The sequence below is a fragment of the Mesorhizobium sp. M1348 genome (genome assembly GCF_040317925.1).
In the GTDB taxonomy this organism is placed as follows: domain Bacteria; phylum Pseudomonadota; class Alphaproteobacteria; order Rhizobiales; family Rhizobiaceae; genus Mesorhizobium.
The window spans coordinates 1-57671 of the sequence record NZ_JAMYLH010000029.1 but is presented as its reverse complement, the minus strand read 5'-3'; the positions used below and the strand labels follow the sequence as shown (position 1 = coordinate 57671).

At 60.7% G+C, this 57671-nt stretch carries 51 protein-coding genes and 3 pseudogenes (1 of these 54 running past the window's edge); 18 read left to right on the top strand and 36 right to left on the bottom strand.

The window, feature by feature from the left end:
- The 12 genes from NKH13_RS29590 to NKH13_RS29535 form a co-directional block, all read right to left on the bottom strand.
- Positions 1 to 1171: the 5' portion of an amidohydrolase/deacetylase family metallohydrolase gene (locus NKH13_RS29590; protein ID WP_352719042.1), read on the bottom strand. Its footprint begins 53 nt before the window's first position; the window shows 1171 of its 1224 coding nt (coding positions 1-1171); its start codon is at positions 1169 to 1171; the stop codon falls past the left edge of the window.
- Positions 1171 to 2034: an ABC transporter permease gene (locus NKH13_RS29585; protein ID WP_352916279.1), complete on the bottom strand. Its 864-nt coding sequence runs from the start codon at positions 2032 to 2034 to the stop codon at positions 1171 to 1173. The genes NKH13_RS29590 and NKH13_RS29585 overlap by 1 nt, the downstream gene beginning before the upstream one ends.
- Positions 2034 to 2975, bottom strand: a complete 942-nt coding sequence (locus NKH13_RS29580) for an ABC transporter permease (RefSeq protein ID WP_352719044.1) — start codon at positions 2973 to 2975, stop codon at positions 2034 to 2036. The genes NKH13_RS29585 and NKH13_RS29580 overlap by 1 nt, the downstream gene beginning before the upstream one ends.
- 105 nt (positions 2976 to 3080) lie before the next feature.
- Positions 3081 to 4619, bottom strand: coding sequence for an ABC transporter substrate-binding protein (locus NKH13_RS29575; RefSeq protein WP_502909214.1), 1539 nt, complete (start codon positions 4617 to 4619; stop codon positions 3081 to 3083).
- 450 nt (positions 4620 to 5069) lie between these two features.
- A complete protein-coding gene (locus NKH13_RS29570) occupies positions 5070 to 5483 on the bottom strand; it encodes a type II toxin-antitoxin system VapC family toxin (protein ID WP_352916275.1) in 414 nt (137 codons plus the stop codon).
- Entirely contained in the window at positions 5480 to 5728 is a 249-nt protein-coding gene (locus tag NKH13_RS29565) for a type II toxin-antitoxin system VapB family antitoxin (protein ID WP_352719046.1), read from the bottom strand. Before NKH13_RS29565 ends, NKH13_RS29570 begins: the two co-directional genes overlap by 4 nt.
- A 469-nt stretch (positions 5729 to 6197) precedes the next feature.
- Positions 6198 to 7487 (bottom strand): ABC transporter substrate-binding protein, encoded by a 1290-nt coding sequence (locus NKH13_RS29560; RefSeq protein ID WP_352719047.1) that lies wholly within the window; start codon positions 7485 to 7487, stop codon positions 6198 to 6200.
- A 28-nt stretch (positions 7488 to 7515) separates the two neighbouring features.
- Entirely contained in the window at positions 7516 to 8352 is an 837-nt protein-coding gene (locus NKH13_RS29555; protein WP_352719048.1) for a carbohydrate ABC transporter permease, read from the bottom strand.
- Positions 8342 to 9289: a carbohydrate ABC transporter permease gene (locus NKH13_RS29550; RefSeq protein ID WP_352719049.1), complete on the bottom strand. Its 948-nt coding sequence runs from the start codon at positions 9287 to 9289 to the stop codon at positions 8342 to 8344. Before NKH13_RS29550 ends, NKH13_RS29555 begins: the two co-directional genes overlap by 11 nt.
- Before the next feature lie 24 nt (positions 9290 to 9313).
- Complete coding sequence (locus NKH13_RS29545; RefSeq protein WP_352719050.1) at positions 9314 to 10177, bottom strand: TauD/TfdA dioxygenase family protein; 864 nt, start codon at positions 10175 to 10177, stop codon at positions 9314 to 9316.
- 111 nt (positions 10178 to 10288) lie between these two features.
- Positions 10289 to 10993 (bottom strand): TetR/AcrR family transcriptional regulator, encoded by a 705-nt coding sequence (locus NKH13_RS29540; protein ID WP_352916269.1) that lies wholly within the window; start codon positions 10991 to 10993, stop codon positions 10289 to 10291.
- A 280-nt stretch (positions 10994 to 11273) separates the two neighbouring features.
- On the bottom strand, positions 11274 to 11756 hold the full coding sequence (locus NKH13_RS29535; protein WP_352719052.1) for an Lrp/AsnC family transcriptional regulator: 483 nt from the start codon (positions 11754 to 11756) through the stop codon (positions 11274 to 11276).
- An 87-nt stretch (positions 11757 to 11843) separates the two neighbouring features.
- On the opposite strand from NKH13_RS29535, the gene NKH13_RS29530 reads away from it, so the two are divergent.
- Both NKH13_RS29530 and NKH13_RS29525 read left to right on the top strand, forming a co-directional pair.
- Positions 11844 to 12917: a pyridoxal-phosphate dependent enzyme gene (locus NKH13_RS29530; RefSeq protein WP_352916265.1), complete on the top strand. Its 1074-nt coding sequence runs from the start codon at positions 11844 to 11846 to the stop codon at positions 12915 to 12917.
- A 472-nt stretch (positions 12918 to 13389) separates the two neighbouring features.
- A complete protein-coding gene (locus NKH13_RS29525) occupies positions 13390 to 13851 on the top strand; it encodes a glutathione S-transferase family protein (protein WP_352719054.1) in 462 nt (153 codons plus the stop codon).
- A gap of 9 nt (positions 13852 to 13860) precedes the next feature.
- Here NKH13_RS29525 and NKH13_RS29520 read toward each other — a convergent pair whose 3' ends face one another.
- From NKH13_RS29520 to NKH13_RS29445, 16 genes are all read right to left on the bottom strand, one after another.
- Positions 13861 to 14718, bottom strand: coding sequence for a protein-L-isoaspartate O-methyltransferase family protein (locus NKH13_RS29520; protein WP_352719055.1), 858 nt, complete (start codon positions 14716 to 14718; stop codon positions 13861 to 13863).
- Positions 14719 to 14849: 131 nt separating this feature from the next.
- Positions 14850 to 15170 carry an alpha/beta fold hydrolase family protein gene (locus NKH13_RS29515; protein WP_352916261.1) on the bottom strand — a complete coding sequence of 107 codons (321 nt, stop codon included), beginning with the start codon at positions 15168 to 15170 and terminating at the stop codon, positions 14850 to 14852.
- A gap of 70 nt (positions 15171 to 15240) precedes the next feature.
- Positions 15241 to 15678: a TA system VapC family ribonuclease toxin gene (locus NKH13_RS29510; protein WP_352916260.1), complete on the bottom strand. Its 438-nt coding sequence runs from the start codon at positions 15676 to 15678 to the stop codon at positions 15241 to 15243.
- Positions 15675 to 15902, bottom strand: a complete 228-nt coding sequence (locus NKH13_RS29505; protein ID WP_352569963.1) for a CopG family transcriptional regulator — start codon at positions 15900 to 15902, stop codon at positions 15675 to 15677. The genes NKH13_RS29510 and NKH13_RS29505 overlap by 4 nt, the downstream gene beginning before the upstream one ends.
- 608 nt (positions 15903 to 16510) lie before the next feature.
- Positions 16511 to 17353: a D-glutamate cyclase family protein gene (locus NKH13_RS29500; protein ID WP_352719058.1), complete on the bottom strand. Its 843-nt coding sequence runs from the start codon at positions 17351 to 17353 to the stop codon at positions 16511 to 16513.
- Positions 17354 to 17516: 163 nt separating this feature from the next.
- Entirely contained in the window at positions 17517 to 18332 is an 816-nt protein-coding gene (gene sctT / locus NKH13_RS29495) for a type III secretion system export apparatus subunit SctT (protein ID WP_352719060.1), read from the bottom strand.
- A 9-nt stretch (positions 18333 to 18341) separates the two neighbouring features.
- Entirely contained in the window at positions 18342 to 18611 is a 270-nt protein-coding gene (locus NKH13_RS29490; RefSeq protein WP_352719061.1) for an EscS/YscS/HrcS family type III secretion system export apparatus protein, read from the bottom strand.
- An 18-nt stretch (positions 18612 to 18629) separates the two neighbouring features.
- Positions 18630 to 19283: a type III secretion system export apparatus subunit SctR gene (gene sctR, locus NKH13_RS29485; protein ID WP_352719062.1), complete on the bottom strand. Its 654-nt coding sequence runs from the start codon at positions 19281 to 19283 to the stop codon at positions 18630 to 18632.
- Positions 19276 to 20124: a type III secretion system cytoplasmic ring protein SctQ gene (gene sctQ, locus NKH13_RS29480; protein ID WP_352916255.1), complete on the bottom strand. Its 849-nt coding sequence runs from the start codon at positions 20122 to 20124 to the stop codon at positions 19276 to 19278. The genes sctR and sctQ overlap by 8 nt, the downstream gene beginning before the upstream one ends.
- Positions 20125 to 20417: 293 nt before the next feature.
- Positions 20418 to 20906, bottom strand: a complete 489-nt coding sequence (locus NKH13_RS29475) for a hypothetical protein (protein ID WP_352719064.1) — start codon at positions 20904 to 20906, stop codon at positions 20418 to 20420.
- Entirely contained in the window at positions 20893 to 22251 is a 1359-nt protein-coding gene (locus tag NKH13_RS29470) for a FliI/YscN family ATPase (protein ID WP_352719065.1), read from the bottom strand. The genes NKH13_RS29475 and NKH13_RS29470 overlap by 14 nt, the downstream gene beginning before the upstream one ends.
- Entirely contained in the window at positions 22248 to 22865 is a 618-nt protein-coding gene (gene sctL / locus NKH13_RS29465) for a type III secretion system stator protein SctL (protein WP_352719066.1), read from the bottom strand. Before sctL ends, NKH13_RS29470 begins: the two co-directional genes overlap by 4 nt.
- 5 nt (positions 22866 to 22870) lie before the next feature.
- The gene (locus NKH13_RS29460; RefSeq protein ID WP_352916252.1) at positions 22871 to 23491 is read right to left on the bottom strand and encodes a SctK family type III secretion system sorting platform protein; all 621 of its coding nucleotides are present in this window, start codon (positions 23489 to 23491) and stop codon (positions 22871 to 22873) included.
- Positions 23488 to 24291: a type III secretion system inner membrane ring lipoprotein SctJ gene (sctJ, locus tag NKH13_RS29455; RefSeq protein WP_352916250.1), complete on the bottom strand. Its 804-nt coding sequence runs from the start codon at positions 24289 to 24291 to the stop codon at positions 23488 to 23490. Before sctJ ends, NKH13_RS29460 begins: the two co-directional genes overlap by 4 nt.
- Positions 24292 to 24337: 46 nt before the next feature.
- Positions 24338 to 24967 (bottom strand): hypothetical protein, encoded by a 630-nt coding sequence (locus tag NKH13_RS29450; RefSeq protein WP_352916247.1) that lies wholly within the window; start codon positions 24965 to 24967, stop codon positions 24338 to 24340.
- A 17-nt stretch (positions 24968 to 24984) separates the two neighbouring features.
- Positions 24985 to 25632 carry a type III secretion protein gene (locus NKH13_RS29445; RefSeq protein WP_352719072.1) on the bottom strand — a complete coding sequence of 216 codons (648 nt, stop codon included), beginning with the start codon at positions 25630 to 25632 and terminating at the stop codon, positions 24985 to 24987.
- 174 nt (positions 25633 to 25806) lie between these two features.
- On the opposite strand from NKH13_RS29445, the gene NKH13_RS29440 reads away from it, so the two are divergent.
- Positions 25807 to 26589, top strand: a complete 783-nt coding sequence (locus NKH13_RS29440) for a L,D-transpeptidase (protein WP_352916244.1) — start codon at positions 25807 to 25809, stop codon at positions 26587 to 26589.
- 3 nt (positions 26590 to 26592) lie between these two features.
- Positions 26593 to 27525, top strand: a complete 933-nt coding sequence (locus NKH13_RS29435; RefSeq protein ID WP_352719075.1) for a LysR family transcriptional regulator — start codon at positions 26593 to 26595, stop codon at positions 27523 to 27525.
- Positions 27526 to 27542: 17 nt separating this feature from the next.
- On the opposite strand, the gene NKH13_RS29430 is transcribed toward NKH13_RS29435, so the two are convergent.
- A complete protein-coding gene (locus tag NKH13_RS29430) occupies positions 27543 to 38924 on the bottom strand; it encodes a LysM peptidoglycan-binding domain-containing protein (RefSeq protein WP_352916241.1) in 11382 nt (3793 codons plus the stop codon).
- Positions 38925 to 39000: 76 nt separating this feature from the next.
- Positions 39001 to 39876 (bottom strand): MurR/RpiR family transcriptional regulator, encoded by an 876-nt coding sequence (locus NKH13_RS29425; protein WP_352916238.1) that lies wholly within the window; start codon positions 39874 to 39876, stop codon positions 39001 to 39003.
- Positions 39877 to 40074: 198 nt separating this feature from the next.
- Here NKH13_RS29425 and NKH13_RS29420 point away from each other — a divergent pair, with 198 nt between their 5' ends.
- Positions 40075 to 40257, top strand: coding sequence for a hypothetical protein (locus tag NKH13_RS29420; protein ID WP_126092905.1), 183 nt, complete (start codon positions 40075 to 40077; stop codon positions 40255 to 40257).
- A 123-nt stretch (positions 40258 to 40380) separates the two neighbouring features.
- Entirely contained in the window at positions 40381 to 41394 is a 1014-nt protein-coding gene (locus NKH13_RS29415) for a SctD/MshK family protein (RefSeq protein WP_352916234.1), read from the top strand.
- Between the two features lie 152 nt (positions 41395 to 41546).
- On the opposite strand, the gene NKH13_RS29410 is transcribed toward NKH13_RS29415, so the two are convergent.
- A complete protein-coding gene (locus NKH13_RS29410; RefSeq protein WP_352916231.1) occupies positions 41547 to 41789 on the bottom strand; it encodes a hypothetical protein in 243 nt (80 codons plus the stop codon).
- Here NKH13_RS29410 and NKH13_RS29405 point away from each other — a divergent pair.
- The 4 genes from NKH13_RS29405 to NKH13_RS29390 are packed head-to-tail and all read left to right on the top strand — an operon-like array spanning position 41773 to position 46191.
- Positions 41773 to 42159 carry a tetratricopeptide repeat protein gene (locus NKH13_RS29405; RefSeq protein WP_352916229.1) on the top strand — a complete coding sequence of 129 codons (387 nt, stop codon included), beginning with the start codon at positions 41773 to 41775 and terminating at the stop codon, positions 42157 to 42159. The genes NKH13_RS29410 and NKH13_RS29405 overlap by 17 nt on opposite strands.
- Positions 42156 to 44324, top strand: a complete 2169-nt coding sequence (sctV, locus tag NKH13_RS29400) for a type III secretion system export apparatus subunit SctV (protein WP_352916226.1) — start codon at positions 42156 to 42158, stop codon at positions 44322 to 44324. Before NKH13_RS29405 ends, sctV begins: the two co-directional genes overlap by 4 nt.
- Before the next feature lie 40 nt (positions 44325 to 44364).
- Complete coding sequence (locus NKH13_RS29395) at positions 44365 to 45729, top strand: type II and III secretion system protein family protein (protein WP_502914594.1); 1365 nt, start codon at positions 44365 to 44367, stop codon at positions 45727 to 45729.
- A 12-nt stretch (positions 45730 to 45741) separates the two neighbouring features.
- Positions 45742 to 46191: a hypothetical protein gene (locus NKH13_RS29390; protein WP_352916220.1), complete on the top strand. Its 450-nt coding sequence runs from the start codon at positions 45742 to 45744 to the stop codon at positions 46189 to 46191.
- A gap of 83 nt (positions 46192 to 46274) precedes the next feature.
- On the opposite strand, the gene NKH13_RS29385 is transcribed toward NKH13_RS29390, so the two are convergent.
- Positions 46275 to 47084, bottom strand: a complete 810-nt coding sequence (locus tag NKH13_RS29385; RefSeq protein WP_352916217.1) for a tetratricopeptide repeat protein — start codon at positions 47082 to 47084, stop codon at positions 46275 to 46277.
- A gap of 78 nt (positions 47085 to 47162) precedes the next feature.
- On the opposite strand from NKH13_RS29385, the gene NKH13_RS29380 reads away from it, so the two are divergent.
- The 5 genes from NKH13_RS29380 (at position 47163) to NKH13_RS29360 (ending at position 51189) form a co-directional block, all read left to right on the top strand.
- Positions 47163 to 48203 carry an EscU/YscU/HrcU family type III secretion system export apparatus switch protein gene (locus NKH13_RS29380; RefSeq protein ID WP_352916214.1) on the top strand — a complete coding sequence of 347 codons (1041 nt, stop codon included), beginning with the start codon at positions 47163 to 47165 and terminating at the stop codon, positions 48201 to 48203.
- A 220-nt stretch (positions 48204 to 48423) separates the two neighbouring features.
- Entirely contained in the window at positions 48424 to 48723 is a 300-nt protein-coding gene (locus NKH13_RS29375) for a 2Fe-2S iron-sulfur cluster-binding protein (RefSeq protein WP_352916211.1), read from the top strand.
- A gap of 304 nt (positions 48724 to 49027) precedes the next feature.
- Positions 49028 to 49684 carry a Crp/Fnr family transcriptional regulator gene (locus NKH13_RS29370; RefSeq protein ID WP_352467387.1) on the top strand — a complete coding sequence of 219 codons (657 nt, stop codon included), beginning with the start codon at positions 49028 to 49030 and terminating at the stop codon, positions 49682 to 49684.
- Between the two features lie 11 nt (positions 49685 to 49695).
- Positions 49696 to 49902, top strand: coding sequence for a hypothetical protein (locus tag NKH13_RS29365; protein WP_352467388.1), 207 nt, complete (start codon positions 49696 to 49698; stop codon positions 49900 to 49902).
- Between the two features lie 528 nt (positions 49903 to 50430).
- The gene (locus tag NKH13_RS29360) at positions 50431 to 51189 is read left to right on the top strand and encodes a LuxR C-terminal-related transcriptional regulator (protein ID WP_502914312.1); all 759 of its coding nucleotides are present in this window, start codon (positions 50431 to 50433) and stop codon (positions 51187 to 51189) included.
- A gap of 74 nt (positions 51190 to 51263) precedes the next feature.
- On the opposite strand, the gene NKH13_RS29355 is transcribed toward NKH13_RS29360, so the two are convergent.
- From NKH13_RS29355 to NKH13_RS29345, 3 genes and pseudogenes are all read right to left on the bottom strand, one after another.
- Positions 51264 to 51530: a hypothetical protein gene (locus tag NKH13_RS29355; protein WP_023678646.1), complete on the bottom strand. Its 267-nt coding sequence runs from the start codon at positions 51528 to 51530 to the stop codon at positions 51264 to 51266.
- 327 nt (positions 51531 to 51857) lie between these two features.
- Positions 51858 to 52688: a LuxR C-terminal-related transcriptional regulator gene (locus tag NKH13_RS29350; RefSeq protein WP_352916207.1), complete on the bottom strand. Its 831-nt coding sequence runs from the start codon at positions 52686 to 52688 to the stop codon at positions 51858 to 51860.
- Positions 52689 to 52859: 171 nt separating this feature from the next.
- Positions 52860 to 53082: pseudogene (locus NKH13_RS29345) on the bottom strand (transposase); the annotation flags it as partial.
- Positions 53083 to 53662: 580 nt separating this feature from the next.
- On the opposite strand from NKH13_RS29345, the gene NKH13_RS29340 reads away from it, so the two are divergent.
- The 3 genes and pseudogenes from NKH13_RS29340 (at position 53663) to NKH13_RS29335 (ending at position 57194) form a co-directional block, all read left to right on the top strand.
- Positions 53663 to 55378, top strand: a complete 1716-nt coding sequence (locus tag NKH13_RS29340) for a right-handed parallel beta-helix repeat-containing protein (protein ID WP_352916205.1) — start codon at positions 53663 to 53665, stop codon at positions 55376 to 55378.
- Positions 55379 to 55650: 272 nt separating this feature from the next.
- Positions 55651 to 55793, top strand: a pseudogene (locus tag NKH13_RS35755) (IS481 family transposase); the annotation flags it as partial.
- A 366-nt stretch (positions 55794 to 56159) separates the two neighbouring features.
- On the top strand, positions 56160 to 57194 hold the full coding sequence (locus tag NKH13_RS29335) for an NAD(P)H-dependent flavin oxidoreductase (protein ID WP_352916202.1): 1035 nt from the start codon (positions 56160 to 56162) through the stop codon (positions 57192 to 57194).
- 114 nt (positions 57195 to 57308) lie between these two features.
- Here NKH13_RS29335 and NKH13_RS29330 read toward each other — a convergent pair.
- Positions 57309 to 57533, bottom strand: a pseudogene (locus tag NKH13_RS29330) (transposase domain-containing protein); the annotation flags it as partial.
- Positions 57534 to 57671: the final 138 nt, after the last annotated feature.

Below are 57671 nucleotides of genomic sequence, written 5' to 3'. Positions count from 1 at the left end.
CCGCCGGCATGTGGCGGTGGGCGACGATCGCCTCGGCACCGAGGACAGCGTAGCGCGGCTCGAACAGCCGGTGCAGCGTGCTTGTCGCCCCTTGCGAATCCTTCACGGTGAGGTCGGCGTCGACGAGGTCGAACAGAGTGAATTCCGCCGGCCTGCCCTTTTCCAGCAGCCCGTCGGCGGGCAACCGGATGGCGCGGCGCGGCGCCGTCGTCGAGGCCGTCACCACATCCTCGAATGCCATGCCGAGCGACAACAGCTTCGACATGGTGGTTGCCATATCCCACACCGCGCCGTCGAGCGAGCGGTTGTGCAGATCGGTCGAGATCGTGTTCGGTGGCAGACCGCGCTCGAGCGCCGCCTTGGCGACATCGAAGGAGAACGAGGCGCCGCCGTGGCCGACATCAAGCACAACGCCGCGCTGCGCCGCATCCTCGGCGAGCCGATAAAGATCATCGTCCTCGATGATCGAGCCGCCAGCCTTGCCATTGAAGCAATGAGTGACGATGTCGCCTTCGCTCAGCAGGCCGAGAACGTCGTCATAGAGTGGTGGCGGCTCACCAACGTGCACCATCAGCGGCAGCTTGAGGATGCGGCCGAGCTTCTTCGCCAGCCGGACCGGCGTCAGATCCCAGCCGCCGGTAATGACGTGGCTGGCACGCACCTTCAGTCCGACGATGACGTCGCGGTTGGCCTCGACGGTGGCAATGGTGCGGTCGATGTCGATCGAGCGCATGTCGGTCAGCTCGCTGACACGGTTGCAGGCGACGAGACCGATCGAACCTATGTTCAGGAACGCGTATATATTCTCTCGCGCCGACTCTATGATGAACTCGCGAAAACCGTGGAAATTGGCTTCGCCGGCCGAGCCGGCATCGACCATCGTGGTGACGCCTCGGGCGGCGCCACATTGCTGCGGCCGCAGCGAAATGTCGGTGCCGCCGTACCAGACATGCACGTGAAGATCGGTCCAGCCGGGCGACAGGAACGCGCCATTGGCGTCAAGCATCTCCACATCGTCACCAACGGCGATCGTTGAGCCAGTTTCGGCGATACGGCCATCCTTGCCGATCAGCACGTCGACTGTCTGGCCAAATCCACCGCCGAAGCCGACTGGTTTTGCGCCCTTGATCAACAGCGGCCTTTCGGTTTGGGAAGAGCGATTGCCGAACATCAGATGTCCTTTGCCAGACGAGGGTCGAGAAGGTCGCGCAAACCGTCGCCGACGAGCTGCAGCGACAGCACCGTGACGACGATGGCGCCGCCCGGAAACATCATGATCCAGCCGGCCTGATCCATATATTGGCGGCCGGTGGCGATCATTGTGCCCCAGGTCGGGATGTCGGGCGATATGCCAAGGCCGAGGAAGGACAGACCGGCCTCGGCCAGGATGGCGTTGGCGAAGATGAAGGTTGCCTGCACCAGCAATGGAGAGGTGACGTTGCGCAATACGTGCCGCACCAGGATAACCGGCGTCGGCACGCCGAGTGCGCGGGCCGCCTCGACATAGGGGAGTTCGCGAATGACCAGCGTCGAGGCGCGCACGACGCGTGCGAGCCGCGGCGCATAAACCACGCCGAGGGCGACCACGACATTGAAAGCGGTGGCGCCTAGTGCCGCCACGAGCGCAATTGCGAGCAATATGTCGGGAAAAGCCATCATGGCGTCGATCAACCGCGACACCGGCGCGTCGAGCCTTCTGAAGAAGCCGGAAGTCAGCCCCAAAACGACGCCGATGATCGAGGCGAAGATCACGACAGCAAAGCCGACCGTCAGCGAAGTGCGCGCGGCGTAAAGCATGCGGGTAAAGATATCGCGCCCGAGATCGTCGGTGCCGAACAAGTGGTCGAGGCTCGGCGGATGCAGGCGACTGGCAATGGAGAGCTTGGTCGGTGCGTAGGGGGCGATGACTGGCGCGAGGATCGTGGCGAGCACGATGGCGATCAGTGCGGCGATGCCCACCGCCGCCGTCGGCCGGGTCATCAGCCGCGAAAGGATATTTGGCTCTGCCTGGAGCGGCACCGAGATAGCGGCCATCAGTAGCGAACCCTCGGATCGACAGCCAGATAGAGCATGTCGATGGCGAAATTGACCAAGACGTACAGCCCGGCAATGACCAGCAGCGCGCCTTGGATAACCGGATAGTCGCGCCGCAACACCGCCGAGACGACCAAGCTGCCGACGCCGGGCAGGCCGAACACCGTCTCGGTCACCACCGCACCGGAGATGAGCAGTGCCGCGGTCAGGCCGATGACGGTGAGGATGGGGATCAAGGCATTTCTGAAGGCATGCTTCAGCACCACACGCCATTCGCTCATGCCTTTGGACCGGGCGGTCCGCACATAGTCATCATTGAGCACGTCGAGCATCGAGGCGCGAGTGAAGCGGGTGATCAGTGCCGAGCTTATGAGACCGAGCGCCAGCGCCGGCAGCACCAGATGGTCAAGCCGCTCGGCAAACGAAGCTCCCGGCCCGCCATAGCCAGATGTGTCGAACCAGCCGAGCTTCACGGCGAAGAACTGAATGAACAAAAGGCCGAGCCAGAAGCTCGGCACGCTGGCCGCGAACATGGCAATGGTGGTTGCCGCCTGATCGAAGATAGAGCCACGCTTATAGGCCGACATGATTCCGACCGGCAACGCGATGAGCGTCGCGATCACCAGGGAGAAGACGGTGAGAAAAAAGGTCGGTTCGGCGCGTTGGGCGAGCGCGGTCGTGACCGGCTCGCCCAGGAAGATCGACTGGCCGAAGTCGCCTCGGACGACATCGAGAACGTAGCGCCCGAACTGTTCGAGGATGGAACCGTCGAGTCCGAGCTTGGACCGCAGCGCGGCTATATCGGCGGCCGTGGCGTCTGGACCCAGCATGACTGCCGCTGGATCGCCGGGCGTCACCCGTACGATGACGAACACGATGGTGACGACCAGCGCCATGACGACGATCATGCCGAAAAGTCTGTTGAGGATTGAGCGCAGCATCGGCCATCTCCGAGCAATCATCGAACGGTTTGCCGGGCGCCGGCTTTGTCGGCCGGCACCCGGCCGCCTATCCTTGGGTTGAGGCGGAAGGTGGGAGGAGCCGTCTCAGTTGCCTTCCAGATAGGCGTTCCAGAAATAGGGCCATGGCGCCGGCGTCACGCCCTTCAGCTTGGGGGCCTGGGCGGCCAAGGCGTTGAAGTCGCCGACCTTGAACGCTGGAACCTCGTCGTAGATCGCCTTCTGGACATCTGCGAACAGCGTGACGCGCTTGGCCGGATCGGCTTCGGCGTTGAACGCCTCAAGCACCTGGTGCTTGCGATCCGAAACCCACCAACCCGGCGAGGAGTCCGACATTATGCCGGTCAGCGACGGCTCGGGCAGGAACGGACTGTGAGTAATGTAGATGTCCCACAGCGCCGGATCGGTGCGGTTCTTGGTCAGCGTTGCCCATTCGACCACATCGAGTTGGACCTGGAAGCCGGCGGCTTTCAGATACTCGGCCGCGACCTGCGCCATCTTGTAGTGGAACTCGTACTGGCGGCTGGTGAGGATGCGCAAAGGCTTGCCGTCATAGCCGGCTTCCTTCAGCAGCGCCGCAGCCGCTTCAGTGTCGCCATCGGGCTTGTAGGGCTCGGTGCCGGCGTCCGTATGCCAGGCAAAGCCTTCGGGATACATGTCGCCGTCGGCTGCGAAGAAGTCCTTCGATCCGAATGCGGCGAGCAGCATGTCGTTCGGCGCCAGCGCCGCTTGTATCGCCTTACGGATGCGAATGTCGGAATTCAGCCCCTGCTTGGTATTCAGGACGAATACCGGCCAACCGAACGGCTTCAAGATGACCGGCTGGGTCTTGCCACTCGAGATCTTGTCAAAGGACTCGACCGGCAGCGAGTCAACATAGGCGAACTGGCCGGAGACAGCGCCTTCGACGCGCGTGTTCGCATCGGGAACCGGCACGAAACGGATTTCGTTGAGATACTGTTTTCTGGCGCCACCATAGCCGTTGGGTTCGCCGTCGCGCGACTTGTAGCCGTCGAACCGGGCAAGCTGGATGTACTGGTCGGGTTTGCGTTCCTTCAACATATAGGGGCCGGTACCGACGAAGCTGGTCAGCGGCTCCTGTCCCACGTTTTCCGACGGGATGATGATCGCGGCGGCATTGTTCAGCGACAGCAGCGACAGAAGCGGCGCGAATGGCTTTTTCAGGGTGATCTTGATGGTGTTGTCGTCAACGGCGTCGACCGCGGCGATGACTTCGGCTGCCTGCTTGCCGCGCGTGGCAATCTTCATCCAGCGCTGCAGCGAAGCGACCACGTCGGCCGAATTCATGTCGCTGCCGTCATGGAACTTTACACCGGTTCTGAGCGGGATGGTGTAGGTAAGGCCATCCGGCGAAATCTGTGGCATGTCGGCGGCCAACAGCGGCGTAATGCCCCAATCCTTGTCGAAGGTATAGAGCGTCTCGTAGATGTGCTGCGTGACGATGCCAACCAGATCGGCGGTCGAGGCCATTGGATCGAGCGTCGGCGGCTCCCCAATGGTCGCCACGTCGATCACTCCACCTTTAGCAGGCTCGGCCCAGGCAGCGCCTGTCGCCGGCAGCATAAGCGCGGCGAGCGAAGCGGCGATTTGCAAGAAACGCTTCATCTTGGTTCCCTTCGCTGTATTCCATAGTAATGGAATTTGTATCCTAGTTACGGATCAAGTAAACGCACCTGACTTGGCAAGGTCAAGCTTTTTCGTCCAGCGGACGTCGCGAAGGTTGGGAGTCGTTGATGATGCTCGTGCGCCAAGGCGTGGCTCGTCGTCCGGTCCAAGGGCCGGCATCACACTGTCGTCCAGCGATCGGAAAAACCTCAGGTACATGGTGGGACAGAATGAAGCAAAGGAGCCGAAGGATACTACGCACCCCCACCCAGACCCGCTGGCATCAGCGCTTGATGGGATTGATAAGTGCAAACGCAGCTCGGCCACCTCTCAGCAGCGCCGGCGCGACCGTTTCCGGGTCAATCTCACCAAGGCATCAGGGCTTCAGGGTTAAGGGGTCGAAAATGCCCCTCCCTGCCCCGATGCTGAACGAAGCCTACTTCCGAGGTGTCAAAACTCCCAAGGAGAGATCAGATCGAGGCCGGTCTTGTCGAAGTCGCTCAAGTTGCGCGTCGCAAGGCGGCCTCCGTTAACACGCGCTATCGCGGCGATCATGCCGTCGGGCGCGGACATACCCAGACCTTGGCGTGCAGCAGTTCCCATAATTTCCCCGTAGGCCAATGCGGCTTCCTCAGTCAGCCCGAAGATGCGGCCGGCGAAACGACGGCGCCAATCGGACAAGCCTTGCTCCAGTCGCTCGGCACGCTGATCGGGTCGAATTTTTTGAATGCCGAAGGAAATCTCGGCGATTGTCACAGTCGGAAGCGCCAGTTCAGCATCATGGCGAACCAGCCATGCGATAACGGCAGCGCTAGGCGCCTTTTTCAAAGTTTCAGAAACCACATTGGTGTCGAGAAAGATCAAAGCTCAGGTCCTACATGAACCCGCTGATCGTTTCGGATCACCGCTTCAAGGTCGATATCGGTGCCGTAAACAGCCGCGATGCGCGCGTAAAACATCGACGCAGGTTCGCGACCTGCCTCCCGCGCTTCGTAGGATTCCAGAGCACGTTCGACGATGTCTGCAATCGAACGATTTTCGCGACGGGCAAGCCGGTGCGCAAGGTCTCGCGCTCTGGCACTTCTTACGGAAAGTTGAGGCTCTGCCATGTGGATCTCCTTTTCCGCAGATATAGCGCGGCAACTTTACGCCATCAAGATGGCAGGCGATGGCTTGCCATCTTGATGGCATTCGAAGAGTCGACTTGATGCGCGCGCATCATCATGCCTGAAAACGCGCAAGGAATATGGTGCGTTGCTTACGCGGGTCGATCGCGCGCTGTAAGCAGCGCGAATGGGTGGTATCAGCAACCTGGAGATCGTCTCGCTGCATTCCACAGGGAGAATAACAACGATACTATATCCGCGTGCTCATCCCCGCCCGACCGTGGCGCCCGATCATTCATCCTCTTGCCACCAGCACACTGCTAAGCAGTCCAGAGCTCACGCCACCGAACGCTCGGCCAATGGACATCGCCTCACCCGAGCCTCACCCGACGACAAGTTTACGACGGCGCTGATCCTCGCCGATGAGCCGCCTGGTAAGTACCAGGCGACATGGCCATGTCGGTCCATACGATTACGCTGGCATCAGCGGCTTGACGCGATCGACAACGGCGGCGACCGCTTCCTTCGGGCTCTTGCGACCGAGGACGGCGAGCTGAACTTCCTCGAGAAACGTCGACTGAGCGCGAGCGGCTTCGGGAAAAGCCGGGAAGGCTGGTCTCGCCTTGGCAAGGGCGGCAGCCTCGACCTTCGCCTGCGGCTGCGACCCTGCGAACGACGGCTCGGCATAGGTCGAGGCGCGGACGGGGCCATTGCCGTTGCGCGCCATGTCGAGTGTGGCCGCCTTGCTCGCTACGAAGCGTATGTAGCTCCAGGAGAGCTTCTTGTCCGCCGAATTGGCGGGAATGGCCATCGCCCAGGATTCGACGACCGGATGCATTTCCTGACCGCTGCCGAGGGTCTTGGAGCCGGGGAACTCGATCGCCTTGATCATTCCTGGCGCCGTCGACTGTTCCTTGTTGTTGAGCTGCGCGTAGCGGGCGAAAGGCAGCACCGCGAAGGCTGCGCGTCCCTGCTGCATCCAAGTCACCATGTCGTCGTTGCGCGTCGTGGCGTAGCTGCGGGGGAGCGCCCCGGCCTTGAAGAGGTCGGCGAGCACGGACAGGCCTTTTTCCATCGCCTCCGGATCGGGAACTACGTGGAACTGCTTGTCGATGAAATCGCCGCCAAAGGCGCGGGCGAACATGACCGGGAAGACGGCGAGGTCGCTCGCAAGAATCATGCCGACGACCGGCGTACCGGACTTGGAGGTGAAGGTAAGCTTCTTCGCCTGCTCGACCAGCTCCTCCAGCGTGTCCGGTGGCGCCGAAATGCCGGCCTCCTGAAGCAGCTCCTCGTTGTAGAAAAGTCCCTGCGTGGCATGGCGCACCGGGATGCCGACGAGCTTGCCGCCGACCGTCATCGACTGGCGCAGGCCCTCGGCAATATCGTCGAAATCCTCGATCGGCTCGGTTTTCCGGAGGTCGTCGAGCGGCTCGAAGAGCGAGGCGATCTGCGACGTCATGCGGTTGTCGATGACATAGCCGACGTTGAAATCGGTCTCGCTCAGGCTCGCCTCCCGGAATAGCCGGTCCTGGAGCGGATTGCTGTCGAGCGTCGTCCAGGAGATCTGGGCGTTGTTCTTGTCCTCCCAAGGCTTGATGACATTGCCGGCGGCGCCGGTCGTCAGGTTGGCTTGGTGGACGCGATGGCAAAGCACGTTCAGCGTCTTTACCTGAGCATGGGCCAACCGACCCAATGCGCCCGTCACGCCGGCGGCCATCGCGGTCGTCAGCAGGGCTCTGCGTGTCATGTGCAAAGGCATTGTCTTCCTCCCTTTCTCGGTGACGTCATCACCCCTTGGTCGCGCCGGCGGTCAACCCGGCAACAAGAAACCGGTTCATCAGGACCACGAAGACGAGAACCGGCAGCAATTGGACGGTAGAGGCTGCAAAGAGCACGCCCCAGTCGACGCCATCGATCGAGCTGATCATCTCTGAAAGGACCAGAGGCGCGGTCTTGGCGTGGTTGGCGGTGAAGATATAGGCGAACAAAAACTCGTTCCACGCGAAGACGACGACGAAGACGGCGACGGCGAGCATGCCGGGCGCAACGAGCGGCAAGATGATCTTCACAAGGATCGTCAGCGGCCCCGCGCCGTCGAGGACAGCCGCCTCGTCGAGTTCGCGCGGCACCTGATCGATGAACGTCCGCATCAAAAGCGTACCGAGCGAGACGAAGAAGGTCGCGTAAAGCAGGATCAGCACAAGATGGGTGTCGTTGAGCCCGAGCCGATTGACGACCGGGAACAGAGGCAGCGTCACGACGATCGGCGGGATCAGCCGCGATCCGATCAGAAACATCACCGATCCTTCCAGGAAACGGACGCCACGATAGCGTGAGTAGGCGAAACCAGCGAGCAAACTTGCCATGACGGCAAGCGCCGTTGCCCCGGTGGTGATGATCAGGCTGTTGACGAGCCCGTCGAAAAAGCCCGGCCAGCGCTGCCACAGCGAGGCGTAGTGCTCGAAGGTCGGGTCGAAGAAGAGCTTTGGTGGAACCGCGAAAATCTCGCGACCGGGTTTGAACGACGAGAGCACGATGAAGCCGATCGGAAACAGCGACCAGACGACGATCGTCACAACAGCGAGCGTCTTTCCGGCACCGATGGCGAGACGCTTAGAACGCATTGGCCACGGATTCCTTGCGCAGCCGCCATACATAGCCAGTCGCAAGCAGCAGCGAGATGACGACCATCATCCACGCCGTCGCGGCCGCCGTGCCGAACGAGTTGTAGCGGAAACCTTCCTGGTAGAGATAAACGGAAACGACCTCGGTCGTGCGCGCCGGGCCGCCCTGGGTCAGGAGCCAGACCTCGGAAAAGAGGCGGAAGGCGAAGATATAGCGGAAGAGCAGCGCAATCAGCATGGCTGGCGCCAGAAGCGGTAGCGTGATGTTGCGGAAGAGCTGGAACGCGTTGGCCCCGTCGGTGCGCCCAGCCTCATAGAGCTCCTTCGGAACCGCGAGCCGTGCCGCATAGAGGATGATGAATGTGAATGGCAGGTGCAGCCAGATTGTCAGCAGGCCGACGAGGATGAGGCCGTGGGAAGGGATGAACGTCCAGTCGAGCGTCGGCAGCCCGGTGTATCGCAGCATCAGCGTGATCGGCCCGACGTCTGGATCGAACAGAAAGCGCCACATTGCGACCGCCGTCACCTCGCTGATCGCGTAGGGAGCGAGCACCACGACGAGCATGACACGCTGGAAGGGAAGCCCGGAGGCGAAAAGCAGAGCCAGGCCGAGGCCGAGCAGCAGTTCGATATGAACCGCCACGGCGACGACGAGGACGGTGTTCCAGATCGAACCCCAAAAATAGGGATCGGTGAGGACGCGGATATAGTTGTCGAGCCCAACGAAGGTTGCCGATTGGCCGAATGAAGAGGCCTCGAAACTCAGCCACAGGACGAAGATGGAGGGCAGCACGATGACCCCCAGCACCAGGAGGTGCACGGGCGTCGCATAGAGATAGGCAGGCGAAAGCGCGAAGCGCCGCCTCTTGGTCTCGCCAGCCGCTTCCGCCGCCCCTTCCCCCCTGTGGCCGACGGACGCCTCGGAACCAAATGCCATTGCTCCTCCCTGAGCGGTTGCGCGTCAGCCGTCCCTGGCGGCAAGTGGAACGGTGCCCTCCACCGTCGTTCGGTACATCACCCGGCGATATCCGGGATAATCGTTGATGGCAGTGTGCAGGACGTGAGGATTGTTCCACATGCCGAGCGTCTTCGGTTCCCAACGCAGCCTGCAGTTGAACTCGGGCCGGACAGCCCGCGCCATCAGGAAGTCGATCATCGGCTTGCTTTCTTCCTCCGTCATTCCCTTAAAATTGGTCATCACGCTGCTGACGAAGACATAGCGCCGGCCAGTCTCGGGGTGCCGACAGATCACAGGGTGCTCGACGATAGCATTCTCGATCGCCTCGACATCGGCCTTGACGCCGAGCCGGCTATGGGCCGCGTTGATGGCGAAGACCCCGCGGCCGCTATGGACGCCCGTCAGCCCTTGCAGGATTTCGACCAGCCGCGGCGAAAGCGAGTCGTACGCCTTCTCTAGGCTGGAGAAGCAGGTGTCGCCGCCGACCGGCGGCACCTCTTCGCCATAGAGGATCGTAATGCCTGGCGGCTTTGGTAGCCAGGCGAGGTCCATGTGCCAGTCCTCGCCGATCACCTTGCCTGTGTCGTCCGGCTCGCGCACAAAGCGCACGATGTCGTCGAAGCCGTCGATCGGCGTGTGCACCGGATTGCCGCTAAATGGCCCGAACCGGCGCGCGACCTTGTGGACGCCAGCGGCGTCAAGCTCCTGATCGCGCACGGCGAGCGCATGGTACTTGTAGAGCGCGCGGCGAACGTCTTCGAAAGCATCCTCGCTCGCGCTCGCCAGATCGATCCCGCGGATTTCTGCACCGAGCGCTCCAGTGAAGGGGCTGACCTCGAAACGGGTGAATTCGTCATCGCGTAGCACGTGATCCTCCCTTGTACGCGCCTCGTCGCCGCCACGGGCTGACTTACCTGCAAGTAAGTAACCTGGAGACTAACATCTGTCAACTCGCCCCCGCTTTGATCCACTGGATGTCTAGCCTCGACGCGAGCCCTTCCCCGCATCCTGCCAAGCTGCGCGGATGATCGCCGCCAGTGCTGCGAAGGTCCTAGCGACCTCGTCGAAGCTTCCGGTGTCCTGCGTCATCGGTGGACAGGACAGAAGGGTAATGCGCAGCATGTGGACGAGTTCGTCCCTGAGCGTCTCGGGAGAAAGTTCTCCATCCTTCACAGCCTGGTCCACCGCATGGCGTAGGCTCTGTTCATAGACCCGGTTGACACGCTCCAGCGCATGTTCGGCTGGTTCGCCGAGAACCGGGAGGTCGTGGCGAAGGCGCGAAAGCGGGCTCCACATATTGCGGGCTCCCGTCTCAGCGTTGAAACGTTCATAGAAGCGGCGCAGGTCCTCGAGCTGCATATCGAGCCGGTCGAAGAACCGGGCGTCGGGCGTCGTCCAGAAGCGCTTGATCCGGGCCTCGGCGTTGGCGGCGAAGTCCGCGATCAATTCCTCCATCAATTGACGCTTGTTGCCGAAGTGATGGTGGATGTTAGCCCGCGTCGTGCCGATCGCGATCGCTATATCGCCGAAGCTGAAACCGTCGTGGCCGCGCAGGACATAGAACTCGGCAGCGACCTCTTTGATTCTGCTGCGGGTGGAGTACGCCTCGTCACCGGGAGGTCCTGAAGTGCTGGCTCTCATATCCCTTCCAAAATCCATGCGGCTCGCCATCGCGACAATCAAAAACATGCTGCAACCGCCCGCCGGTCGGCACAGACAGCGTTGCTACCATACAATGTCATGGGATGTACCCGTCGTACATGGATCTTCTTCTACGCTCAGGTGGGACTAATTTGCGCCAGGTGCAGACATTTCGCGACGCATCTCGGCAGCAGCCATTGGCTCGGTGGGGCGGGTAAGTAGATACAGGAACGGGCGTATCGAACTTCAAACCGGGTTCGCGCCCTTGACTGATATTCCGGGTCAAAGCAGGGCAAATCGGCTTGCCGGCGACACGCCGCAATCAGGCAGTGGATAGCGGCTGCGCATCCACTGCGCCGACCACCTCCCGCATTGTCACGATGGTGCGGAACGCCTTCACGTTCGAATCGGTGTGGAAGACTTCGCGCGCGAAGACTTCGTAAGCCTCCATCCCTGGCAGTTGCAGGAGGAGCACGAAATCGGTTTCACCGGTGACATACCAGGCCTGACGAACCTCCGAGCGCCCACGAAGCTTGCCGATGAAGGCGTCCAACTCGACAGCGCTCTCCCGTTCCAACGAAACGAGCACATGAACGGTTAGCGGCAGGCCCACGGCCGCCGGGCGAACGACGGCGATGTCTGCTGCGATCACGCCATCCTTCCGCAGCCGGCGCAGGCGGCGCAGAACCGCGCTCTGGGAAAGCCCGACCTGCTCGGCGAGACGCCTCGCCGGGGTCTGGTTATCGCGCTGAACCAGCGACAGCAGCACATGGTCGAAGCGATCGAGGGCGGCAGTTTTCGTCATGAGGACAGGCATCTATGACGAAATCAGGCAGGTGGGCAACGACAATAGGCGCCAACCGGCGTGGTTTCCGGGATAGAAATTCGCCTCATGACCACAGAAACACGGCCGGGCCTTGACCCAGATCACATTGCGGCGCTGTTACAGCGCCTGTCGCCATTTTATGCACCGACACCGCTGCTCGACCTACCGAACCTGGCTGCGAACCTGGATGTGACCCAGGTGCTTGCTAAGAACGAGGGCCACCGTGCCCTGGGCAGCTTCAAGTCCCTCGGCGGCACTTATGCCGGTCTGTGCGCTCTGGCCCGGGCTACCGGGATGGATATCGATGAATTGCTCGCTCCAGCGCGGGCCAGGACGTCCCTGCCGGCGTTAATCACGGCCAGCGCGGGCAATCACGGACTTGCCGTTGCGGCGGCGGCGAAGTTTGCCGGTGGGAGGGCAAGAATATACCTCTACACGGGCGTTCCTGCGACGCGGGTCCGGCGCATCGAGTCACAAGGGGCCGAAATCGTGTGGGTCGACGGCACCTACGACGATGCCGTGGACCGGGCCTCCGCAGCGGCCCGAGCCGGAGAAGGCATTCTGGTGGCCGACACCTCGACAGACCCGGACGATCTAGCTGTTGCAGATGTCGTGGCCGGCTATGGCGTGCTTGCTGCGGAAATCCGCCGCCAGGTCGACGAGGTCGGCCATCTGAGGCCAACCCACCTTTTCGTCCAGGCCGGTGTCGGTGGACTTGCCGCCGCCCTGACGGCAGGGCTGAAAGACTGGTTGATGCCTCCATCCATGATCGTCGTGGTCGAGCCGGAGGCCGCGGCCTGCGTCGCGGCCGCGCTGTCGCGAGGACGGTCCGTCCGGATATCCGGCGATCTCAAAACGTCGGCGGACATGCTCGCCTGTGGCGAAGCGGCCGCATCGGCGCTCGAGGTGCTCCGCCAAGGCGACGCTCGCGTCATAACCGTCTCCGAAGCAGCGCTTGCCGACGCGGTGAACCGGATTCGCGAGGCAAACGGTCCCGGCACAACCCCGTCGGGTGCCGCCGGCCTCGCCGGTCTTGCCACAGCCGTCGCAGCTTCCGGCCTGTCGCAGGAGCTTGCGCTCGATGGATCGAGCCGGGTGCTGATCATCGTGACCGAGACCGAACTGGAGAAGGACGCATGACGATGGCGCCGGACCGGGAACCATTTGAGAGAAAGTGCGGCTGGGCCGCGAACTGCCTGCCTGCCCGCGTTCCGGATTCGAGGGAGGACGCACCACCGCATCAGTCGCGGCGAAGTTGCGGAATTCGGATTCGATGAGATTGCGGAGGGGGTCGCCGCCATCGTGGGAACATCCCGTCGCGGCGCTGGAGCATGGCAAAAGCCCGTGGCCAATTCCGTCGCACCATTTCTGTTGCGAAAAACCTCACTCCGGAACGAACCGGCCAGTACTGACCTAGTGAAAGAACGAGAATGAGCGGTACCTCAACACAGAACGGGTCCATGAAACTCGTTTACCAGACCCACTCCCCTTACGCGCGCAAGGTTCTGGTCTTCGCCCACGAGGCCGGGCTTGCCGGACGTCTGCGCGTCATTCATCAGGAGACGAGCCCCATCAATCGCAACGATGATGTGTTTGCAATCCGCTTGGCAAGGTGCCCGCTCTCGTTCTCAACGACGGCTATACGATCTTCGATTCGAGCGTAATCTGCGGCTATCTCGACGATCTCGAAAGCAGTCGTCGGCTCATCCCCGAAAAAGGGCGAGCAAAATGGTCCGCCTTGCGTCTCCAGGCGCTCGCCGGCGGAATGTGCGACGCAGGCATTTCCATCCGCTGGGAAAACGAGCGTCGCCCTGAACATCTGCGTTATCCTGCCTTGGGCGCAGGCATGGCGATGAAGCTCATCGAATCCTATAACTTCGTGGAACGCGAGGTCGAATTCGACGCGCCGCTCCATGTCGGCCACATCGCGCTCGCCACTTGTCTAAGCTGGCTGGAATTCCGGGGATTGCCGGACTTCTTGCAGGGGAGGCCACGACTGACACAATGGTACAGATCCTTCGTGGAACGCCCTTCAATGCGTGCCACACCCTACGACGGTGACACGCGAGATTGATATCGATCTCTAGGCTTTCGAAATCCAGTATGCGTCCGTTACTAGCCAAGCGTTCTCAAGGCCATTTGCTGGTCGGCCCCGATGGTATTGCGCCAGACCAGTGACCTTGCCTCGCGCAGCTCTGAGGGCGGCCATCAACGCCTTTTCTTCGTCCCTGCGCCTAGCTCCGCTGCAGGGGTAAAACCCGCATGGCATAAGTGATCTTACAGGAAACGTACAGCCAGCTCTTTCCAGAAGCATCATGAAACCTCGTTGGTCTTCACCTGTGAACGGCAGCGCCATCCGACCGGTGTCGGACAAATTCGAAAGCCACCGTTCCGGCACGTGCGTCACTCCGGCAAAGGCCGCGACCACATCGAGGTCTGGCAGATCAACTGCCTGCGTTGCATCACCGGACATCACTTCGACATGGACGTAATGAGCAAGATTGCTTTGCGCGCGCCGGGCGAGTTCTTCATCGATCTCATAGGCGATCACGCGTCCTTCAGAACCCGTCAGTTCAGCGAGGATGGCGGTGAAATAGCCGACACCGGCGCCCACCTGAAGGACGGTCTGGCCGGGAGCGATGTTCAGATGGTCGAAAACCAATGCCCAAAGCGACGGCAGGCCGCTGTTTAGTCCGCGCTTTTCGTCAAGTGAGACCAGAACGTCGTGGTAAATCTCATGAAGTGCGGCTGAAGGGCTGGTATGGACCGCCCCGATCTGCAATCTCGAATGGATACGCCATGGCCCGTTGCCGACGTGGTGTTCGCGCGGAACCTTTGCGAAGGCTTCGACGACCGCAGGATTGTGCAAAACAGGTGATGAGACACGCAGGTCTTCGGCAAACCATCGGCGCGCTTCACTAGCATCGATTCTTGTCGGCATGGAATATCGGCTCCGGATCGCACGTACTCAATTATCGTTTCAGAAAACCGAACGGCGGCAAAGGGTCCCCTATCCCGCTTTCGTCATGGGCGTCGGACGGTGTGCAAGGTTCGACTGGGCAGAGCCCCGCCTCATATCAAGGCGCGGACACCGGCGGCAACCTCGGCCAAGTCGTCATTGAGCTGGTGATCGCGACCGTCGAGCCGATGTACGATCGCGCCGGGTATTGCTTTCTCATAAAGATCGATATGCGCAAACGGCGCAGTGTCGTCCTTGCTGCCGTGATAGAGGTAGATTGGCGTCGTTGTAGGCAGTCGCGCGCCGAGCTCGGTTGTTGGCCTGATGTCTTCACTCGGCCAACCGCCAGCGCCGGCAAAGGGCGCTCCGATGAGAAATAGGCCGGCAAGCTTCCGGCTCGGCGGTGCCTCTGCGAGGGCGTTGATCAGAAACATTCTGCGCGCTGCACCTATCTCAAACCGCGGCGGTTCGACGATGCAGAACAGACAGAAAGAGCCCGGCGGTCTACCCTGTGGGAATCAGGTGCAGTGCAGACTTCCCGCCCTTCACGGCCGCCGCCGACAGCTTGCGGTCAAAGCTTGCAAGCTGGCCGCCACGCGCCTTGGCGAGCGCGAGAAGATAGGTATCAGTGACCTGTGCCGATGTCAGGATTTTCGCTGCATCGATGTCGCCAGAGCCAACCAGGCTCACATCGTCGGGCCAGAAGCTGTGCCCGTGCAGAGTCCGCAACTTGGTAACGATTTGCGCAACGACGGCGGGCGAGCCGGGACAATTGGGATATCTTTGGTTGCCGACGATGCGCAGGACGCCGTTTTCAGTGATGGGACACGTAGCCCATGCGGCGTTACCGGTCACTTCGAACCAGCCATGCGCGTCGTCATGAGCGACGTGAGCAGGATCGATCAGCGCGATCAGCACATTGACATCGAGCAGGAACGTCACGGCAGTTCGTCTCGCAAGGCGTTGACCGTCTCAAGCGTGACAGGAGGTGCATCCGGCCGAGGCGACAGAAGAGGAATCCCGTTGCGCTCGCCGCCGGCTTGAGGCCGGCGCAGCGAGCGCCGAGCGAGATCGGTGATGACCTCGCCGAGGCTGCGATCCTGCTGCCGGGCCATGGCCTTGGCCGCGACCAGGACATCGTCATCGATCGCCAGTGTGGTTCTCATATCGCCCTCCTTGGTGCGCATCAAACATCACGCATCATATAGAGCAGCAACGTCGGATGCTCAAGCGGTGCGAATACCCGGCGGACTTTGCGTGGAACACGTGCGGGGTCTGCTGGCTACAGCCCCGTGCATCTGTTCAGGTTGATGGTTCATCGGTGGGAAGGGACCGAGCCATACCACGGGCTGTCCTCAAAAGAGGACGACCAGGATCCTCTCGGTCTCCTTCCCACTTCAACCATAGCACCGGAACAACACACAGGATCCGGCGCTCAGTTACAGGTTCCCGCACCAGCTCTCAGGCGGGATTAGTTCCGGAACCTTATACCGCTACCGAAGGTTGATGTACTGAGCTGGGCCGGCGAATAAGCCAGAAGCCCCAGCCAGAGCGGCAGATAAAATGAATGAGCTCAATCAAGTACAGTCCGAAATCATCACCGCTGACCTACTGTTCGCGAGAGTCATGCACGACTATGACTACCAAGCTTCGAGGCGCAGTCAGCGCTCTCGCGAAAGGCCGTGGTGGGGTCCGCTGTCAGAGGCCATCCCGTCCGCCCTGCTGTCGAGGTGCTTCGGCGCGTTGGATCAGGCAAGCTCTGACTTGAGCACGATCATTGCAAGCTCGCGCCAAGCGCGACATTAGGCCAAGGCAGCGCCCGTGCGTCCACGTCGGTGATCAGCATATGGCCCGGCGACACTGTGATCGAGATCGCGAGTTCGGCACGAGCAAGAGCGTCTTGGGCGGTCAGGCTGCTGGCCCAGAATACAGGCACCTCCTCTTCCAAGACTTCGACAGCATCGCCCCAGTCGGGAGCCATCAAATTTCGGACCCCGATCATCGTAGGCTCTCCGACATGGATGGGAGACCCGTGCGCATGGGGAAAACGCGCGGTGAGCGCGCGAACCTTGTCGACGTCGCTATACCTTATCGGGCGCATTGAGACGACCATTTCACCACCGAACGGTCCGACTTGAGACGTCTCGATCTTGGTGCGGAATTTGGGGGCGGTTTTTCCACGGCCGATGCGCCGGAATTTCACGCCCTTTTCGATAAGTGCGGCCTCGACGGTGAGCGAACTGCCGAGCGCGAAAGCCGCAAAGTCATCTCGCCACAGGTCGATGATGTCTGTGGTCTGCCGGATCATCTCGCCGAAGTAATAGATGCTGTACTGTGGCGCATCGGTACGGATATCGATATCGCCCAGCGCTGGCAGCAATGGGCTGCCCGCACGGCTCACGCCCACCAAAGGGCAGGGTTTCGGATTGCGGACGCAAAACTGATGGAAATCGGCGGCAAAGCTGCGGGGCACAATCACGACGTTGGCCTGGAGCTTGCCGCGCGCAAGCCCTCCTGTACGGCCTTCATAGGCACCCATCCTGACGAGCCTGCGTAGCCTGTCCGCATCGACCATTCGCAAATCCTCGTAGATCAATGAAGTGATCGGGCGAGCCATGGCTTCCAGCGGATATGCACGTTTCAGAGACACGTCGAGAGCGCGTAAGATCATCGGCGGATTGGTCAGTTGTCAAATCATCAGAATCTTTCCTCATCGATAAATCGTATTTATTGGCCGGCGAAGGATGGCGCTTATTATTAGCTTTTGCTCATATTTGTTCTCATTGACAGCTGCGGCAGCCGATCGCTTCTATCTGTCGGCTCGCCTCGTGCAGGAAGCCAAGATCCCGGTTCATGTAAAAGAGCAGGAAAGCCGCATAGAGTACAAAGACAAGGCTGAAGACCAGCGTCTTGACGATCAGCGACAGTGCAAAAACATTCAGGTGCGGAGAGGCCCGCGCCAGGAAAGCCAGCACAATGTCGGACAGGAGCATGCTGATAATGAGCGGGAAGACGAGGTTCAGCGCCATCGCCAGGATGCGATTCAGCAGACCGAGAAATATGCCCGCAGCATCCTTGCTGAATACAGGCAGAAGCTGGTCGATCGGCCACAGGCCGTAGCTCTCGTAGAGACTGGTCAGGGAAAGCTGCAGACCTCCGGCGGCCAGGTAGACCGTGACCATGATGACAGCGAGTAAGGTGCCGGTGGCACTCGTCTCATGCGTCATCATCGGGTCAATCAGCGTCCCCATCGTGGAGCCGCGCTGCAGGTCCAGGACATCGCCAGCAGCCTCCGCTGCCCAGAACGGTATACCCATCGTGAGCCCGAGCGTCACGCCGACCACCACCTCCTTGAGGATGTACACCACGATCATCGTGGTCGTGATGTCGGTGTTGGTCAGCGTACTCACGATCATCGGAAAGACCGGAACCACCAGCGCCAGCGCCACGCCGTTGCGCAGAAGACCTGATAACGGCACACGCGAAAAAAGCGGCATCAGAAGCATGAAACCGGTCATGCGAGCGAGCGCGAATGCGCCTGCCAGAAGATAGACCTGAAGCTCTTTGACGGACGCGAAGAGTGGTTCGACCGGCATCCGCGTGCCTCAACGCGTGACGACGGGAAATTCGTCCAGCGCCGTCGAGGCCTGTTGCGCGATCTGTTGTCCAAGCAAAGGACCGAAGACGATGATGACCAGCAGGATCACGACCAGCTTGATCGTCTGCGGCAGCGACTGGTCCTGAATTTGCGTCAGCGCCTGGGCAAGGCCGACGAGGATGCCGACCGCCAGCGCCGCAATGATCGCCGGGCTGGATGCGAACAGCACCGTCAGAAGTGCACTTTGGACCTTTGCCAGGATGAAGTCATTGCTCATGCAACCCTCCCATCGGCGTCAGCCGTAACTCAGGATGAGGCCATGCATCAGCCGCGACCAGCCATCTATGGCAACGAAAAGGAACAGTTTCAGAGGAATTGATATGAGGACCGGCGAGACCATGATCATGCCGAGCGTCATCAGGATATTGGCAACAACGATATCGATGATGAGGAAAGGAAGATAAAGCAGGAAGCCGATCTCGAAGGCACGGGTTAGCTCGGACGCGACAAAGGCCGGAACAAGGATCGAGAGATCGTCGTCCTTCAGGTTTTGCCGCGCCTGTTCCGGCCACAGGCGGCTGGTTCCATCGAGAAAGAACTGCCGCTCTTGCGGCTGGGTGAACTTCATGAGGTGTCGCTGCAATGGTTCCCTGACCAGTTGCGCCGCTCTGGCGAGGTCGTCCGTGGTCTGGAACTGAATCTGCCCTTCCTGAAGTCGGCCCGACATTTCGCTCAGCAACGGGGTCGTGACATAGACCGTGAGCACAAGCGCTATGCCGTATAGCACCAGATTAGGTGGCATCTGCTGGACGCCGAGCGCGTTGCGGATGAGAAACAGCACGACCGAGATCTTCAAGAATCCCGTCATCGTGACGACCGCCAGAGGCAGCAACCCGACAAAGCCGACGGCGATCAGAATCCCAAGGAGATTGGGCGAATTCTCAAGCATTATCGAACATACGCACGATCCGCACGCCCAGGCTTTCCCCGATCCGCACGATCTCACCGCGGCCGACACGTTTGCCGTTGGCGATGATGTCGACAATCGCCTCCGTCACATTGGCGAGCGGAACAATAGTGCCGGGCGCAAGCTGCTTCACCTCCCCGAGAGGCATTGCCGTGCGGCCGATCTCGAAGGCAAGCGCGACCGGCAACTCGTCCAGGGTCGATTCTTCCAAAGTCTGGCCGGCTGGCGGCGGCGTGTTCTGGTTCATGGTCCACTCCCAATTCGATCCGGCGATAGCCCTCGGCGCGGCAAGCAATTGCGGCCCGGCGGCCGTTAGGGCGACCGGCGCATAAAGGCGCTCGGCAATGATGAGTGCCGCATTTCGTTCTTCCGCCTCGTTCCTGAAAAGCACCACGTCGTCAGCCTGGAGGCTTTTAAGCTCGCCAAGGGTTACTTTGAGTGCGCCACGCCGAAGGCAGATCAGCAGAGGAAATTCGGCCGGGATCGGCGGTCTGGCCTTAGCGATCTCGTCCAAAAGACGGCCGATCCGCACCGCCAGGCCGGCGTCATTCGTGTTCAAGACGCAGTCAATCGTTTCCTGACTGCCGGTCAGGACAAAAGCCAACGGGGTCTCGCCCGAAATGGAAACGGCATCTGCTTGTGTGACCGAGGTGAGCGTGATGCTCCCGCCCAGTTTGGCCTCGACCCGTTCGAGATCCTCTTCAAACGTGGATTCCAGCAGCAGTGCGGCGTGAGCTGGGGCCAGCCGCTTCATGTCGACCAGTTCGTCTGCCCTGGCGAAGCCCCGTTCGACCACAGAAAGCGGCAGGCGCAATTTGCCCATCATGTCTCCGACGGAGAACGCAATGGTGCACCACCGCTGGTCGGCAGGGCTCGGCGCCGGCCAGACGGCGGCAATCGCCACGGCCTGGCCCGCGATCGTGATTTCCGCGGGCGCGCGCCGGCGGTAGAAGGCGTTCAATGCGCCAACGTCGACAGACGCGACAGAGTCCAGCATCAGCCGCTCGCCAACGCTTGACCGTGAGGTCTTGCGTTTTGCCGGCTTTACCTGCGCTTTCGTTTTTCCCGACGCGAAGGATTGGGGCATCACATCCATATTCACGATCACAAACTGGGCTATCGTTCTGTGGGCAGGCGCGTTGGACCGCGCTCCTCTTCCTCGGAAAGCTCGGCAAGCGCCTGGCAACGCCGTGCGGTGCGTTTGGTCAGAAGCTCCAAAAACCTGTCCAGCTTCGTCACCGCCTTCATGGTTGCACGATGATCATTGCGGGCCTCCGACAGCTCCGCTTTCCGTTGCTGCTCGACAACGCCCGCCATCTTCTCGTTTTCCCGCAACTGCTCGGTTTTTCTGGCGGCGATTTCGAACCGTCCCTGTAGCCGGTGAAGGCTGGCAGCCTTTATCGGATGCCCAATAAGCGAGCCGAACGCTGCGTCTTCGGCATCGACCGTACGCTGGAGGTGCTCCGTGACCGCACTGGCCGCCTTCCGACCCTCCCTCGCGGCCCGGTCCACAGCGGCGTGCCTTCTGATCACCTCTTCCCTTGCGCGGTCTTCACGCCGGCGCCTGAGGTCGCGTAATCGAGCGATCATCTCACGATCTTTCACCGACGATCTCCCGCATGAGTTGGCGTGTCCTCTCGAAGCTCTCATGTGTGGCGGACGCCTGACGCAGGAAGGCGTTGATGGCATCGATCTTCGCCACCGACTCGTCCGCCACGGGATCGCTGCCTTTTTCGTATTCACCGACGCGCAGGAGAAGCTCGATGTCGGCGTAGCGGGCAAGCAGCTCGCGCAGGTGGCTGGCGTCGGACCGATGTGCCGGCTCCACAACCGCATCCATGAGGCGGCTTCGGCTGCGCAAGACATCAATGGCCGGGAAATGGTTGCGCTGCGCAAGCTCGTTCGACAAGAAGACGTGGCCATCAAGGAGCGCCTGAACTTCCTCGGCGACAGGATCCAGCGTACCGTCGCCTTCAAGAAGAACGCTGTAGAGGCTTGTGATGGATCCCACGCGACCGGGGCCTGACCGCTCGAGCAGACGGGGCAAGACCGCAAACAGCGAAGACGGAAAACCGCGACGCGTCGGTGGCTCGCCCGCGGCCAGGCCAATCTCGCGCTGCGCACGGGCAAACCGCGTTATGTTGTCCATTGCAAGCAACACATGCTTGCCTTGGTCGCGAAAATATTCGGCAATGCTGGTCGCCACATAGGCGGCCTTGACACGCTCGATGGCCGGACGGTCGGAGGTCGCAACGACGACAATGGCCCTCGCCCGCCCCTCCGGCCCGAGCTGTTGTTCGAGGAATTCGCGCACCTCACGTCCGCGCTCTCCAACAAGGGCGACCACGGCGACATCGGCATCGGTGCCGCTGACGATATCGGAAAACAGGATCGACTTTCCCACTCCTGGTTCGCCAAAGATGCCGACGCGCTGCCCGCGCGCACAAGTGAGCAGCCCATCGAGGGCGCGAATTCCCAGCTGGATCGGCTCGGAAATCAAGCTGCGCTCCAGCGGAGATGGCGGATAGGCATTGACCGGATAGCTGCCGGTGATGCCGTCCGGCGAAAGCGGCTTGCCGTCCAATGGCTCGCCAAGCGCGCTGATCACGCGACCAAGAAGGCTGGGGCCGACGGGCACCTGCTGGTCTTTTCCGGTCGCCACGACCTCAGTCAGGTTTGAAAGACCGGCCAAATCGCCCAGCGGAACAAGGATCGCCATTTCGTCCATGAGGCCGACGACTTCCGCCTTGGTCACCCTTCCGGTCCTAGGGTCGACGAGTTCGCATATCTCGCCGATCCGTGCCTCCTCCACAGTCGCATGAATGACCGTGCCGGCGACCCGCCGTACACGCCCCTTCCTGGGCCGGCCGGTATCGTCGCGCAGGCCCGAACGCAAATTCGGGATGATGGAGGCCAGACGGCTTTCGATATCAGCGGCGGGCGCGGTCATCGGACCTCCGTCTTCGACGCAATCGCGGCAGCTATGGCTTTGAGCTGCGCGTCGATGCTCGCGTCGACGACGGCAAAGTCGGTCGAAACGATGCAGGCGTCGGGAGCCAGCGCATCATCCGCGTCGATCTCAACCGTCATCCCCAGATCACTTTCGCGCAAGACTGCGTCCAGCTCATTACGAACCCTTTCGATGGACGCGGGATGAACTCGGACTTTCAGGTATCTGGCGCGGCGGATTTCAGTCACCGCCTGTCTTGCGGCTTTGGCGACAAGCGCGCCGACGTCGAATTCTCCCAGAATTCGCCTGACGATGTCGACGGCAAGCCCAACGACTTCGGATTCCAGCCCACTGAAATAGCGATCCACCTTGACCGCCGTCTCGCTGACTAGCCGTGTGGCCTCAGCATCGCCTTGCGCCTTGCCGTCGTCATAGCCCAGCGCGTATTCGGCCGCATAGGCTCGCCGAGCGGCGTCGCGCAACTGCTGCGCATCACGCCTTGCTTCATCGAGAAACGCATGCCCATCCTGCACAGCGCGCACCTCGGCGGCCCGCAGGATCCGAGCGTAGGGACGCCTCACCAGAGCTTCCGGCGCTTTGCCCGATTCGATCATCTCGTCTAGCTCATCGCTCGTCGAACAATCGCGGGGCCGGCCTCGGCAAATTGTTCGACTGACGGCTGGTGGATGAGCTGTTGCGGCATCAGCTTGAGACGCACACGCATGCTCGTATCGCTCGGCATGATCTGACACCAGGCGCCAAGGCAGCTCAGGCCGTCGGCGTAGACGCGACCGGAAATGTCTTCCAGCGGCCCCAATCGCTCAATCCGGCCGGCCAGATCGCGGTTGGCGACGGCGAAAGCGCACAGATCAGCCCCAAGCGCCGCCTGCAATGCGGCCGCTTCACGCCCAACAATGACTGCGGCCAGACTCCCAGCCCAGTAGATCGCGCCCGAGCGAAGCGCAAGTTCCTCCAACTCTTCGCCAGACGATAAGGCGATCGCTCGATCTACATCATCGGCCGGCTCTTCGACCACTCGAGAGAGCCTATGCCGGTCGAGCAGAAGCTTCGACAGTCGCTCCTGCAAGCGTTGCGAGCCCAGCATGCGCTCGCAGGCAGCCTCGCCGATCGCGCCGTCAAAGCACTCCGCGAGCCAAGCCGCATCCACATAAGACGCGGGTTTGGAGATGAATGCCTGCCATTCCGGGCTGGCAGTTTGCTCCGAGCCGCGCTGGGTCATGTTTTCTTCACCGGCATTGCGGGAGCATCGAGCGCGTAGACGCCGGGCCGTCGATACCACTGCATGTAGGCCAACCGACCAGCCAGCGCGAATATGGCCGCCGCCATGCCATAAAACAGCGACATCGCGGCGGCGACGCTGTCTGGATGCAGCCACAGGCCGAGGAAGGTGATGAAACCAGCCTCGCCGGTTTCCTGGTTGGGGGCTGTCGCTGCAACCGGAATGAGGGTGACCGAAACATTGTCATAGGTCAGTCCGGCGATGCCCTTGGCCACCAGCATCTTGACCTGCGGGATGAGCTCGTTCATCGGAACGGATGCGCGATGCCGGATGAACACGGAGGCGGACGACGGTACCAGCTGCTGCCTCAGTGGATCGTTTTCGGGCAGGACGAGATGAACGCGAGCCGAAAGCACGCCGTCGATGTCCGAGATCGTCTGAGACAGCTCCTGGCTCAAGCCGTAGATCATCGTTGCCCGCTCTTCCACCGGCGAGGACACAAGCCCATCCCTCTTGAACACCTCACCGAGCGTCTGGAATTCCTGTTTGGGCAAGCCGCTCTCGTCGAGAATGGCCATAGCTTCGGCGAAGCGGCCCTTCTGTACGGAAACCGTCATCTTGCCGTCCTTGCCTGCCTCGCGTTGGGCTGGAATCCCGTGACGCATGAGCGTGGCCACGATCTCGTTGGCCTGCCGTTGGTTGAGGTTGGAATACAACTCCACCGAACACGCCTGGAGCACAAGCATACCCAAGACAACGAGCGCAACGCGACACCTAGCGCCGCATCGATTCAATCGCATTAAACGCCGCAGCGAGGTTGGCATGGGCGCGAACACTCCGCGGCGCTTACTGTTGCTTGATCAGCGTGCTGGTGGAGGACGTGACAGCCGTCACGCTGCTCGTAACCACCTCGAGATTGGCGGCCGCCCACATCACCGAAATCGATCGTTCCAGGAGTTGCTCTGCATTCTTGGCTGGGGAGTCTTCGCCTTCCTTGCCGGACGGGGTCGTCTTGTCGGCGCGATCCTGCCTGGCGGCCGTTTCAGCACTTGGGGGGGCATTAGCCTGGCCAAGAGCCTTCTGGACCTGCTGCATGGTTCCTTCCAGCGACTTGACGGCAGAACCGAACAGAGCCGATGGTTCCGTGAACACCCCACCTGCAGCCTTCTCCGTCTCGGCTATGTAGTCGAAGAGTTTGTGTTCGACGACCGGCTCGGTCTTCTCCGGTTTGGAAGTCTGTCCGCCTATTGCCGGATTGGTGCCGGGCGTCTGCGCCACCTGGTGACCTGCCCGCGTGGCGACATCACTGCGCTCAGGCGTGCTGACCTTCGCGGCATCGTGCTTTTCTTGCTTGGCGCCCACCATTCGGTTACCGGGCTGCGCTGCCGCGCCGACGGTGATTTGCTGTTGCGAACTTATGCTGGTGGTTAAGTTTGCAAGCGTAGCCTCTAGGGCTCCAATCGGTGCGATTTGCATGAATCTGCCCTCCTGTTCTAGTTCGGTTTGGCGGAGGGGACAATCTGCGCCTCCGCCTGCTTTCCGCGGAAAACGCGAACGGACACAGCTTTGCCAGTCTCCTGCTTGGTGCTCGGCGTGGCAGCAACCCCGAGCGTTTTCCTGACGAGTTCGATGTAGGATGGCGGCCCCGATACCGAGATGACATCGTCTTGCTTGGAAACCTTTATTGGAAACTTCGGATCACTGACGCCCAGCCGTGAAAGCCTGTCTTCGGCGCCAGCAGCCATGTTGGGATCAAGCGGGATCATTTCCGTCTGGACTTCCGCTTCGGTCGCGACGTTCATGACGATACCGTCGAAATGCCAGACCAGCCCGTATCGATTGCATATCTCGTCGAGGAACTCGCGGGCCGTTCCAACCGGCATGCCGGCGCTCAGGCGCCCCTTTACCAGCTTGCTGACACGCATGGGCACCCGCATGTTGCGGCCGAGCTCAACCAGCGCGTCTGTCACCGACTGATCGATCGTGATGTATTTGTAAGGGCCAGGGGGCCAGCGCGGTTCGGCAGCGGACGCACGCTGCGAGTCAAAGCCGAGCGCCAGAATAACGGCAAGGCCGCAGGCGACAAGGGTAGCCCTGCCTCCCGACACCCGATCCGCATGGTAGATACCGCGTCCCGTCACATTGGTCCTATCGCAAGCGACCCACGAGTGATGACCCCCGCCTCGCTTACTTCATAGCTTGTCCGCCGATGTCATTCTATCGCGCACACTCGAAAATGGGAAGTCCAATTGGATTACATATCAACGACCTGTGCCAAATGTTGCGAACGATCCGCAAGCCGATATGGTGCCGCGTTGGAATCGGTTACCACCTGGTTCGGGATCGTCGGTTCAATGTGGAAGGGAGTGGTCTCGGTGACGGCAAACAACAGCCTGCTCGCGAACTTGGACGTGCCCGCGGGCGTTCCTCGAGGCAAAAGGTTTGTGGCAACGCGTCTTTCTGAGGGATTGAGTGCATCGGTTCTGGTCGCCGTGGCGTCGATGGCCGCCATCGCGTCGGCGCAGGCCCAATCGAACAGCGGTTATGACCCTAGAAGCTGGACATACGATCGGGGAAGAAATGTGCTGGTCTCCCCTGGCGCTTCCGGCCTGCAGTCGGACGGAGAAATCGTGCCCGGGCGGTCAGTGATTCCCAGGCAGGTCGTGACATTCAGCGAGGCCCAGCCGAAGGGGTCGATCGTTATCAACACCACGGAGCGGCGCCTCTATTACATGCTGGGGGGCGGCAAAGCGCTGCGATACGCGGTGGGGGTTGGCAAGGAGGGGCTGGAGTGGTCCGGTCGCGACACGATTTCGAAAAAGAAGGACTGGCCAGATTGGCGGCCACCGGCCGAAATGCGATCCAGAGAAGCATCAAAAGGCAGGGTCCTGCCTGCGCACGTGGCCGGAGGCCCGAACAACCCATTGGGCGCACGGGCACTGTATATCGGAAGCACGCTTTATCGCGTCCACGGCACCAATCAGCCATGGACCGTCGGACAGGCCAACTCCTCTGGTTGCATTCGCATGACCAATGAAGACGTGATCGACCTGTATGAGCGCGTAAAGGTCGGCGCTCAGATTATTGTCCGGCATTGAATTGTGATCCCTTTCAACATCAAGCAGCTCGAAACCTTTCTCCTGGTGGCGACTTTCGGAAGCTTTCGGAAGGCGGCCGAACGCCTGAACACCACGCAGCCCGCAGTATCCAACCGAATTGCCGGACTGGAAGAAGCGCTGGGTGCCAAGCTGTTCGAGCGGCAGAGCGGCAATGTCCGGCTGACTGCTCAGGGACAACGGCTGCTGCCGCCTGCTCAACGGGTTCTGCGCGTAGCGGAACGGCTGCAGCTGACGGCCAGCTCTCTTTCAGAGACGGCAGGGGTGCTTAGGCTCGGGGTTGCCGAAACCATCGTGCACACCTGGCTACCGGATTTCCTCAGGGAACTGCAAGCAAACTATCCCCTTGTCGATACGGATATCGTGGTTGATGCGACAACGACCCTTCGCAACGAACTCATGTCCCACCGACTCGATCTTGCGGTGCTGATGGGCCCTATTCTTGAACACAGCATCGAGAATATCGAGATGCCGTCCTTTCCGCTCGTGTGGGTCTGCTCACCGCAACTGAAACTGCCTCACCGAGGCAAGCTGACGCTGACTGATCTGATGCAATTTCCAATCATCAGCTATGCGCGCACCACCAGACCCTACAGCGAACTTTACCGCAAGCTGACCGGCGAACTGGAAGAGACGCCGCGCATCTTTCCCGCCAATTCGCTGGCCGCTTCCATCAAAATGACACTCAACGGTATCGGCATAGCCTCTCTCCCGGAGGACGTCGTCCAGGATTATACCGCAAGCGGTAAACTGCGCATTGTCGACTGCGAATGGCATCCGTCCGATCTGCAGTTTACCGCCTCCTACTCCTCCGAACCATCCAATCCGGCAGCAGAGCGGGCGGCAAAGCTGGCCGCCTGTGTCGCAAACGCGTATGCCGCGAGAACCAGCAAGGCCCAGAAAGCTGATGCTCGCTAGGATTGGACTGGCTGGTCTCAGCTGACCGACGTGACAGGCAGATAGATGCGGTCGCCTGAGAAGATCAGGTCCGGGCTCAGGATATGATCCATGTTGAGCACAACCGTGTCAGCCACATCCGCAGAATGGGTCTTGGCGATCAGGCGAATGCTGTCGCCATCCTTGACCTCGACCCACTGATAGCCGTCTTTCTCCAGCGTTGGGTTCGTGCGGCCCTCAGCATTGCTGCTGCCCTCGGCATGAGCCTCGACATAGTCGCCGGAAACCCAGCCGCTATGCATTTCGCCATCCGGTCCGAAACCTTCGACAGGTATCCAGGTCTCCCCTGACGGATCGGTCGATGGCTTCGCGATCTGTTCGACGAATGTGCCGGGTTGCAGAACCGTTCCCACGGTCGAATCCCCGTCAGGCTCGGTTCGCAAATTCAGGCCGTCATCGGCAACCACGACAAGTTGCGGGAAATCCTCCCCCGGGATCTGCGGCCCACCTGGAACATCCGAAGGATCATCGGGTTGCTGGGACGAGGCATCGCCATCCGGTTTTTTCGGATCGGGTGGAGGGGTCGTCTTCGCGTCCTCCCAAGGTTCCGCGAGCAGGGAGTCCAGCGAGAAGAGAAGCATTCCAACGCCGAAGGTGATGCCCAGAGTCCACCGATCCCATGCAGTCCATTTTTTGTCGGACTTTTCCGCCGCCGCGATATCAGCGTCGGTTCGCGGCACCGAACGGCGATTCATCCGGTCCGTCCTTATGGCCGACGCCCAGAATTCGGCGCAGCCGAACGTGAACATGGTGCCGGCGACTGTGGCAATCGGCGCCGGCCAGGAGTGCACCGTATAGACGGCGCAGCCAAGCACATAGCCGGGTCCAGCCAGATATTCGGCCAGGTTCCGGATCACCGGTCTGCCGGTGAACGACTGCAGCATCGACTTCGTGCCATAGACGATATTGCCGAGCGTGAACGTGCTGTTGACGACAAGATCCTTACCCTGGATCATCCCGGTCGCGGCACCTGGCGCTGCGGCAATGAATGTGGCTCCGCCGAGCGCGTTGAGGAAACGCCCGAACGGCTTGTGACTTGCGGTTGCGTTGGGGAAGAGCGCCTGCGCGCCGAAAACGACGCCTCGCGCGCCAAATGCCACCGCTGCGGCGGTGGCGGTCCAGGTTGGCGGCAACGAACTCCACAACATGTAGGAGGTGGTCGACATGCCGCCAAAGGTGGCGAGTGCCTGAGCGTTTTCCCGCATCCTGGCATGGCTGAGGGCCAGATCGACGCTGGTGGCCTGATCCGGCGTCATCGCCTTTTTATGGGTCGCCCGATAGGTCGTCAGTTGCAGCACGGAGAGGGCGTTCGTCTGATCCCCGCTCATCCACTCGAACTGCTCAAGCGTGAACTTGCGGAACTGGCCGGGGCTCATTTCCTCGAACTGTTTTGGTGCCACCGCTTCGATCTGCGGCTGGGTCAGGGCTTCGGTGTGGTGGATCGTGAAGGCACCCCATTGATCGCGGGTCAGCACCGGGATCTGCTTCTCGGTCAGCCACGGCACCTGGTTGGGATCGAACTTCGCCACGTCCACCGAATCTATGATGGTTGCGGGGATCGCCTGAACCTGGCGCTCGGTGAGGTTCTTCAGCAATCCGGCCTCGCCCAGATCCTTGAATTGCTGTGAAGTGAACTTGGCGACCTGGCCGGGCTTGAACCACGGAATCTGGCGCGCTTCCAACTTCGACACGTCAACGAACTCGACCATGTCTCCTTTTATCGCCTGCAATTGTGGTTTCGTCAGGTGAGGCGTCAAACCGGCTTTGCCGAGATCGCGGAACTGCTGGTCGGTCACATTCCGGATGTGGCCCTCGCTCAGCCAAGGAATCTGTTTCCCGTCGAAGCCCGCGATGTTGACCTGGCCTATCTTTGCCTTCGGGATACCGCGCAGCTGGCTCTTGGTCAGATAGGACAGCAAGCCGGCCTGATCCATGTCGCGGAATTGCTGTTCCGTCAGCTCGGCCACCTGCTCGCGCTTAAGCCAAGGAATCTGGTTCGGCTGGAAATCGCCCATGACGAGATCCGGAACCTGGTCGAGCGGGATCGCTCTGACGCCGGTTCGGGTGAGCGGTCCATTGTTCGGAGCGGGTTGGCCGTGGGTTGCTGGTGCGGGACGGCCAGTTTCAGCCGGGGGGTGGGAACCAGTGGACGCGTAGTAGTCGTATAGCTCATCCGCGTACCGGCCATAAAACTCCCCATACGTTCCGTCAGCAGTGCTCGGCTCCTTCTCACTGAATAGCGTCGCCATTTCCTCAACGGCTTGCGATCGATCGATCTCGCCGGCCTTGTATCGGGCGAATATATCGGCCTGGGCCGAATTCCACTCGGCGCCGAGTATAGCAGCCGGCTTGCCGCTGTTAACCGCAAGCTCGTCGGCAGCAGCATATTGAGCAAATGTCGCTTCGCCCTCGACGTTCAAATAGGCAGAGACCACGGCATGCTTATACGCCTGCCGATCTGGAAAATTATTGGGATGAAGGTCGATCGGCGCGTCCCCAACGTGGGACAGCTCGTGGCCGAGCAGGTCGACGAATTCGGCAAGTACGGTGTCGCTGTCCGCATCGGCTGCACGGAATGTCTCGGCATCGACAAAGACTACTCCCACGTCGCTGACGTATTGTGATCCAGTCGCCGTCAGATCGTCGCCGGAGCTGGCGTCGAAAATCCGGAGGTCGTGCCGCGCCGGGTTGACGATGCGTACGCCTTGCGCGTGAGCGCCGCGCAAGAGTTCCATCAGCGTCGGCGAGCGGCTGAGCTGATCTATTAGATTGGCCTTGGTGACTTCCGGCATGCCGAGGTTCTGATGAAGCATGTTGTCGAGCAGGCTCGCCGCCTCCTGGCGGTTGGCCGCGATTTCGGCCTGCGTCAGCGGCTTGGCGAATGACGGGCCCGATGACCCATCTGCTGCAAACCCCGGCCCTTTCGGCGCTGGCCTGGGCGCCGGACTGCGGGGAGCGATCGGGCCCTCGCCAGCTGGCGGCAAGCCGTTTGCCGGCGGCGAATTATGGCGGACCTCCCGCTCAAGCAACTGGTTGAGGTAATGGGCCTGCGTGGGCGTCAGTTCGCTGCGAGCCTGCTGATCCAGTTGTTGCCGCAACGCTTTCCACGCTGGCTTGCTCATCCCGTCTGGGCGTCCGTCGACGGTGGCGAGTTGGTCCGGATATGGCGCACCACCCAGTTCCGGGAACACATCGGACACGCGCTGGCCAGCGAATCTGAGCTGGGGATTGGGAGAAGCTGCGATCTCTCCAAGATAAGCAGCGAGATGTTGCAGGACGCCCGGCGTCAGTCGCCCATCCGACGTTTCCAGCGCGGAGAAAACCTTTTGCGCGCCTTCGGAGAATCCGGGGTGCGCGCGGGCGGTACGGGCATGCGGCACCAGAACCTTCCTCACCGAGCCGAGTTCTGCTGTCGTTACCGGCCATTGCCCAAGGTTTACCGCGAAACCGACGCCGTGGTCTTTGCGGTCCAGGCGGTTGAGTGGCCCGGCGCCCGCCTCGCGCGGAACGCCCTCGAAGGCAGGGCTAGCGCGCCAGGGTTCCTTGCCGCCTCCGAAGGGGGAAATGATATCGTAGTTCCGGTAGAGGACCCGATCCTCGAAACCGGGCACCTTGCCTTCGGCACTATAGTGGCTGGCACCACCTCTCGCAGCTTCTTCCCAGAAGGAGGCTGCCCTTTGGCTGAGCGGGCCAGGTTCCCTAAGCGTATACCCCGACCGGCCGCCTTCGCCACCGAGATAGAGCAGCGTGCGTTTGACGTAGGCCCCACTCACTGAGAAGCCAGCGATGGATATGGAAGCGCCAACGGCGTTTTCGCTCTGGAACGTGTTCTTCGACATCATCGGGGCCGATGCGACCCACTGGGCAGATGGAGCCGCAGCCTCGTCATAAGCGAAATTCGGCCGGTATCCATTGACGAAAAGTTTCTGGCCATTCGCGTCGTCGGGATGGACCGGGAGCAGAAAGCCCGTGCCGTCCGGGCCGTTGTTCTTCAGGCTGAGTTCCCCATAGACCTGCCGGCTGGGCAGCGGCACCTTAATGCCGAGCATCGATCCGCCGAGGCCGACCGTGCGGCCCGCAAGATCGTTCAGCATCGACCCACCCAAGACATTGGCTTCGTGTTCCTGCAGGAACCAGGAAACGGTCGCGCGGTCGGACCGCCAGACCCCTTGCGCATCCGTGAAGAATGTCGGGGCGCGCCACGAACTCGCCTTGTCGGCATCCAGCAACCGCGCCAGCAGGACAGGCACGTCGCTGTTGAGTTCGGTCCCGGCCTTGGGCTTGCTTCCAGGCAGCGCGTTGTCCAAGGCGTGCGCGAGCGACCGGACCGCGGGGTCCGCGGATTTCTGCTGGTTGGCGGCGTAACCGCGCATCTCTCGCCAAAGATACGGTGTCCAGGTCTCGTGGCCGGACAGAACCTTCTCATTGTAGCGGCCTTCCGGCGAAAGCTTGCCGGCGGGGTTGAATGAAGACTCCGGCTGAAGCTTCGGACCGTAGACCCACGTGCTGCCACCGTCGGCCTTCAGGACTTGCATGAGCGCATCCTGCTGTGCGGCGGTCACGGCCTTGCCAGGCTTGGTGGCGCGCCCCTTGAAAAACAGCGAGGCGGCATTTGCCACGGCGGCAAGGTTCGGATCGGTGGAGCCTGACGCAGCCTTGAGGTAGTCGCCGACGATGCCACGGCCGGCATAGGTCCAGCCGGCTTCTCCTGGCAGCGCCCCGGCGGTAAGGAACTGCTCGCCGCGGGGCAGCCTGCCATCGGACGACAGGCCGAGTTGGTCGATCACTTCTCCCGGCGACAGATGCGGCAGCTTGCCCTGAGCGCTGAACACCTGGAGGGTCGTCAAGCCGTTCATCGAAAGCTGGCCGGCCGGCTTGGAGCCGGTGAACGGGCTGTTCCGGTCAGCGTTAAGCATTTCGACAAGCGCATTATGCTGAGCCTGCGTCATTTCCGTGCCGGACTGAGGCAGGCCCCTGCCCCCGAGTTGCACTCTGGTCATGGTCACCGCATCGCGGACGACGGGATCGGTGGAACGTTCGAGGGAATGGAGGTAGTCGCCGACGAGTTCCACCTGCTCGGGCGCCCACGTCGGCGCGGGCGTCGCCGCATCGTCGGGAAGCGCCGGCAAGGTCGCGGCCAGGGTTTCGCCGAGGGCCGAGCGATGGCTAACTTCCGGATTGTCGGCAGGATCGAACGTATGGACTTCCCGTGCCGGGGTGTTGACCCTGAGCTGGCCATTGGGCGTGGTTATCGATCCGCGCTTGGCGCGTTCGACCGTCGGGCCGGAACCCAGGTAGCCGGCCTCTGTGGCGTGCTCGCCCGGCAGGACGATGTCGCGGGTCATGCTCGCCTGCGGGCCGGCCACGATGACCTTGGCCGGCAGGTATTCGCCGCCAGCCTCGACATAGATGTCTTGTCCGGCGGTGACGCCGTCCTGCGGAACCGGTCTGTGATAGATGCTGTCGACGAGTTCGCCAAGCTTCGGATAGTCATAGCGGGGTTCGGTGTTCAGGTAACGCGTGCCGATGCGCCTGAGGCCGGCTCTGACGGCATTGAACGTCTGGCCGAAGCTGTACGGGTTTGACGAGAAATGATTGATGATCGGCGTGCCGTCGGGCCGAGCCGGGCTGGGGTGCCCGGTATCCGTCACGGCCGGTGGCTCCGTGCGGGCGTTCGGATCGGCTGTCCAGCGGCCGTCGACGCCGAGATAAAGCACCGGCAAGGATGGGTCGAGCTCGACAGGAGCCGGCACCGGTTCCGGCGCGGCCGTAATCGCCTTGGGTTCGGGTATCGCGACAACCCTCTGCCCTTCCGGCAGGTTGAAATTAACGAGCATCTCGCCGGTGTGGCGGTTGCCGAGAGTGTAGCGCATCAACGGGGGGGTGCCTGCCGCCCCACCTTCCGGCAGCTTCGCTCCGGAAGGCCCCTGCCGCTCGGTGGTTTCGCGGCTCGAACCGTCGCGTGTTTCCGTTTCGGACTGGAGCACGAGCTCGTCCGGGGTGGCCAGCACAGCCGGGTCGGAAGGGCGTGTGCCGTCGAGATAACCCGTCTGCTGCGGATCCTTGCCGCTGGTGTAGGTGTATTCGCCGACGTCCGCCTTCGGCATGCCGGTAAATGACTTTGTTGTCGGGTCCCAGACGAGCCGTAAGCCGCTCTCGGCCGGGCGCGTCGTTCCGTCGCCGCGGACCGGCGGCACCACGATCGGATCGCCGTCGGCGGGGAGGCGCACATTCTGCTCACGCACTTCCTGGGCGCCTCGGTCGCTGGCATTTTCGGGATCGCCGCGCTCGCCCGGGGCGCTCGGCCCTTCATCGTGGACGTTGACGACCGTCCCCTCGACGACCGGGTGGCTGGGATCGTGGAAGACCAGCTTGTCGGTCGGGCGATAGACGCCGTCGGGGCCTTGCTCATGCACGACCATCGGCCGCGACGGCTGGCCGTCGCCTGATGGATCACCCCTGCCGCCAGTGGGTGGCGGCGGGTTCGGACCCTCGGACTCGCCGGCCGGCAGCGCGCGCTGACCGGTTGGACGGTTAGCTCCTCCCGTGTTGTCAAAACCGTTCCGGGCGCCGAAACCAGGCCCCTGCTGGCCGGACGTTTCGCCGATCACATCGCCATCGATGATGATCTCATCCGGGTCCGGCATGACCTGTTCGCCGGTGGGCCTGTAGACACCGTCGGGACCGACTTCGTAGACGGCCCGTGGTTGTGGCCCCGAATCCGGTCCGCCAGGAAAACTGGCCGACGTATGAGTTCCGCTCCGAGTACCGCCCGCTCCAGGCATGTTGTACAACAGCGAGCGGCCGCCCAAGCCTGTGCCGACAGTGCCGACGCCTATCCCCATGACTGCGTTCGCGAGCTCGAGCAGGGACATCTCGCCGCCATGCGCCGCCAGATCTTCCACCGATTTGCCGAGCACCGGAACACCGGTAACCACGGCGGCGGCATCGAGCCCCCATGCAGCGGTGGTCAGCTTGTTGCCGCTTTGCATAAACGCCGAGACATCATCAGCATAAGAGGCCTGCTTTACGTTCACCTGGAATCTGCCGATGCCCCAGCTGGCATCCTTCATGCGGGTCATCCCGAACCCACCCGCGAAAGCCTCGGACCCGGACAAGCCTGACCTGGCCAAGCCGAACGTGCGCAGGGCGCCGGCGCCTACGGGCAGGAATGCGGTTACGCCGGTCGCGATATTCCAAGCCGACTGACTGTCGAAGTCGCCGCCCTGAAGGAGGTGCTCACCTTCCCTGTACAAGGCCTTACCGCCCAGAGCCGCACCGGAGGTGATCGCGATTGGAATGGCCCATTGACCGCCTGGAACAAACGAGACAATGGTGGCGGCGCCCGCCACGATGCCCAGGCCTATGTCGGTGGCCTTGTCCCAGAAATCCACTTTGCGTGCGTCGGCCACTTCCAGTTCGTCGAGCGAAAAACCATCCTCGCCGAGCGACATGTCGCCGCCCTTGGCCATGACCAGATTGCCCTTCTCGCCGAAGATGCGATTCTCGTGCTGGAATTCATCGAAGGTGCTGTAATATTTACCAGAACTGTCGACATAGCCGGCTTCGTTTCCATCGCCCTTGATCGCGAACAAGGCCGTCGATGATTCCATCCCGCCATCGAGGGAGAAGATCGGCACGATCTTGACTTCGGCGTTGTCGCCGGCGCGGTCGGTGATTTCGTCGACGACCTTTTCGACTCCCTCGCTCGATGGATCGAGGCCGAGGGTCTGAGCAACGGTACCGCTGAGTTCGCCGGACGTATATGTCTTGTATTCACCGGTGAAACCGGCTTTGTAGAGGTTCTCGAACTGCACCTGATATCCAGCGAGCGCCTGGTCCCGGTGTTCTTCAAAATACTCGTTTTTGAGTCTCGCCTCGTGCTCCTCCAAACCATATTCGAGCAGCTTGGGGTGGCTCGCGGAAAAAGCGTACCAGTCGCGCCCTGCCACCATCGCCGGCCGCACGTTTTCTTCCCAGTCCTCCAATTGGTTCTTTTCGGTCTCCGCCTGGCCTCGATCGATTTCCGCGGCCGCGACTTCGGGGTGCACCCATAGCATCTGGCCGTCCATCTCGATCTGGACCCACTTGCCGCTGTCGCCGATCGCGCCTGGCCCCTGCTCTTCGTAGGCCGCGGCAACCTCCGGCGCGACCCACAGGTCGCGGCCGTTCACCGTGATCTTCACCGCCGTATCGCCCGGCTTGAGCGTGCCGGCGGGCGCCTCTACGGTTCCCGGCCCGTAGTCGGTGATCGCCTGGTCGCGTGCCGTCGTCGCGTTGACAAGTTTCGTCTTCGCGTCCCTCAGCCCGGCATCCAGCTGATCGACCTGCACGCCTATAATATTCGACTTGGCCACCTCCAGCGCCGAGTGCGATCCGTTCCCATATGGCGTGCAGACCGGCGCTGATACATCCTGCGTCGACGCCAGCATCTCCTGCCACTGCTTGTTGAGTGGATCGTTGCGGAAGTCTTCCCTGATATTCTCGTCGTCGAGAGCGTATGTCAGGGCAGATTTATGCACATTGGTGTCATCACCGTTCTCGTCTGTGAAAGTGTCGTTCTCATAGACGGTAACGACATAGAGCTGACCGTTCTCCTCGACTATGTCCTGCGATAATATCTTGCCGGTAAACTCACCGCGTCCATTGGTATACCCTTCCCAATCGAAATGGTGTGGGTTTCTTTCCCGCGCCTGCGCAAGCAGTTGCTGCTTGAGAGGCTCCATGGTTACGGCAAGATCCGCCGCCTCTTTCTGCGCAACCCCATACTCCTGATAGGCTTCGGCCAGCGTTACCTGGTTGGTCGCCGCCTTCTGCAACTCTTTCAGGCTGTCGCGTCGCCCTTCGATCTCCGTATATTCAGGACTCCCGGGTTTGGCATCGGTAAGCTTCAGCTCCAACTCGGTCGAGCTGAGCATTTGGTCGATCGTGGCCTTGTTGCCATTGGCGGTGTGGAGCGACACGTTCGTAAAGAGCTCGGCGACCTCCGCGTGCGCGGCCTTTCCTTGTTGGTTGGTTTCCTCGGCGCTGGGACCATCCGTGCTGCGGACAGCTGTCTGGTTGGGATCGCTGAGCGTCGGCAGGTCTATCTGTTTGTCGATCGCGTCGAGAAGTGACTTCTGGCCCTGCTCGTATTCGGCCCGGGCAGTGCTGGCGCTTTCAAGCGCGTTGTTGGCGAGGGTCAACCGATTTTGCGCATCTGCCAGCGTACCCTTCGGCTCGGGGGCCTTCCACTCCAGCCCATAAGGCGCCAAGACCTCGTCGAGCGTCGACTCGGCACCCTCCATGGCGTTCTTGTATTCAGGGTCCAGCGCATAGACGTCGAGTTGTGCCGCGATCTGCTCGAGCTTTGCCTGTGCCTCGCCGAGGTTCGCAATCGCAACGTTCTCGGCTGCGATCGCCTTGGCTACCTCCGGGTCGAACCATTGCCAGCTCCCATCGACCAGCAGTGGCACCCACTTCCCGCCTGAAGGAGCCGTCGGTGATGGTGGGTTCCCGTACGGACCGACCGACGTGGCGCTGCCGTCGAGACTTTGCGTCGCGGGAGTACCGCCGCCGTAGTTCTCGATCGCATCCTTTACTGCTTGCTGCTTGTCTATGACTTCTTGAGCAAGCTCGGGACTTGCTCCGCCGAATATGCCGTCCAGCGTCGTCTTGACTATCGTGTCTTCCTTGGCCTGTTCCGGGTCATTGATGTTCGGGTTGATGTCCAGCAACAGCTTGGCCAACGCTTCCTGCGCGGTGCCGGCCGCGATGTCCGTGACGGCGCCAGTCGTATCGTTGGTCAGCGTGATCTTGCCGTCTGGCGACGTAGTTAGCGTATAGCCGTTGAAGGTGACTTCCACGGTCGTGCGGGTACCGTTTTCGATAGTAATCTTTTCCCCCGGATGGATGATGTCTGGGTCACGAGGCGAATTGAACAGCTCCGGGTTCGTTCTCCTCAGATCGTCCAGCGACACGCCATATTGCTGCGCAATCAGGGTCAGGTTGTCGCCAGGCTTGACCTCGTACTCGACGGGCTCGCCGCCATTGATCTTCTCGGTGGTCGTTGTCGTTACCCGACCGTCCTTGTCGGTGACGATCTTGATTTCAGTTCCGGCCTTCGGATCGACGATTGTAGTTGTGGTCTCGCCTGTCTCGAGATTGCGGACACTGTTGCGCGTCCCGCCGTTCCCGTCCTCCGACACCGTCGTTTCCTTGCCGTCGGACGTCGTCACGACGGTTCGCTCGTCATGCTGGTAGTCGTGATAGTAGACGGTCTTGTCGCCGGTGTGCGGATCGACGACTTCAACCGACTGCACGTCACCATTGTCGCTCGTCGGTTCGCGCGCCGTGACCTGATAGCCGGCGGCCTGCAATTCGGCAATCACCTGCTCGTTGGTCAGACCCCTTTCACGCGCGATTTGCTCGATGCTCTTGCCGTCGGCGAGATCATCCTTGATGCCCTGGGTGGTTGCCCCGCCCGGATCCTGCGATGCAGCGAGGACGGTCTTGTGACCATCTGGCCCGTTGACGGTGGTGACCGGCAAGGCCGGCCCGTACCCAGGTGTAACGGTTTCCACTGAAGCGCCGTTCGGCAAGGTGGTCCGCTCGGAGACGGTTCCGGTGCCCAGATCGTCTTCATAGCGCGTCGTGATCGCACCGGTATCGGGATTATAGCTGCTGGTTTCCTTGCGCCCGAGCCCATCCCGGATCGGCGTGGTGGTTGCCGTGCCGTTGGGTTGTTCCACGCTCGTGTAGTAGCTGTCGTGCTGGTAGTCGTAATATTGGCTGACGGTGCGGCCGCTGGCATCCGTGATCGTCGTCGTCTGCACGTCGCCATTGTTGCTTGTCGGGTCGGTGGTCGACACGCTCATCCCGCCGGACCTGAGCGCGGCGATAACCTGTTCGCGCGTCATGCCCCGGGCAGATGCAATCTGGTCGATGCTTTTGCCGCCAGTGACGTCGCTGACGATGTTGCGCGCCGTCGTCGCTTCCGCGGCGTTGTCTCCGGGCGTGCTGCTGTCCAGTTTCACCGGTGTCGCGGCCAGTGCCGCGAGATCGGTCTGCGTGTAAAGAGCCGGCGTCACCGTCCTGCCATTGCCGGATGTGCCGTTGCTGGCGTTGACGACGTTGACACTCGGCGCCGCCGAAGCCGCAACCGGCGGCGGCTGAAGCGAATCCAGTTGCGTGTTAACACGGGCCAGTTCCTGGCGGCCCTGTGCTGCCCAATCACGCTCGCCCATCCTGTTGGCAAGCCTGATCTGCTCCCGCAATTTGGCAGCCTGCGCCTCCAGCCGCGCTGTCTGCGCGGCATTTGCCTTGGCATTGACCTTTTGCGGCTGGACCGGCGGCTTGGTGGGCGTTATTGGGCGAACCATCAGGACGACCTCCGGAAATCAACGTTGCCGGCAGCCTGGCTGCCGTCACGCCCGCCCGATCGCAGCCTTTCGGATGTTATCGAGGGGGCTTCCAAAAAATGCCGAAAGCAGCGAGCTGCTCTTCCGACCGTTTTACCCGTTCTGCGGCGTTCGTTTCAGACTGCGCTGCCGCCAGTGCCGCCAGAATTTCGACGGCGGCGAACGCCGGCGCCATGCTTCGGAAGAAGGACTGCGAATTTGACGTAACGATAATCGTTTCCCGCGCGATCTGTGTCAGCGGCGACACGCTGCTGTCAGTGATCGCCACCACGCTGATGCCCTGCCGAGCCGACTGTCGCGCAATGTCGATCGTTGTGCGCTCGTAGGGCGACATGCCCACCGCAAGAAGTACCGCGCCGCGTCCCGCGTGCTGGAGGCCATCCAGGCCCGGTCCGGCCATCTCGCCGACAAGCGTCACCTTGCAATCGGTGCCAGCCAGTAGCGACATGACTTGAACGAAGTGGCTTGCGACCGGATAGGCGGCGCGCGAGCCGACCGCGAACACATCGCGTGACCGGGCGAGCAGACCGGCTGCCGCGATGAGCTGCATGGCGCTGCCGTACTCGCCAAGACTTGAGATCTGGGCGGCGAGCGTGTCGGCAACGACGCCGGCAGTCGAATATCCCGGATCGCCATGCTGTCCGATATTCTGTCGCGCCGGCTCGCGCGCGATGGTCTCGCGCAGCGCGCGCGCATAAAGGCTGCGCATGTCTTCGTAGCCTTCAAGGCCAATCCATCGCGCCAGCCGCATCATCGTGCTGTGCGAAACGCCGGCTTGGTGCGCCTGCTCGCGCATCGACATCAGTGCGACATCTTTGGGATGATCCAGCACGAAACGTGCGGCGACCCGCAACTGCGGCGGCATAGTCTCGAACCGTTCGACCAAAAGCTCGGCCAAAGGACCTTTTTCCATTCTGAAATACCCCATTCACCCACCTGCCAAGGTACTCCTTGAACGCGGAAGACGCAACAGTTGGAACCGAAGTGTCTCAAATATTCCAACTGGACTTTCATTTTCAGCCATGCTGCCTTAAGCTGCCTTCGCAACCTCCGGACAGCAGCGATGTGAGTCCGGAGTTTGCAAATTGGATAGTCCCTCAAGGAGACAATGATGGCTGCTACCCCTCCCATTACCTCCGGCTCTGCAGGGTCGCCGGAACAGAACCTGGACAAGATGATCAAGCACCAGGAGCGCATGTTTGGCCTGGAGATCACGAAAGAGATCGCGAAATCCCAGCATGACATGCTGATGAGCACCGCCAGAACACTCGGCCAGTCGGCTGAAAAGGCCTAAGGCGGCGGATTCTCGAACCATGCGCCGCCGCAAGCACCCGGCGGCGTACTTGCACGGCGCAATTTTTTCAGCGCCGTCATCAGGCTGCGTTGGAAATGGTCATTCGGCGGGAGATGAACTGGCATGACCGCTCGTCCTATCAGCAAACGTCTGGAAGCAGCAGTGCCGGCGCGCCGACTCCGATCGATCATCGCCCCCTCCCCGGGTACCGGACATTCCGTAGCGCTGATCGTAACCCACGGATTTCACGCCGGTGCCGAAGTCAGCCTGGTCGAGCCAGAATATACGATCGGCTCCAGCACCGAGTCGGACATTGTCCTGCGGGATGCCGGTATTGCACCGATTCATGCAAGGCTGCGTCGCAAGGGCAGCCAAGTTGAAATCGAAGCCGTCGGCGGCGATGTCGTATTGGCCACGAGCGAGACCATCCGTGAGGGACATGGCAGCCGCTGCAGGCTGCCGCTCACCATAAGCCTAGGCGAAGCGCGCATCCGGCTGGTCAGCCTGGAACGCGCACCCAATCGATGGTCTTTTGGGTATTTTGCCAATCGTCCGCTGCTGATCGCCAGCAGCGTTCTCTGTGCGGTTCTGGCAGTTTCCGTCGCCGCGAACGGGCTCTCGTTCGCCAAGCAAGAGATTGGCACAAAGGCGTCCTCCCAAGACGGGCAAACAGTCAAAGTGGCTTTCGCCGGCAAGACAGGCGAAAAAGTCCTGGACGCTTCATCGCCAGCGCAAATCCAGACTGCCGCCGAAGCGGTAAGTCAGCTCAAATTGCGCCTCGAGCAATCCGGCATAATCACATTAACGGTTCTGCAATCAGACGGACGCCTCGTGGTCTCGGGTATGATCCCGAACGACAAGAGTGATGTCTGGGCAGAGACGCAATCCTGGTTCGATCAGTCGTTCGGCGCTCACCTTCCCCTCATCTCCAACGTCATGGTTGGCAATGCGCAGCAGGCGCCGCGCCTGAGGCTGCAGGCGATCTGGTATGGCGAGCGGCCCTACGTCATCGCAGCCGATGGCGCGCGATATCACGAAGGTGCATTCACCAACGACGGTTGGGCCGTCAAACACATCGGCGAAACCGAACTTCTCCTGACTAAGGGCGGCGCCTCGGTCGCGCTGAAATATCCGTGAACCGCCGGCTTGAAGCGGCACGATTCGACACGGCACGGATTGACACGGCGGGCCGCGACGGGCGGCAGGCGGAAAATGTGCGTGGCCAGGCCATCAGCCGGCGACGGACAAATGGGGTCGGTAAAGCAGCCAACGGTGCTCAGGGAGCGAGATCAGCCGCTGGTGCAGAAGGGCCGGAAACGGCGGAATTCCAGGCTTCTCAAGGTGCGGCCGGCGAGTCGCTCGACGAGATACTCGCCAATTTCGTCATGCCCAATATTCCCGAACCAGCTATCCTGCGGCGCTCCGTGCCTATTCTCCAGCACCTTGTAACGCACCTCGTCCCAACCCTTGAGGGCGGGGAGCAACTCAAGACGCTCGCCAGAACGCTGATGGAGGATGAAATCGAGCGTCATCGCGATCTGCTTGGTCGCATGCAGGAAGGATCAAACTCTGACCGACCCGCGTGACACCGTGCATCTTTTGCATGTCCTGGGCTATCTCTACGGGTGCCACGGGCAGGCAAAGCGGGGCGCGGCCTACCTGCTCATTGCTGCACAGCTCTCGCCGGGAAATGCCGGCGTCCTCAGAACGTTGGCCCACCTTCTCATACTCGATGGCGAGGCGGAAAAGGCGCTTGCCACGATTGCCAGGCTGGAGACCTTGGAAGGAATGGATCATCCGGTGCTTACATTACTGAAGAGCCGCGCCTTGCTCGTGGCCGGGCGAAAGACGGAGGCGCGCAGTACCTTGCTTAGCTTCCTGTCGCAACGAGGCGTCCGATGACCGTCTCGGAACGCCTGATGCAATTCCTTGCCAGGCTGTCACGCCGCAGTGATCTGGTCATCGCCATTCTGATGCTCGTCGCCGTGGTAATGATGCTCATTCCATTGCCGACGTTTCTTGTCGACAGTCTCATCACCGCAAACATCGCCATCAGCGTGCTTATTCTGCTGGCCTCATTCTACGTTTCTCATCCGCTCCAGTTTTCGTCACTGCCGTCGGTCATCCTCATCGCGACTTTGTTCCGGCTGGCGATCACGATCACGACCACGCGACTCATCCTACTCCAGGCCGACGCAGGCGAGATCATTACCGCCTTCGGCACCTTCGTCGTTGGCGGCAGCATTGCCGTAGGCCTCGTCATCTTCCTGATCATCACTGTTGCACAGTTCATCGTTGTTGCGCGGGGCGCCGAACGCGTCGCCGAGGTGGCCGCGCGCTTCACGCTCGATGCGCTGCCGGGCAAGCAGATGAGCATCGATGCCGAGCTGCGCAACGGCGACATCGACCAGGCGGAGGCACGCCACCTGCGCCAGCAACTGGAGCGCGAGAGCCAGCTGTTTGGCGCAATGGACGGCGCCATGAAATTCGTCAAGGGAGACGTGATTGCAGGCATTGTGATCATTTTGGTCAACTTGATCGGCGGTTTCGCAGTCGGCACGCTGCAGCACGACATGTCGCTCGGCGACGCGGCTGCGACCTACACGTTGCTCACCGTGGGCGATGGCCTGGTGGCGCAGATACCGGCACTGCTCGTCGCTGTGGCCGCCGGCACAATGGTGACGCGCGTCGGCAGCGCGGATGGAACGGGCGATCTTGGCCAGCAAATAACCAGCCAACTGCTGCGCGACTCCCGCGCGCTCGCACTCGCCGCCGTGATCATGGTCGGCCTTGCCATGGTGCCGGGCTTCCCCTCCATCATGTTCCTGGTCCTTGGTGCCTGCTGCGGCGCCGGCGCCTATGCAATCAATCGCCGCACCGCCCAGGAGTCCGAGCCTCAAGACATCGGCCATACCGCCTCGCCTGCACAGCGAGGGGATTCCGCGTCGCTTTCGGCAATCTCCACCGCAACACTGTCTCCATCCTACCGCGTCGTGGTGCGCTTCGGAACCGAGCTCGCACGCTTAGTCCCGGGGGCCGAATTTGCCGCGCTCGCCGACGGCGTGCGCCGTGAGCTCTTCGGTGATCTCGGTGTCGACGTTCCGGCCATCGGCATGCAGGCCGACGAGACGCTTTCGCAACGAAGCGTCCGCGTCGATCTGGAAGGTGCGCCCATCCTGGGTGCTGAAATTCCTACCAACCGTGTTCTTGTCGAAGCGGACACCACGCATCTCGATCTGCTCGAAATACCTTACGAAAAAGGTTCTCCGATTGCCGGTCTGCGCAAATTCGTATGGGCCGATGACAGCTACCTGTCAGCACTGAAGGAGGCCGGCTTTGTCTTCTCAACGCCGGTGCAAATAGCGGCCAAATGGACCGGCCATGCACTTCGCCTTTATGCCGGCCATTTCGTCGGGATTCAGGAGACACGCAGGCTGCTCTCGGACATGGAACCGGATTTTGCGGATCTGGTCAGGCAGGCGCAGGAGACAGTGCCGCTCCAGAAGATCGCCGAAGTGCTTCGCCGGCTCGTCGCCGAAAACGTCCCGATCCGCAATCTGCGGCTTATCCTCGAGGCACTCATCGAATGGGGCCAACGCGAACAGGACGTCCCCTTGCTGACGGAATATGTCCGTACATCCTTGAAGCGCCAGATCAGCTTCCGCTTCGCCGGCCCCAACAACATCATCGCGGCCTATGTGCTGCAGCGGTCGGCCGAAGATATCCTGCGAAACGCGGTGCAAAGCACATCGACCGGCACCTTCCTGAACCTGTCGGACGATGATGCGCAGGCTTTGGTCACCGAAATCGAGCGAGCCCTGTCGCAGAACGCCACCGATGTTTCGCCGGTCGTCCTCGCCGCGATGGATGTACGCCGTCACATGCGCAGCCTGCTCGCACATAATGCCATCGAGCTTCCGGTCCTGTCCTTCCAGGAACTCGCACACGAATTCAATGTCCAGCCGCTGGCCACGATCGCTGGCCGCCCCGGCAAAGCCGGCGCGCGCGTCGTCTCCCATTCGCTCCCGTCGGCTCAGGCGAACGCCGCACAGGAGGCGCCCTCCTGACGCCAGCCGGACGGACGGACATTGGGGATTCAGGAGAGAAATGGCAATGACCACCCACAACACCGCGGCAGACGTAGGATCAGCCGCTTTCGCCCGGCGGGCAGATTTAGGCCGGTTGGCTATCGCGACTATTGGCGTCCTGCTGGCGTTGCTGCTCACACTAGCCGATGCGACGGCACAGAACATATCACCGTTGCCGAGCAAACCAACGGTCCGCTTGCCGGTCGGACAAGGACGCTTGTTGCGGTTCAATGAACCGGTCGAATCCGTGCTGATTGCCGACACCACGATCGCGGACCTTCAGGTCGTGTCGCCGAGCATGGTCTACGTGTTCGGGCTCAAACCCGGCCTGACCAACCTCATTGCGATCACGGCCGATGAACGGATTGAGGCAACAGCCCAGTTCCGCGTCACCGCCGATGTCACGCCTGCTACCGAGGCCAAGCAAGCAATGCAGCCGGGCTCGGCGACAAATCTCCACATTTTCGGAACCCGTATCGTTGCAACAGGCGAGGCGCGAGGCGTTGATGAGGCAACGGATCTGGACAATGTCGCCCGGACCTTCTCGCCGCCGGAACAGCCGCCGCTGAACAACATGACCGTGCAGGGTTCACAGCAAGTCAACATCCGGGTTCGCTTCGCCGAAGTCTCGCGCACGGAACTGCAGTCCTACGGCGTCGACTGGTCCGTTGGCTACAGGAGCGGCGGCTTCGAATTCAACATGTTCCAGGACAACGGTGTGCCCTCGGGCAACGGGAATTTCGGTTTGAACATGGACCAGGCGCATGGCCTGAACTTCGACATTCTGATCGAAGCCCTGCAACGCAACGGCATCGTCAAGATACTGGCCGAACCGAACCTGACGGCCATGACCGGTCAGACGGCAAGCTTTCTCGCCGGTGGCGAAATTCCGGTTCCAATCCCGCAAGGAACCGACGTCGTCACCGTCCAATACAAGCCCTTCGGCGTGTCCCTCGGCTTCACCCCGACGCTGATCGGCCGTAATCGCATCGCGCTCCATGTCCAGCCGGAAGTCAGTTCGTTATCTGAGACCGGATCCGTAAGCGCCAACGGCTTCGCCATGCCGAGTTTCGTCGTGCGCAAGGCCGACACCACGGTCGAAGTGGCGAGCGGTCAGACATTTGCGATTGCCGGCCTTTTCCAGCAGCGGACTTCGCGCAATCTGGAAAAGTTTCCGGTGCTCGGCGATGTACCGGTGCTTGGCCCGCTTTTTCAATCACAGCGTTTCCAGCACGAAGAGACCGAACTGGTCATTTTGATCACGCCCTATCTGGTGGAACCGGTGCGCGACAGCCTCGCCACGCCGCTTGACCGTCCGGCAGCCAAGCACCGCAGCCGCAAGCACGCCAATGACGCGTCGGCGACGGGTCTGATCATCAAGTAACGAGGACCGGACATGACATCGCCCATCGGATTTTTCTGCGTTATTCCAGCGCTGGTCCTGGCCGGCTGCGCGAACAGCCCGCAACAGCGGCAGGATTATTCGCCCGGCTACAACTATGTTTCGACGGATGCAGGCGGCTCCGAGAAAAGTGTCGGCGGCTCAGTTCTTGCTCCCGATGCCTGTCTGGCCGAGCCAGCCGACGACGACAACTCTGCTGCCAAGACGAACCTGACGATCGTCTCCGGCGTCGGCTCCCATCTGCCGCCCGGTTGCGCCAATGCCTTCAATCTTCAGCGTATGTCCGAAAGCCAGCGTGATCTCGTAGAAGGCCGCCGCATGGGCCCGGCGGCGGCCGCACCGACCGCGCGCGCGGCCCGTCGCTACCTAGATGGCGAGGAGGCTCCGATAGGCGGCGCCAACAGCGCGCCATCGGTGCCGCAAACAACGCTCCCAGTCGAGTGAGCCGGCGCGGTATTCGCCAGCGTAGTGTCACTCTGCGCGTCGCGCTTGGCGGAAGGCCGCTTCAGGCCCTCCGGCCCAATTCGCTAGCCGAGGATGGAGCCGAGCGCCTTCGCTTTGGCCTGAGTGCTGCCCTTCAGCCGGATGGTTCTTGCGCGGGCAAGCAGGGTGGCGACCTCCTTGGTCGTCAGGCCGATTGGCGGCGAAGCCTTGACCTGGTCGGCCTGGCCAAGAAGCCCGTACACCACCACAATGTTGCGCTTGTGGTGCAATTGCGCGTTGGGGGCCGCGGCAATTTTCTGCACCAGCGGCAGCGCCGCGGCGGAATTGTCCTCGAGCGCAGCCGCCAATGCCATGTTGGTCTCGACGTCAAGATCGCCCGGCGCAAGTCTCAACGCCTGGCCGAAAGTCTCCTGCGCCTGCCCTGTCTGCCCGGCGAAAGTCTGCGCAACGCCCAATCGATTGTAGGCGCTGCTGGTGTTGACCAGCGGCGCCGCCTGCGCAAGCGCGCGCATGCCTGCATCGATATCGCCTGCCTCTATCATCGCCGAGCCAAGCCCAAGCATTGCTCCGCCGTCATTGGGAGCTTTGGCGAGCGCGGCCTGATATGCTTTAGCGGCGTCGGCGGGATAGCCCGCCCGCATGTAAGCATCGCCCGTCTTGACGAACGCGCTCGCCTTGGCGTCCGGCATTGCTGCTGCGCGCTGGTAGAGCGCGATGGCCGTATCACTTTCTCCACGCGCATCAATATCGTCGGCAAGTTTGATCAGGCGCTCGGATTGAGACGATGGGCCTTGTGCCTTGGCCTGCACCGAGCCGGTTTTGGTCGTCTGGCAACCGCTCAGCGCCAGCGCGACGACGACCGGCAGGAATACGACACGCAACCGCAAATCCACCTCTCCGTATTCAAGCCCGTCCCACCTTACACAGGGCATCGGCCGACTGGAACCACGATAGTGCGGTAAGATTGCAACATGGCCGAAGAAGCTGAGGAAAAGAAACTACCGGCGTCCGATAAGAAGCTTCGCGACGCCCGCCGCAAGGGCCAGGTTTCGCAAAGCCGCGACCTGGTTTCCGGCTTCACTCTTTTCGCAGCGCTTGGCTATCTCTATTTTTGCTGGCCGCTGCTCTTCAAACATCTTTCGGAACTCGTGGAGACCGTGACGGTGCCCGGCGGCTCCTTCGAGGAGGTCAGCCTGCGGGCCATCCACCACTCGTTCTCATTGCTGATGCTTGCTACATTGCCGCTAGTCGGGATCGTTGTGGTTTTCACCGTAGCCTTCGGCATGCTGGCCACGTTCGGGCCGGTCTTCTCGTTCGAGCCGCTCAAGCTGCAGTTCGATCACATAAACCCGGCGAAGGGCCTTCAGAAGATCCTGTCGCTCCGCAACGTCATCGAGTTCGCCAAGGGCCTCGTCAAGGTGGTGTTCCTGGCAAGCCTTTTCGTATTCATCCTGATCGCCTGGCTACAGCCTCTCTTCGATGCACCAGGCTGTGGTCAGGCATGCCTGGAGCCTATCATCAAGGCGGTGATAACACCTCTCGGAATTGCCGCCGCCCTGGCCTTTGTCGTCATCGGCTTGATCGATGTTCCTATTCAGCGCTGGCTGTTCCTACGTGACATGCGCATGACGACGACCGAATACAAGCGCGAACACAAGGACCTCGAAGGCGATCCATTGATCCGCCGTGAACAGCAGCGACAGCGGCGCGAAGCAGTGATGCAGCCTGCGAAGCTGGGTGTGAAAAACGCGGTCATCGTCTTGGTGTCAGGCGACCGCGCCGTGGCGTTGCGCTACGTCAAGGGCGAGACGCCTGTGCCGACGGTTGTCGGCAAGGGTCAGGGACGTGCGGCCGAAGATATGATGGCTCAAGCGCGCGAGGCAGATATCCCCATAGTCGAGGATGCCGTCACCGCCCAAACGATCTTCGAAGATGCGAACATCGGGTCTTATATCGGCCAGCACATGTTTTCCCCGGTCGTCCGCCACCTCGTCCGGCACGGGCTCACTTGAAGCCAAAATCCTGCGATTGTCCTTGTATGCCAGTCTAGCCCTGTCGGCTGGTGGAAGTGAAGCGGCGGTCCGCTGGTCGCGCATCCGTCAGCGTCAAGGCGGCTAGCAAGCCGTTCCAATGAGGAGTTTCGATATACGCACCATGCCGCCCGATCCGCAGCTTGCGTTCGTTCGGGTTGAATAACGATGAATTATCGGCACGACATTCGATCGGGGCGTCATGGAGTCTGAAAACAGCGTTCTCGGGTACATTATCGCGACAAGGCCACGGGCGGCCCCGAAGCGGTCTCGACACCATCATTGCACCCAGCGGGAAACCCTGCTGGAAGCTGCGCGCCAATGTGGCGTTTACGTCCCCACCGCTTGCCAGCAGGGAATTTGCGGTACGTGCCGGATCGCCAAGCTGTCCGGCGAAGTCGTCATGGATGACCTAGGCGGGCTGACATTGGACGACAAATCGGCAGGCTACGTCCTGGCGTGCTGCAGCCGCCCGCAAGGCGACGTTTTGCTTGATTTGTAACTGTCACATACCGCAGTGTAATCGGGGCAGCCTGGCCGTTACTGCGCCGCGAGCGATTAGCGTTTCGGAGCCTGTTGTCCGGCCTAACCGCGAGACTTAACCACCTTGAACATCCTAAGTTAAGCGCCGTTTACCTCATTCGAACAGACGAGGACAATAGGCCAACCCGCCCTTAGGGTAAGAGGTCGTTCTGTCGATTTATCCGGGAGATACCATTGTCAGTAGTGTGGAAGCAGAAGCAAACTTGCGAGTCTCCATGCAGTCACTATTGCAGTTCATGTGCTCTCATCCCATAGGGGGGACGTTGTCGAAGAATGAGTGGGGGAACAACAATTTTCTCGGTGCTACAGCAAAAATCTATAAACCCCATTCGGTGATATGCCGCCAGGAGGACGACAACAGTGAGATATTCATTGTAAAATCGGGTTGGGCCATACTTTATCACGCACTGCCGGACGGAGAGCGGCAGATCATAGACACTCCCCTCAAGGGGGACGTCGTCGGTTTCCGTGGCTTGGACGGACCCCATCTTGCGTCGCTGGCGTCCATAACCGAACTCGCTGTTTATGAAATTTCCAGTAAGGAACTGGTCGAGGCCATCCTGTCGGAAGGCCGAATCGGGAAGAAGATCGCCTGCTCGCTGGCGCGCCTGAACGCCATCCTTGCCGAACATCTCATGAATACCGGGCGGCGGAACGCGATGAGGCGTACCGCCCATTTCCTGCTCGAGTTGGAGGAGAGGCTCTCCATGGTTGGGCTGTCGGCCCATGGAAGATATGAGTGCCCCCTTGCCCAGCATGAACTGGCCGACATCCTCGGAATGACCACGGTTCACGTCAACCGAACGTTAAGGGAGCTCCGCAAGGCCGATCTCGTCTCTTTCAAGTCAGGCCATGTAGAGGTGATCAACCGCAAGAAGCTGGTCGAAACAGCCGGATTCGACAGCGAGTATCTCAGGTAGCGGCTATCTCTTTGAACGCCAGCGCATGGACATCAAAATTTCCGCTGAAAACGATCATTCCGTCGCCGGAACAGTTCGAGACGACATTTACGGAGGGCTGGTCGTGCGCGGGACACCTGGTAGAGCTTGGTATGTCTCGAGACAGCGGTATCCGGCTCGAGGCGGTCGAAGGTTGGGCCGAGCGGAACGCAACCCCGTTCGTGCTGACCAAAGTGTGACAGGCGAGATCATCATGACCGCGGCAACTCGGCCTATCGCACCGAGGACGGCGTGCTGCCGAAATATGCGCAGAGGCCCTTTACTACGGCAGACCCATCGGGTGGGCTCGAACTAAATTGTTGAGCCACGGCGATCACCACTGTGCGCTAACCGTGTCAACGGCACCCTCTGGTCTACCGCTGAATCGCCGCAGGCACTAGCCGATCCACGTTCGGCTGCTGGGCTGAAGATGGCTAAGTGGTCCGATGCATGCGTCTTCAGGCAGATTGCAGCCCTTTGGGCCTAGCTTGGCGTGATTCCCTGAAAATTACGAAAAAAGCAACCTATGTTAGAGACTGCTTATAAATAAACCCTACACTTACCCAGGTTGGGTCTCGCCGGGGCTCAGGGAGCTGAAAACGACGCAAATGGGGTAATCGAGTCTCGACCTTTCACAACGCGCAGTACCAAACTTTCACTGCTAGAGAATGCGGAAAATTATGTCGGTCAACGCAAGGCGGCTTGTGTGGGAAAGAGCGGGTATTGACATGGGTGCCACGGCAGGACTGCACAATTACACTTCGGCCAATCGGTCCGGAGTCCCGTCCGGCGGAACGGGAATCGTCCACGGGCAGACAGGCAGGGAATGCCTCCTCATCTTGGACGGAAGGGCTCTAGACCGCGAGTGTCTCGCATCGGCTCTCGTGGACCACGAACTCGGCATGGATGTCGCCGCCTTGGGTTCCATCGAGGAATGGCGCGTCAGAAAGAGCTCGGCCCCTCCCCTTGCAGCCATACTCTTCAACCTTGGCAGTCGGAAGGTCACCGATCGTGGCATCGCTGACGAGATCAGGCATATTTCGTGCGAGTTCAAATCAGTCCCTGTGGTCGTCCTGGCCGACACCGAAGACCTTGCCCAGATGCTGACCGCTCTCGAATGCGGTGCACGCGGTTACATTCCGACCTCTGTTGGAATCGATGTCTGCGTCGAGGCTATCAACCTGGCGGCAGCGGGAGGCATCTTCGTGCCGGCGAGCAGTGTCCTTGCTATGCGGCACCTGATAGATTCGGGTAGCCGCGACACGCACCCTTTGGCAGGCATGTTCACGCTTAGGCAGGCCGAGGTTGCGCAAGCGCTCCGGCGCGGCAAGGCGAACAAGATGATCGCCTACGAACTGAATTTGCGCGAAAGCACGGTGAAGGTCCACATCCGCAATATCATGAAAAAACTAAAGGCGACCAACCGCACGGAAGTCGCCTGCAAGGTCAACGATCTTCTCGCAGAAGGAACTCTGGCTGACGAGTGAGCCCAAGCGTAACACTGCCCACCTTGCGTGAGTCCCGCGGCCGTATTCGACTTTTGCCCCAGCTGAACTGCTATCTAAGCAGACTCGGGGAAGGTGTGTCTTCCTACCCATCTTATGGCCTCCTCGATCGTATCGAAATTCTTGTGCTGCCCGCTCAGCAGCCCGAATCCTGTCTCGAGGAACCATTTGCCTTTGGTGGAGTAGGCTTCCTCGTCGATCTGGGTAAGGACCGCCACCAGTTGGTCGCATTTCCAAACCAGGAGGCCGTATTCTCCGCCTTCAACCGTTCCGATCCGGGCTTCGCTGAACGACAAACCAGAAACAGTTTTTGTTTGGCCCATTTAATGAAAAATCCCGTCAAATTCAAAATGCCAGTAAAGATCCGTCATTCCTGTGTTTTTTATCAATCACGCACAGAGTTCAAACCGTTAGAGGCGATCTAATTCGTGATCCACCGCTGTTGAGTACAGAGGACAACGGGCAAAAAACAACCGGATCTAAGACGGGTCGTGGTTACACTGGCGGGATCCATATGATACGCCCCCGTGATGCGGTTTCCACCGCGCCTCTTCGGCCATCGCCCGGAATGATTTGAGCCCATGCGTTCTTGATCGGGAACGAGGCTTCGGCAAGTGAATGCACCAGCCAGAACGAAGATCTGTCGCAGGTCATATAGGCGGACGATTGTCGAAAACGAGGTATCCATTTTTTGCTTCAGGTAGATCATGCCGATGGTGAGACCGCTGAGGTACCACCGTGTCGTTCCCCGACGCGCCGTTGCCAGACGGTGGAGTAAGCATACCATGATTCATCGCCCAAACTGCAGCCTGTGTTCGGTTGCGGACCCGAATCTTTCGAAGTATGGCTTTGACGTGTACCTTCACCGTAGCTTCGGCAATGTTGATTTCGCGCGCGATGGCTTTGTTTGACTCCCCTTCGATCAAACGGCGCAGAATACAGTTCTCGCGATTCGACAAAATTACCTTTTCTTGATCGCTACTCTCTACTTTATCTTCCACCTTTGGTAACTCATCAGCTATCGGTTCAGCTGTCGGTTCATTTTTCGAACCTTGCCTTATATCTTGAATAATCATCGAAGTTTCCGCAGGTAGTACCGTTTGCCCAAGCATAACCAATTCGAGAGCTTTGATGAAGGTATCGTAAGCAGCGATCTTTGTCAGATACCCGTCAGCCCCCGCACGAAAAGCTGAGACTATATCGGCCGTGCGACAGTGATCAGCCAGCGCAACGACATGGCTGGCTGGGTAAATCGCCTTAAACTCAACAATTTGCGCGAATTCAGCTTCCGCATCAGCACCGCCGATATCTATGATTAGCAAGATCGACCGGTGATGCGGTAGCGGCTTTTGCAAAAGATCGTTAACAGAAGCCGTAGAGAAAAGAATACAAAAATCTTCTTCATTCAGGATTCGACTTAGACCTTCTCGAAGTAACTCGCTCGGCCCGACAAGCACGGTTATGAAAGATTGCCTTGTCATGATCGCTTCTCACCCGGCGCGATTGGGATACACGCGTCGATTAGGTGCTCCACGCGCCAACCGCACAGTTTCTTTTTTAACTTTACGCCAGGAAAACCGTACACCAAAATACCCTCTTTAGGCGTAGGGCAGCATCATCGAGGCGTATCCCGACCCTTCAATCTGGGGCTTTTCGACTGGGTTCAGTTCCGGTGAGCGCGGCGGCAGGAGCGTCAGGGTGATGTTGTCCGGCACCTTGAGTTTCGGCGTCACATGCGATCCAGCCTGATCAGGATGAGTACCGCATGCGCGCCGTCGTCGACGCTCCGGCTGATCTCGGCGAGGTGCTCCCGCATCGCCTCGGTATCGCAATAGGGAGGGCCCGCGCCCTTCCCTTCCGGGGGCAGACGGCCCCGCTGGTCGAACCAGTAGGGGAATTTCACACGGTAGCTTTGCCAGTTGCTGCGAGTCCAGCAAGGCTCGTCAGGCGTTTCCAGTTCGGCGATGTCGCCAAGCCGCTCACCATATTGCGCCGCAAGTTGCCCCCGCCGCGTGATGAATGCGGGAAGCCGTTGCAGTTGTTCACGCCGATGGCAGCGTGCAGGTCGGTCAGGCCGTAATTTTAGTCAAGTGCAGGATAGCCCTCGTAGATCACCTGTTTCGAGCCGTGGCGGTAACGCTCATTCTGTGTTGGCCGACTAGGATGCATGACGTTGTCTCCTGCTCTTCGGGGGTAAGATCACACGTGATCCGAGACACTAGACGACATTTGCAATTCGAGGTAGGTGCAAGTTTGAACGCAGCGCCGATCACCCGGGAGAGTCTCAGTATAGCCTTATCCGCGCCGTATTATGGTCATGAAGGTTAGCATTATATCTCAAAATGAAATTTCTGGTTGTATTGCCAGAGTTTCGTTAAGACGATAGATACTCATTTATTGTCGATTAATGTCCTTCGGGATACTTATGGTTACTAATATTTAACTGGAGAAACACATGACGACCGAGGCTCCCATTTCCACCGCTTCCGCGTCGGCGGGTCTTACCCACACCACCACACCGATCAAATCCGAGTATGATGGCCAGGTGATTGAAAATCTTGACATCTACGTCACCAACGGGGACGCGGTCACGATTACGCACGACAATGTCATCCTGCGCAATTGTCTTATTCATCACGTCGGAGGCGACGGGGTGATGGTATCGGGGGCAAACGGCGTCACGATCGAGAACACCGAGGTCATCAACGCCGACCCGCCGGCGGGAATCGACCCCGAGACGAGCCCGGACATCAACAACATCAAGGCAGAAAACGCCTCGAATCTGACCGTTTACAACACCACGGTGCGGGAAGGCTCGACTGGCATCTATCTCGTGAACTCGCCCGGCGCGGATCTTTCGCACGTCGATGGCTACAACTTCCATGGCCCAATGCCGCGCGGTCAGTTCGTCCAGTTCAACAACTCGGGCAATAGTTCGCTAACCGACTTCTATGCCGTCAACGACGCCGGCAGTTCGCATCCTGAGGACATCGTCTCGGTATACGGCAGCCCAAATACGACGATCTCGAATGGGGTGATCGACGGCAACAACTCTCAGACCGGCGTGGCCGTTATGTACGAGAACGGATCGACCGGCGGCAGGGTGGATCACGTTGACGCCATCCATCAGGGCAATGGCGCGTTCTCTTCCTACGCGAGCGATGTGACCTTCGATCACACGAGGTCGTTCGACGGTATCAATGAGGATCAAGGCCGCGGGCTTCCCTCGTCGAATGGACTGATCTGGAATGTAAGCTCCGGCGGGGTCAGCATCCTGAACTCGACCTACACCAACCCTGGCAATCCCAACAACATCATTTGGGACGCGTCAAAGGCGGTCGTAGCCGACGTGCACGAGGATCCCACGGCCACCCCAGTGGCACACGTCGACAACCAGTTCACCTGGGACTACGCAGCGGATAGCTCGACCGACACTGTCACGGACGCGAGCGTCACTCCCCCAACCACTAGCACGACCGAGACCGGGTCTGGGACCGGGACTGTCGTTCCTTCCGGCAGCACCAGCGATGGCACGTTGTACGGCACCAGCGGCGCCGATATACTCCACGGAACCAGCGGCCACACCATGATCGGCTATGGCGGCAACGACACCTACTATGTCGATAATGCCAACGAGAAGGTGGTTGAGGCGGTGGGCGGCGGCAACGACAGTGTGCTCGCCTCGGTGAGCTATGCGCTTTCGGCCGGCTCGGAGATCGAGCTTCTCGCCACCAACAACGCGTCAGACACGAAGGCAATGGCCCTCACCGGCAACGAGTTCGCCCAGACCATCCAGGGCAATGCCGGCAACAATGTCATCAACGGCGGCCTCGGCGCCGACGTCTTGACCGGCTACGGAGGCCACGATGCCTTCTCCTTCAATACGGCTCTTGGAGCCGGCAATGTCGACAAGATCACCGACTTCAAGCGCTCCCAGGATACGTTCCATCTCAGCGATACCGTGTTTGCCGGGCTTCAGTCGGGAGGGCTTCCGTTCAAAGCTTTCTTTGTTGGTGCAGCCGCGCATGACAGCTCCGATCATATCATCTACAACAGTGAAACCGGGGCTCTCTCGTTCGACAATGACGGGGCCGGCGGCGCATCTCAAACACAGTTCGCCACCCTTTCTCCACATCTGTCGCTCACCGCAGCCTCGTTCTATGTGACCTGAAGGACTACGCGGGGAACTTTAACATCCCGCGAGGGGCTGCCCGGGCCAAACAAGGACTGGATAAACAGTCTCTCAAAGCCATGATCCCGAACCGAAGGTCAGCGTACCAAAAGGGGAGCCCGGTTTCGGAGAAGATCACGCTCAATGGAGTTCCATCCCGATGTCATCGGGATGGAACAGACTCGACTTGTGAGCTTTCCGTAGTTGTCCATGCGGACCGAGCCGAGGAGACTGGAGTTACCAAGCTTCAGCACTCACCGGAGGGGTACTAAATGAACATCCACAAGAATGCCCGTCTGACGCCGTGGCGTCGAGAGGAACTGGCTCTTTCGGTCATCGAGCGACGTCTTTCCTAAGCCTTGCGGCGCAGGCCTATGGTGTGTCGAAGCGAGCGGCCTGTGATGCTGGTCGATGGCGTCGATGTGCCGGTGGTCGACCCAACCTGGCTTCGACGCGAGATCGGCGTCGTCTTGCAAGAGAACGTGCTCTTCAACCGAAAGCGGTGTGCCGCTCACACCTTGGCGGGATAATTCCGGGATTATGTAGATGCCACCCCCGCCGGCCGCGCCCGGCGGCAGCTTTGCGGCCAGCAATGGAAGATCGTTGACCTTCGAAATGCGCTACTACCGGTCGTTGACATTAGGCTCGAATGTCAAGCAATAATATCCGCAGCGGACCACGCGGGATCGCACGTCCAAGAACACGTAGACCGTAGCGTGGCATTGTCGCGAGTGCATTCGAGCGCGAGTGTTCAAGCGCGTTCAGAAAACGAAGCACCTTCATGGATGCCGACGGACCGATTGTCACTCCTCTCACTCGCCTGCTCGGTATTCGCCATCCAATCGTGTCGGCCCCGATGGGGCGTGCATCACGGCCGGAACTTGCCGCAGCAGTGACCAACGCCGGGGGCCTCGGCGGGCTTGGGTTCAGTTGGGACAGCCCGCAGCGCATCGAAGAGCTAGTTGGTGCCGTGCGGCGGCTTACTGATGATGGTCCCTTCCTCGCCAACTTCGTCCTTGAATGGGATCAGCACCAGAGGATGGAAACTGCGCTATCGGCCGGCGCTCGGATCGTCTCTTTCTTCTGGGGTGACATCGCGCCCTACATGGATCGTGCAAAAGCCGCGGGTGCGCTGGTCGTTCACACCGTCGGGACTCCGGAAGAGGCGCGTAGATCAATTGATCTCGGTGTGGATATTCTGGTCGCGCAGGGCAATGAAGCCGGTGGTCACGTCTGGAGCCAGCTATCAACCATGGTGCTCGTGCCGCTTGTTGCCGATGTCGCCGGGAAGGTGCCCGTTCTCGCGGCTGGTGGAATTGCCGATGGGCGAGGCCTTGCTGCGGCTCTCATGCTGGGCGCGTCAGGTGTATGGCTCGGCACACGGTTTCTTGCTTCGACTGAAGCGGCTTGTCACGCCGATTACAAGCGGCGTCTCATCGAAGCTGCCGCGAGTGACACGATCGAGACCACTCTTTTTGACGGAGGCTGGCCGGATGCACCGAGCCGCGTGCTGCGGAACCGCACGGTCGAGGCATGGGAAGCGGTGGGGCACCCCGAGTCCGGTTCGAGACCTGGGGAGGGCGAGGAGATTGGCCGCACTCCCGATGGCAACCCAGTGCGGCGCTACTCGTTCGCCAGCCTTCTCAGTGGAGGTCAGGGGGAAATCGACGACTTCGCCATTTACGCGGGCGACTCCGTCGGATTGGTGCATGAGATTCTACCAGCGTCTGACATTGTCAGAGCCTTGATCGAGGATGCAGCACAGATCATGGCGCAGCGAGCCGGGCATTGCAGCGACTGCTCGACAAAGGGCTGAGAGGACGGCGTGGGTGTAATTCTGAGGGGAGATTGAAGCAGTCGTGGCATACGAAGCGACGATCTTGTGGCGTCTGCTACATTATTCCGGATAGTCCCACGGTAACCGCTGTTCTCAGGCCACGGCCTTTAGCTCGGGCTTGTTGACATAGGCCCAAGGCAGGAGATCGTCGATCTGGCTGTTGGGGTGGCCGTTGACGATCCTGGTGAGGACATCGGCGAGATAGCCCAGCGGCTCAACGCCGTTGAGCTTGCAGGTTTCAATCAGCGAGGCGATGACGGCCCAGTGTTCGGCACCGCCGTCAGAGCCTGCGAAGAGCGCATTCTTGCGGTTGAGCGCGAAGACCGATTCATTATGCACCTCCTTTTCAAATAGCGGAAAACAGCGATTCCTGGTTGTCGTCGTGGATGCGATGCGGAGTATTGCGCGCCAAATCGGCCTTGATCCGTTCGTCTTCGAGGTCGCTGGCGCGGATCT

Excerpts from the sequence above, each read along its gene's own strand:
- NKH13_RS29415 (WP_352916234.1), top strand. The coding sequence starts at position 40,381 with ATGACCGCTCGTCCTATCAGCAAACGTCTGGAAGCAGCAGTGCCGGCG.
- NKH13_RS29550 (WP_352719049.1), bottom strand. The coding sequence starts at position 9,289 with ATGGCATTTGGTTCCGAGGCGTCCGTCGGCCACAGGGGGGAAGGGGCG.
- NKH13_RS29535 (WP_352719052.1), bottom strand. The coding sequence starts at position 11,756 with ATGACGAAAACTGCCGCCCTCGATCGCTTCGACCATGTGCTGCTGTCG.
- NKH13_RS29340 (WP_352916205.1), top strand. The coding sequence starts at position 53,663 with ATGACGACCGAGGCTCCCATTTCCACCGCTTCCGCGTCGGCGGGTCTT.
- sctJ (WP_352916250.1), bottom strand. The coding sequence starts at position 24,291 with ATGCGATTGAATCGATGCGGCGCTAGGTGTCGCGTTGCGCTCGTTGTC.
- NKH13_RS29555 (WP_352719048.1), bottom strand. The coding sequence starts at position 8,352 with ATGCGTTCTAAGCGTCTCGCCATCGGTGCCGGAAAGACGCTCGCTGTT.
- NKH13_RS29575 (WP_502909214.1), bottom strand. The coding sequence starts at position 4,619 with ATGAAGCGTTTCTTGCAAATCGCCGCTTCGCTCGCCGCGCTTATGCTG.
- NKH13_RS29390 (WP_352916220.1), top strand. The coding sequence starts at position 45,742 with ATGACATCGCCCATCGGATTTTTCTGCGTTATTCCAGCGCTGGTCCTG.
- NKH13_RS29470 (WP_352719065.1), bottom strand. The coding sequence starts at position 22,251 with ATGACCGCGCCCGCCGCTGATATCGAAAGCCGTCTGGCCTCCATCATC.
- NKH13_RS29405 (WP_352916229.1), top strand. The coding sequence starts at position 41,773 with ATGAAATCGAGCGTCATCGCGATCTGCTTGGTCGCATGCAGGAAGGAT.
- NKH13_RS29505 (WP_352569963.1), bottom strand. The coding sequence starts at position 15,902 with ATGAGAACCACACTGGCGATCGATGACGATGTCCTGGTCGCGGCCAAG.
- NKH13_RS29420 (WP_126092905.1), top strand. The coding sequence starts at position 40,075 with ATGGCTGCTACCCCTCCCATTACCTCCGGCTCTGCAGGGTCGCCGGAA.
- NKH13_RS29490 (WP_352719061.1), bottom strand. The coding sequence starts at position 18,611 with ATGAGCAATGACTTCATCCTGGCAAAGGTCCAAAGTGCACTTCTGACG.
- sctV (WP_352916226.1), top strand. The coding sequence starts at position 42,156 with ATGACCGTCTCGGAACGCCTGATGCAATTCCTTGCCAGGCTGTCACGC.
- sctT (WP_352719060.1), bottom strand. The coding sequence starts at position 18,332 with ATGCCGGTCGAACCACTCTTCGCGTCCGTCAAAGAGCTTCAGGTCTAT.
- NKH13_RS29410 (WP_352916231.1), bottom strand. The coding sequence starts at position 41,789 with ATGACGCTCGATTTCATCCTCCATCAGCGTTCTGGCGAGCGTCTTGAG.
- NKH13_RS29360 (WP_502914312.1), top strand. The coding sequence starts at position 50,431 with ATGGGTGCCACGGCAGGACTGCACAATTACACTTCGGCCAATCGGTCC.
- NKH13_RS29450 (WP_352916247.1), bottom strand. The coding sequence starts at position 24,967 with ATGCAAATCGCACCGATTGGAGCCCTAGAGGCTACGCTTGCAAACTTA.
- NKH13_RS29565 (WP_352719046.1), bottom strand. The coding sequence starts at position 5,728 with ATGGCAGAGCCTCAACTTTCCGTAAGAAGTGCCAGAGCGCGAGACCTT.
- NKH13_RS29350 (WP_352916207.1), bottom strand. The coding sequence starts at position 52,688 with ATGACAAGGCAATCTTTCATAACCGTGCTTGTCGGGCCGAGCGAGTTA.
- NKH13_RS29460 (WP_352916252.1), bottom strand. The coding sequence starts at position 23,491 with ATGACCCAGCGCGGCTCGGAGCAAACTGCCAGCCCGGAATGGCAGGCA.
- sctR (WP_352719062.1), bottom strand. The coding sequence starts at position 19,283 with ATGCTTGAGAATTCGCCCAATCTCCTTGGGATTCTGATCGCCGTCGGC.
- NKH13_RS29515 (WP_352916261.1), bottom strand. The coding sequence starts at position 15,170 with ATGTTTCTGATCAACGCCCTCGCAGAGGCACCGCCGAGCCGGAAGCTT.
- NKH13_RS29580 (WP_352719044.1), bottom strand. The coding sequence starts at position 2,975 with ATGCTGCGCTCAATCCTCAACAGACTTTTCGGCATGATCGTCGTCATG.
- NKH13_RS29425 (WP_352916238.1), bottom strand. The coding sequence starts at position 39,876 with ATGGAAAAAGGTCCTTTGGCCGAGCTTTTGGTCGAACGGTTCGAGACT.
- NKH13_RS29430 (WP_352916241.1), bottom strand. The coding sequence starts at position 38,924 with ATGGTTCGCCCAATAACGCCCACCAAGCCGCCGGTCCAGCCGCAAAAG.
- NKH13_RS29395 (WP_502914594.1), top strand. The coding sequence starts at position 44,365 with ATGGCAATGACCACCCACAACACCGCGGCAGACGTAGGATCAGCCGCT.
- NKH13_RS29355 (WP_023678646.1), bottom strand. The coding sequence starts at position 51,530 with ATGGGCCAAACAAAAACTGTTTCTGGTTTGTCGTTCAGCGAAGCCCGG.
- NKH13_RS29520 (WP_352719055.1), bottom strand. The coding sequence starts at position 14,718 with ATGCCGACAAGAATCGATGCTAGTGAAGCGCGCCGATGGTTTGCCGAA.
- sctQ (WP_352916255.1), bottom strand. The coding sequence starts at position 20,124 with ATGGGCAAATTGCGCCTGCCGCTTTCTGTGGTCGAACGGGGCTTCGCC.
- NKH13_RS29585 (WP_352916279.1), bottom strand. The coding sequence starts at position 2,034 with ATGGCCGCTATCTCGGTGCCGCTCCAGGCAGAGCCAAATATCCTTTCG.
- NKH13_RS29530 (WP_352916265.1), top strand. The coding sequence starts at position 11,844 with ATGACCACAGAAACACGGCCGGGCCTTGACCCAGATCACATTGCGGCG.
- NKH13_RS29560 (WP_352719047.1), bottom strand. The coding sequence starts at position 7,487 with ATGCCTTTGCACATGACACGCAGAGCCCTGCTGACGACCGCGATGGCC.
- NKH13_RS29375 (WP_352916211.1), top strand. The coding sequence starts at position 48,424 with ATGGAGTCTGAAAACAGCGTTCTCGGGTACATTATCGCGACAAGGCCA.
- NKH13_RS29500 (WP_352719058.1), bottom strand. The coding sequence starts at position 17,353 with ATGGCTCGCCCGATCACTTCATTGATCTACGAGGATTTGCGAATGGTC.
- NKH13_RS29335 (WP_352916202.1), top strand. The coding sequence starts at position 56,160 with ATGGATGCCGACGGACCGATTGTCACTCCTCTCACTCGCCTGCTCGGT.
- sctL (WP_352719066.1), bottom strand. The coding sequence starts at position 22,865 with ATGATCGAATCGGGCAAAGCGCCGGAAGCTCTGGTGAGGCGTCCCTAC.
- NKH13_RS29380 (WP_352916214.1), top strand. The coding sequence starts at position 47,163 with ATGGCCGAAGAAGCTGAGGAAAAGAAACTACCGGCGTCCGATAAGAAG.